This is a genomic window from Clostridium transplantifaecale (assembly GCF_900626075.1).
In the GTDB taxonomy this organism is placed as follows: Bacteria; Bacillota; Clostridia; order Lachnospirales; family Lachnospiraceae; genus Otoolea; species Otoolea transplantifaecalis.
Genome location: NZ_UYZY01000010.1, coordinates 1 through 57671 on the forward strand (window position 1 = coordinate 1; position 57671 = coordinate 57671).

The 57671-nt window shown below is 48.6% G+C and carries 56 protein-coding genes and 1 tRNA gene (1 of these 57 running past the window's edge); 41 read left to right on the forward strand and 16 right to left on the reverse strand.

From position 1 onward, the window contains the following. The 8 genes from EJL91_RS24735 to tyrS all read left to right on the forward strand — a co-directional run. A partial coding sequence (locus EJL91_RS24735) for a hypothetical protein (protein WP_423243464.1) occupies positions 1-264 on the forward strand: 264 nt, incomplete at its 5' end. Positions 265-659: 395 nt separating this feature from the next. Then, positions 660-1319 carry a GntR family transcriptional regulator gene (locus EJL91_RS23985; protein WP_125144509.1) on the forward strand — a complete coding sequence of 220 codons (660 nt, stop codon included), beginning with the start codon at positions 660-662 and terminating at the stop codon, positions 1317-1319. A 242-nt stretch (positions 1320-1561) separates the two neighbouring features. Next, positions 1562-2371, forward strand: coding sequence for a carbon-nitrogen family hydrolase (locus EJL91_RS23990; protein ID WP_243125552.1), 810 nt, complete (start codon positions 1562-1564; stop codon positions 2369-2371). Then, positions 2364-3056, forward strand: a complete 693-nt coding sequence (locus EJL91_RS23995) for a DUF2848 family protein (RefSeq protein WP_125144510.1) — start codon at positions 2364-2366, stop codon at positions 3054-3056. The genes EJL91_RS23990 and EJL91_RS23995 overlap by 8 nt, the downstream gene beginning before the upstream one ends. A gap of 1 nt (position 3057) precedes the next feature. Then, positions 3058-4125: a TRAP transporter substrate-binding protein gene (locus EJL91_RS24000; RefSeq protein WP_125144511.1), complete on the forward strand. Its 1068-nt coding sequence runs from the start codon at positions 3058-3060 to the stop codon at positions 4123-4125. A gap of 145 nt (positions 4126-4270) precedes the next feature. Next, positions 4271-4759, forward strand: coding sequence for a TRAP transporter small permease (locus EJL91_RS24005; protein WP_125144512.1), 489 nt, complete (start codon positions 4271-4273; stop codon positions 4757-4759). 1 nt (position 4760) lies between these two features. Then, entirely contained in the window at positions 4761-6029 is a 1269-nt protein-coding gene (locus tag EJL91_RS24010) for a TRAP transporter large permease (protein ID WP_125144513.1), read from the forward strand. A 475-nt stretch (positions 6030-6504) separates the two neighbouring features. Continuing rightward, complete coding sequence (gene tyrS, locus EJL91_RS24015) at positions 6505-7728, forward strand: tyrosine--tRNA ligase (RefSeq protein ID WP_125144514.1); 1224 nt, start codon at positions 6505-6507, stop codon at positions 7726-7728. Positions 7729-7861: 133 nt separating this feature from the next. Here the strand turns inward: tyrS and EJL91_RS24020 are convergent, their stop codons facing one another. From EJL91_RS24020 to EJL91_RS24030, 3 genes are all read right to left on the reverse strand, one after another. Next, positions 7862-8605, reverse strand: a complete 744-nt coding sequence (locus tag EJL91_RS24020; RefSeq protein ID WP_125144515.1) for an ABC transporter permease — start codon at positions 8603-8605, stop codon at positions 7862-7864. Then, positions 8598-9326, reverse strand: a complete 729-nt coding sequence (locus EJL91_RS24025) for an ABC transporter ATP-binding protein (protein ID WP_125144516.1) — start codon at positions 9324-9326, stop codon at positions 8598-8600. Before EJL91_RS24025 ends, EJL91_RS24020 begins: the two co-directional genes overlap by 8 nt. 69 nt (positions 9327-9395) lie before the next feature. After that, positions 9396-10148 (reverse strand): MerR family transcriptional regulator, encoded by a 753-nt coding sequence (locus tag EJL91_RS24030; RefSeq protein WP_125144517.1) that lies wholly within the window; start codon positions 10146-10148, stop codon positions 9396-9398. A gap of 302 nt (positions 10149-10450) precedes the next feature. Between EJL91_RS24030 and EJL91_RS24035 the strand changes: the two genes are divergently transcribed. Continuing rightward, positions 10451-11065: a DUF5780 domain-containing protein gene (locus EJL91_RS24035; protein WP_125144518.1), complete on the forward strand. Its 615-nt coding sequence runs from the start codon at positions 10451-10453 to the stop codon at positions 11063-11065. 241 nt (positions 11066-11306) lie between these two features. Here EJL91_RS24035 and EJL91_RS24040 read toward each other — a convergent pair whose 3' ends face one another. Continuing rightward, positions 11307-12035 (reverse strand): hypothetical protein, encoded by a 729-nt coding sequence (locus tag EJL91_RS24040; RefSeq protein ID WP_125144519.1) that lies wholly within the window; start codon positions 12033-12035, stop codon positions 11307-11309. Positions 12036-12215: 180 nt separating this feature from the next. Beyond that, a complete protein-coding gene (locus tag EJL91_RS24045) occupies positions 12216-12776 on the reverse strand; it encodes a manganese efflux pump MntP (protein WP_125144520.1) in 561 nt (186 codons plus the stop codon). 386 nt (positions 12777-13162) lie between these two features. Between EJL91_RS24045 and EJL91_RS24050 the strand changes: the two genes are divergently transcribed. The 5 genes from EJL91_RS24050 (at position 13163) to phoU (ending at position 17522) form a co-directional block, all read left to right on the forward strand. Beyond that, positions 13163-14083: a phosphate ABC transporter substrate-binding protein gene (locus tag EJL91_RS24050; RefSeq protein ID WP_125144521.1), complete on the forward strand. Its 921-nt coding sequence runs from the start codon at positions 13163-13165 to the stop codon at positions 14081-14083. Positions 14084-14245: 162 nt separating this feature from the next. Next, complete coding sequence (pstC, locus tag EJL91_RS24055) at positions 14246-15184, forward strand: phosphate ABC transporter permease subunit PstC (RefSeq protein ID WP_125144522.1); 939 nt, start codon at positions 14246-14248, stop codon at positions 15182-15184. Beyond that, positions 15174-16043, forward strand: a complete 870-nt coding sequence (gene pstA, locus EJL91_RS24060) for a phosphate ABC transporter permease PstA (protein ID WP_125144523.1) — start codon at positions 15174-15176, stop codon at positions 16041-16043. The genes pstC and pstA overlap by 11 nt, the downstream gene beginning before the upstream one ends. Before the next feature lie 12 nt (positions 16044-16055). After that, positions 16056-16811 carry a phosphate ABC transporter ATP-binding protein PstB gene (gene pstB / locus EJL91_RS24065; protein WP_125144524.1) on the forward strand — a complete coding sequence of 252 codons (756 nt, stop codon included), beginning with the start codon at positions 16056-16058 and terminating at the stop codon, positions 16809-16811. A gap of 48 nt (positions 16812-16859) precedes the next feature. Next, positions 16860-17522: a phosphate signaling complex protein PhoU gene (phoU, locus tag EJL91_RS24070; RefSeq protein ID WP_125144525.1), complete on the forward strand. Its 663-nt coding sequence runs from the start codon at positions 16860-16862 to the stop codon at positions 17520-17522. A 265-nt stretch (positions 17523-17787) separates the two neighbouring features. Here the strand turns inward: phoU and EJL91_RS24075 are convergent, their stop codons facing one another. Beyond that, complete coding sequence (locus EJL91_RS24075) at positions 17788-18228, reverse strand: Hsp20/alpha crystallin family protein (RefSeq protein ID WP_125144526.1); 441 nt, start codon at positions 18226-18228, stop codon at positions 17788-17790. A 301-nt stretch (positions 18229-18529) separates the two neighbouring features. On the opposite strand from EJL91_RS24075, the gene EJL91_RS24080 reads away from it, so the two are divergent. The 3 genes from EJL91_RS24080 (at position 18530) to EJL91_RS24090 (ending at position 20001) form a co-directional block, all read left to right on the forward strand. After that, complete coding sequence (locus EJL91_RS24080) at positions 18530-19147, forward strand: DedA family protein (RefSeq protein WP_125144527.1); 618 nt, start codon at positions 18530-18532, stop codon at positions 19145-19147. 60 nt (positions 19148-19207) lie between these two features. Beyond that, positions 19208-19387 (forward strand): hypothetical protein, encoded by a 180-nt coding sequence (locus EJL91_RS24085; RefSeq protein ID WP_125144528.1) that lies wholly within the window; start codon positions 19208-19210, stop codon positions 19385-19387. Positions 19388-19572: 185 nt separating this feature from the next. After that, positions 19573-20001 carry a chemotaxis protein CheW gene (locus EJL91_RS24090; protein WP_125144529.1) on the forward strand — a complete coding sequence of 143 codons (429 nt, stop codon included), beginning with the start codon at positions 19573-19575 and terminating at the stop codon, positions 19999-20001. Positions 20002-20154: 153 nt separating this feature from the next. Here the strand turns inward: EJL91_RS24090 and lepB are convergent, their stop codons facing one another. Further along, entirely contained in the window at positions 20155-20796 is a 642-nt protein-coding gene (lepB, locus tag EJL91_RS24095) for a signal peptidase I (protein ID WP_125144530.1), read from the reverse strand. 309 nt (positions 20797-21105) lie between these two features. On the opposite strand from lepB, the gene EJL91_RS24100 reads away from it, so the two are divergent. Beyond that, positions 21106-21612, forward strand: a complete 507-nt coding sequence (locus tag EJL91_RS24100; RefSeq protein WP_125144590.1) for a nucleotidyltransferase domain-containing protein — start codon at positions 21106-21108, stop codon at positions 21610-21612. Between the two features lie 73 nt (positions 21613-21685). After that, positions 21686-22534, forward strand: a complete 849-nt coding sequence (locus EJL91_RS24105; RefSeq protein WP_125144531.1) for a MerR family transcriptional regulator — start codon at positions 21686-21688, stop codon at positions 22532-22534. Positions 22535-22625: 91 nt separating this feature from the next. Here the strand turns inward: EJL91_RS24105 and EJL91_RS24110 are convergent. After that, a tRNA-Arg gene (locus tag EJL91_RS24110) sits at positions 22626-22697 on the reverse strand. Positions 22698-22927: 230 nt separating this feature from the next. Next, the gene (locus tag EJL91_RS24740; protein ID WP_164516935.1) at positions 22928-23659 is read right to left on the reverse strand and encodes a hypothetical protein; all 732 of its coding nucleotides are present in this window, start codon (positions 23657-23659) and stop codon (positions 22928-22930) included. Positions 23660-23993: 334 nt separating this feature from the next. Here EJL91_RS24740 and EJL91_RS24120 point away from each other — a divergent pair, with 334 nt between their 5' ends. Next, the gene (locus EJL91_RS24120; protein ID WP_243125554.1) at positions 23994-24701 is read left to right on the forward strand and encodes a hypothetical protein; all 708 of its coding nucleotides are present in this window, start codon (positions 23994-23996) and stop codon (positions 24699-24701) included. Between the two features lie 40 nt (positions 24702-24741). After that, on the forward strand, positions 24742-25767 hold the full coding sequence (queA, locus tag EJL91_RS24125; protein ID WP_125144533.1) for a tRNA preQ1(34) S-adenosylmethionine ribosyltransferase-isomerase QueA: 1026 nt from the start codon (positions 24742-24744) through the stop codon (positions 25765-25767). 696 nt (positions 25768-26463) lie between these two features. Here queA and trxB read toward each other — a convergent pair. From trxB to EJL91_RS24140, 3 genes are all read right to left on the reverse strand, one after another. After that, positions 26464-27372, reverse strand: a complete 909-nt coding sequence (gene trxB, locus EJL91_RS24130; protein ID WP_125144534.1) for a thioredoxin-disulfide reductase — start codon at positions 27370-27372, stop codon at positions 26464-26466. 13 nt (positions 27373-27385) lie between these two features. Continuing rightward, complete coding sequence (gene trxA / locus EJL91_RS24135; RefSeq protein WP_125144535.1) at positions 27386-27709, reverse strand: thioredoxin; 324 nt, start codon at positions 27707-27709, stop codon at positions 27386-27388. Positions 27710-27823: 114 nt separating this feature from the next. Then, positions 27824-29347 carry a serine hydrolase gene (locus tag EJL91_RS24140; protein ID WP_125144536.1) on the reverse strand — a complete coding sequence of 508 codons (1524 nt, stop codon included), beginning with the start codon at positions 29345-29347 and terminating at the stop codon, positions 27824-27826. A gap of 334 nt (positions 29348-29681) precedes the next feature. Between EJL91_RS24140 and EJL91_RS24145 the strand changes: the two genes are divergently transcribed. From EJL91_RS24145 to ligA, 4 genes are read left to right on the forward strand one after another with little or no spacing between them, the layout of a single operon-like run. Next, the gene (locus EJL91_RS24145) at positions 29682-30701 is read left to right on the forward strand and encodes a nucleotidyltransferase domain-containing protein (RefSeq protein WP_125144537.1); all 1020 of its coding nucleotides are present in this window, start codon (positions 29682-29684) and stop codon (positions 30699-30701) included. Then, positions 30691-31506, forward strand: coding sequence for a nucleotidyltransferase domain-containing protein (locus EJL91_RS24150; protein WP_125144538.1), 816 nt, complete (start codon positions 30691-30693; stop codon positions 31504-31506). The genes EJL91_RS24145 and EJL91_RS24150 overlap by 11 nt, the downstream gene beginning before the upstream one ends. Positions 31507-31514: 8 nt before the next feature. Continuing rightward, positions 31515-32387 carry a pseudouridine synthase gene (locus EJL91_RS24155; RefSeq protein ID WP_423243465.1) on the forward strand — a complete coding sequence of 291 codons (873 nt, stop codon included), beginning with the start codon at positions 31515-31517 and terminating at the stop codon, positions 32385-32387. 33 nt (positions 32388-32420) lie between these two features. After that, complete coding sequence (gene ligA / locus EJL91_RS24160; protein WP_125144540.1) at positions 32421-34409, forward strand: NAD-dependent DNA ligase LigA; 1989 nt, start codon at positions 32421-32423, stop codon at positions 34407-34409. Between the two features lie 112 nt (positions 34410-34521). Here ligA and EJL91_RS25070 read toward each other — a convergent pair whose 3' ends face one another. Then, positions 34522-35625 (reverse strand): ferritin-like domain-containing protein, encoded by a 1104-nt coding sequence (locus tag EJL91_RS25070; RefSeq protein ID WP_243125555.1) that lies wholly within the window; start codon positions 35623-35625, stop codon positions 34522-34524. 173 nt (positions 35626-35798) lie between these two features. Here EJL91_RS25070 and metA point away from each other — a divergent pair, with 173 nt between their 5' ends. Then, positions 35799-36716 carry a homoserine O-acetyltransferase MetA gene (gene metA, locus EJL91_RS24170; protein WP_125144541.1) on the forward strand — a complete coding sequence of 306 codons (918 nt, stop codon included), beginning with the start codon at positions 35799-35801 and terminating at the stop codon, positions 36714-36716. 76 nt (positions 36717-36792) lie between these two features. Here metA and EJL91_RS24175 read toward each other — a convergent pair whose 3' ends face one another. Further along, complete coding sequence (locus EJL91_RS24175; protein ID WP_125144542.1) at positions 36793-37122, reverse strand: cupin domain-containing protein; 330 nt, start codon at positions 37120-37122, stop codon at positions 36793-36795. Positions 37123-37400: 278 nt separating this feature from the next. Between EJL91_RS24175 and EJL91_RS24180 the strand changes: the two genes are divergently transcribed. From EJL91_RS24180 to EJL91_RS24230, 11 genes are all read left to right on the forward strand, one after another. After that, on the forward strand, positions 37401-37973 hold the full coding sequence (locus EJL91_RS24180) for a hypothetical protein (RefSeq protein WP_125144543.1): 573 nt from the start codon (positions 37401-37403) through the stop codon (positions 37971-37973). Positions 37974-38125: 152 nt separating this feature from the next. Next, positions 38126-39286 (forward strand): aldo/keto reductase, encoded by a 1161-nt coding sequence (locus tag EJL91_RS24185; RefSeq protein ID WP_125144544.1) that lies wholly within the window; start codon positions 38126-38128, stop codon positions 39284-39286. 462 nt (positions 39287-39748) lie between these two features. Beyond that, entirely contained in the window at positions 39749-41089 is a 1341-nt protein-coding gene (locus EJL91_RS24190) for a hypothetical protein (RefSeq protein ID WP_125144545.1), read from the forward strand. A 467-nt stretch (positions 41090-41556) separates the two neighbouring features. Further along, on the forward strand, positions 41557-42339 hold the full coding sequence (locus tag EJL91_RS24195; RefSeq protein ID WP_125144546.1) for a DeoR/GlpR family DNA-binding transcription regulator: 783 nt from the start codon (positions 41557-41559) through the stop codon (positions 42337-42339). A gap of 99 nt (positions 42340-42438) precedes the next feature. Then, entirely contained in the window at positions 42439-42753 is a 315-nt protein-coding gene (locus EJL91_RS24200; RefSeq protein ID WP_423243466.1) for a VOC family protein, read from the forward strand. A 405-nt stretch (positions 42754-43158) separates the two neighbouring features. After that, positions 43159-44259 carry a sialic acid TRAP transporter substrate-binding protein SiaP gene (locus tag EJL91_RS24205; protein WP_125144548.1) on the forward strand — a complete coding sequence of 367 codons (1101 nt, stop codon included), beginning with the start codon at positions 43159-43161 and terminating at the stop codon, positions 44257-44259. Between the two features lie 37 nt (positions 44260-44296). Further along, entirely contained in the window at positions 44297-44830 is a 534-nt protein-coding gene (locus EJL91_RS24210; RefSeq protein ID WP_125144549.1) for a TRAP transporter small permease, read from the forward strand. Then, positions 44827-46101, forward strand: a complete 1275-nt coding sequence (locus EJL91_RS24215; protein WP_125144550.1) for a TRAP transporter large permease — start codon at positions 44827-44829, stop codon at positions 46099-46101. Before EJL91_RS24210 ends, EJL91_RS24215 begins: the two co-directional genes overlap by 4 nt. A 53-nt stretch (positions 46102-46154) precedes the next feature. After that, a complete protein-coding gene (iolC, locus tag EJL91_RS24220) occupies positions 46155-47180 on the forward strand; it encodes a 5-dehydro-2-deoxygluconokinase (RefSeq protein ID WP_125144551.1) in 1026 nt (341 codons plus the stop codon). 18 nt (positions 47181-47198) lie between these two features. Then, positions 47199-48032, forward strand: coding sequence for a class I fructose-bisphosphate aldolase (locus EJL91_RS24225; protein ID WP_125144552.1), 834 nt, complete (start codon positions 47199-47201; stop codon positions 48030-48032). Further along, positions 48017-49141 (forward strand): zinc-dependent alcohol dehydrogenase, encoded by a 1125-nt coding sequence (locus tag EJL91_RS24230; RefSeq protein ID WP_125144553.1) that lies wholly within the window; start codon positions 48017-48019, stop codon positions 49139-49141. The genes EJL91_RS24225 and EJL91_RS24230 overlap by 16 nt, the downstream gene beginning before the upstream one ends. Before the next feature lie 116 nt (positions 49142-49257). Here the strand turns inward: EJL91_RS24230 and EJL91_RS24235 are convergent, their stop codons facing one another. Beyond that, positions 49258-50586: an MATE family efflux transporter gene (locus EJL91_RS24235; RefSeq protein ID WP_125144554.1), complete on the reverse strand. Its 1329-nt coding sequence runs from the start codon at positions 50584-50586 to the stop codon at positions 49258-49260. Further along, a complete protein-coding gene (locus EJL91_RS24240) occupies positions 50586-51017 on the reverse strand; it encodes a MarR family winged helix-turn-helix transcriptional regulator (RefSeq protein WP_125144555.1) in 432 nt (143 codons plus the stop codon). The genes EJL91_RS24235 and EJL91_RS24240 overlap by 1 nt, the downstream gene beginning before the upstream one ends. 268 nt (positions 51018-51285) lie before the next feature. On the opposite strand from EJL91_RS24240, the gene EJL91_RS24245 reads away from it, so the two are divergent. From EJL91_RS24245 to EJL91_RS24260, 4 genes are all read left to right on the forward strand, one after another. Further along, entirely contained in the window at positions 51286-52677 is a 1392-nt protein-coding gene (locus EJL91_RS24245) for a YfcC family protein (protein ID WP_125144556.1), read from the forward strand. 24 nt (positions 52678-52701) lie between these two features. Next, complete coding sequence (locus tag EJL91_RS24250) at positions 52702-54054, forward strand: amidohydrolase (RefSeq protein WP_125144557.1); 1353 nt, start codon at positions 52702-52704, stop codon at positions 54052-54054. A 1005-nt stretch (positions 54055-55059) separates the two neighbouring features. Next, complete coding sequence (gene brnQ, locus EJL91_RS24255) at positions 55060-56406, forward strand: branched-chain amino acid transport system II carrier protein (RefSeq protein WP_125144558.1); 1347 nt, start codon at positions 55060-55062, stop codon at positions 56404-56406. A gap of 92 nt (positions 56407-56498) precedes the next feature. Continuing rightward, on the forward strand, positions 56499-57671 hold the 5' portion of the coding sequence (locus EJL91_RS24260) for an AAA family ATPase (RefSeq protein ID WP_125144559.1). The gene runs 48 nt beyond the window's last position; 1173 of the gene's 1221 nt are visible here — the first part of the coding sequence; its start codon is at positions 56499-56501; its stop codon lies beyond the right edge, outside the window.

Genomic DNA, 57671 nt, shown 5'->3' on the forward strand with positions numbered 1-57671 from the left:
AGAAGGGAGAAAAAGATTCCGGAGGGAACCTGGGAGTTCATTGGTACTTACCGAGGTCTTTTCGAGGTTAGTACCATTATGTACTCCAACGAGCGCGAGCGTTTCCCGCAGGAACTTTTTCTGCCCGGATTCCCCGCCCGCGACAACCTGACGCCCGGGACGAAAGACGCATCGATCCCCCTCACCACCCCGGCCCCCGGCCTGACGGCGGCGTCCTCATTTCTCAATCAAATCCCCATTTTACAGCGCAGGATGCCGATATAAATCACGGTTCACGCCGTGTCCGGTAACACGCTGCGGGATGCCCGGAAACGGCAAAAAACGCCGTTTCACGCTTGACAAAATTAGCATGGATGATATAATCAAAAAATAAGTAAAGGAAATTTTTACCTGACAACCGGCTCTGATAACTTCCCGCTGGGAATGACGCCGCCCTCCGTTATCGTCATAATTTGAGAGGCCGGGCAGCGGAGCCTGTTCATTCAATCAAGGCGGATACACGATAACTATCGTCCCTTGATACAGGAAACTGTGTCAGGGGATTTTTTTGAATCATTAAAAGTGTGCCCTTTCATTGCAAAGACAGAAAGCAGGGACAAAAGAATCAAGAGATACGGAATAAAATAAAACTAAAGTGAAAACGAATTGGGAGATGAAACGTGGTACAAAAAGCGCAGCCGTACAAATATCAGGTGTACGATGAAATTAAACGGGGGATACTCAAGGGACAATATATGCCGGGTGATGTGCTGACGGAGAGAAAACTGTCGGACGAGATGGGAATTAGCAGGACACCGATACGCGAGGCGATGCAGATGCTGGCCCACGATGGCTGGCTGGTGATGGAGACTTACAAGGGCGCCGTAGTCAGGGAGTTTGATCTTGAGTATGTACTGGAAGTATTAAAAATCAGGAAATCGCTGGAGATGCTGGCCGTGGAGGACGCAGTCCTGAATTTGACGGACCGGGACCTGGAGGAGCTGGAAGAGATAGCCCAATGCCAGAGGGATATGCTGAATCACTACGACGAATACGATTACATTGAGATGGATCGCAAATTCCATCAGAAGATTTATGAGCTGAGCCACAACAGGACGCTTCAGGGGCTGCTCAACAATTTTAATGACATTATTTCATTCTTCGGTATCCGCGCCCTGAAACAGAAGGAGCGGAAGATTACGACGATGGAAGAGCATCAGAAGATCCTGGATGCCGTTAAGAGACGGGATGCCGGTGCGGCGGTCCGTGCGATGGAAGATCACATGTCGAAAACATTTATCAATATCGAAGGCTATATGAAAGAACGCCGAAATCAGTAAAACCGGCCGGTGACGCCAGTTGCGCGAAGAACCGGCCTTCTTGCCATGGAAAAAATCATATCTGGTTTTTATCATTTACTGTTCATGTAAATTCTGCCTAAAAAATCACTTGGAAAGGAAAATAGCTTGACAATAATGCACAATTATGTTATCTTGTATCAAGTGGTATACCATATATCATATATAATATATCATATATCATGGCAAAAGTTAAAGAGGATAAAAAGGTAAGAGGTGGAGAAATGATGAAAGTCAGCATTGTTCAGATGGATGTGCGGCTTGCAGACCCGGAATACAATTTTTCCCATGCGGAAGAACTGATTCGGAAAGCAGCCGCCGAAAAACCGGATGTCATCTGTCTTCCGGAGACCTGGAATACGGGCTTTTTCCCCAGGGAAAACCTGGAGAGTCTGTCGGACCGGGATGGTAAAGAGGTTAAGAGAAGAATCGGTTCCCTGGCAAAGGAACTTGGAATTAATATTGTGGCCGGTTCCGTAGCCAATTTAAAACAGGACGGCATATATAATACGGCATACATATTTGACCGTGAAGGAAACTGCATTGGGGAGTATGACAAGACTCATCTGTTTACGCCCATGGGAGAACAGGATTTCTTTAAACTGGGCGATCATACCGTTAATTTTGAGCTGGACGGTGTCGCCTGTGCGATGGTTATCTGTTACGACATCCGTTTCCCGGAACTTATCAGAACCCTCACTCTGCGGGGCGTGGATGTCCTGTTTGTAGCTGCCCAGTGGCCGAGTCTTAGAAAAGGCCACTGGCAGGTATTAAACCGGGTGAGAGCGATTGAAAACCAGTGTTTTGTAGTCTGCGTCAATGCCTGCGGCACCGCGGGAGAAACAAAGTACGCAGGATATTCGGCAGCCATTGATCCGTGGGGCGAGACAATCGCCGGAGCGGGCGGGGCCGAGGAGGTAGTGTCTGCAGAGCTGGATCTCGACATGATTAAGGGAATCCGGGAGAGCATTAACATATACAGGGACAGACGGCCCGAAATCTACGATGTGAAAGGAAAAGCGAAAAATGAGTAAGATGAAATTCCGCGTTCTGACAAAGAACGGTGAAACAGAAAAAGAGATAAAGTACGACAGGGTATTTGCCATAGGTTATGCCGGCCGCAATATGGAAAAGACGATGGAACATATTAAAGAGCTGGAGGAACAGCTTGGGGTGCCTGCACCGAAGAAAATCCCGACGATTTTCCAGTGCGGCAACTATGTGCTGACCCAGGAACAGGACCTGCATTTTATCGGTGAAAAAACATGCGGGGAAGTTGAATACGTGATGGTTGTGACGGACGGAAAGCTTTATATCGGACTTGGAAGCGACCATACGGACCGCGAACTGGAGAGTGTAAGCGTTCCGAAGGCAAAGCAGATTTGTGCAAAACCGATCGGAACAGAGTTATGGGATTATGATGAATTAAAAGAACACTGGGAAACCATTAAGCTATATTCCTATCAGACGGTAGACGGAACAGAAATCCAGTATCAGCAGGGAACCCTGGCCGATATCATGGATCCGGCCATGATTCTCAAGGAACTGGAAGAGAGAGTGGGTGGCATTACGGACGCGGTGATTTATTCCGGTACGGTTCCGCTGACCGAAGGATTCCGTTATGGAACGAATTTCAGATGTGAGATGGCAGACGAGGTGTTGGGAAGAAAGTTATCATTAAACTACAATGTGATTACAGTGAGTGAGGAGGAACGGTAAGATGAGAAAGTTATTTCGGGCAGTATTGGCATCAGCAGTAATTGCGGCAGCGCTTACAGGCTGCGGCGGCAGTAAAGAGGGTACGCCGGCCGGCACGGAAGCGAAGAAAGAGGCGGCTGCGGCAAGCGGCGATGCAGCCCAGATTAAGGTGGCGACCGTCGGTAATGAAAAACACCAGTCTACCATAGCGGCAACGTATTTCAAGGACAAAATTGAAGAACTGTCCGGCGGCCAGGTCAAGGTGACGATTTACCCGAACGCTTCTTTAGGCAGCGAGCGTGAGGCAGCCGAGGGTGTAAAGCTGGGAACGCTGGAGATGACTATCGTCACCACGGACGGAACACTCCCGTCATGGGTATCGGATGTACAGCTTTTATCCATTCCATATTTATTTGAAAACAAAGAAGAAGCTTATTATATTCTGGACGAGGTACTTCAGCCGGAGTTTGAAAAACTGTTCGAGGCACAGGGATTTAAGCATCTGGGATTTTCAGAGCTGGGATTCCGTCATTTCACAAACAATGTGCGTGAAGTTGTAAAGGCATCCGATATGGAGGGACTCTCCATCCGTGTCCAGGAAGCAACCGTATGGTTCAGCCTGATGGACTGCTTAAAGGCAAGGGGAACGGCGCTTCCGTTTAACGAGCTTTATACGGCGCTTCAGCAGGGAACCGTGGACGGTCAGGAAAACCCTATCGTTTCCATCGCTTCTTCCGGTTTCGATGAGGTGCAGAAATACATGGTTCTGGACGGCCACACCTACGGTGCGGAGAGCGTTATCATGAACCTGGGCTTCTATGACAAACAGACGGACGAGGTGAAAGGCTGGATCGACGAGGCGGTTAAATATGCCATTGACGAGCAGAGAACGGCTGTGGACTCCATGGAAGCAGAGTATATGGAGCAGATTAAGAACAGCGGCGTGAAGGTCAGCGAACCGGACATCGAAAGCTTCAAAGAGGCGACAAAAGATTTCTATAAGAGGGATGAGATCAAGGAGCTTGTTAATCCGGAGCTGGTTGAGCTTGTAATGCAGAAGCTGGATGAGCACAAAAACAGCGGAAAATAATCCGGAACAGCACGGATGTAAATAAAACTGACATAAATAAATTTGACACAACAGAAAGAACGGGTGGTTACCGTTTGCAGTCCCGCGTTTTTAAACGGGGCTGTGAATGGTAACAACGGATGAGAAACGGATAGAGAGGTCGAGTATGAAAGTTATCAATCTAGTGGTGGATAATGTGATAAAAGCCGTGATGGCGGTCAGCGGTATTGTCCTGCTGGCGGTGACGTTCTGGCAGGTAGTCTGCCGGTATGTGCTGAAAGCGCCCCTGCCATGGAGCCAGGATATTATCAGGCTGAGTTTTACATACCTTGTATTTTGGGGAGCGGCTTACTGTGTACACGAAAAAGCAAATTTAAACGTAGATGTGTTTCTGGCGGCGCTTCCGAAGAAGATCGGAAAACTGGCGGAAATCATAATTAATGTGGTATTGATTGGATTTTTTGTCTTCCTGTTATATATGGGAATCCAGTTTGCACAGACAGGCACAACCCAGACGACGTCCTATCTGCCGATTCCGATGTCCTGGTATTACATGAGCATTCCAAGCGCTGCGGCGTTTATGATTTTTTACATGATTCAGATTCTGGTGGAGCAGGTGAAAGAACTGCTTGGCATGGGAAAGGAGGAACAGTAGGATGGCGCTGATTTTATTTCTGTTTGTATTATTTATAGCCGGAGTTCCGATTTGCTTTTCCCTTGGCTTAATCTCACTTTACGGAGTAGCGGCGGCCGGTTATCCCCTGTCCGTCATCACCCAGAGAATGTTCACCGGAGCGGACAGCATCTCCCTTATTGCCATTCCGCTGTTTATTCTGGCAGGAGGACTGATGGTCCAGGGAGGCATGTCCAGGCGTATCGTGGATTTTGCAGACGCCCTGATTGGCCATTTCCCCAGCGGACTTGCCATGGTCAGCATACTGGCCTGCATGTTTTTCGCCGCTATCACCGGTTCCGCTATTGCGGCTACCGCGGCAATCGGCGGTATCATGATTCCTCTGATGAAGGAAAAGGGCTATGAGAACACATTCTCGGCTCCCCTTTTGGCCTGCGGCGGTTCGATAGGGCCTGTTATCCCGCCCAGCATTCCGCTTCTGCTTTACGGAACAATGGCCAGCGTCAGCATCGGCAAGCTGTTTATCGGTGGATTTATTCCGGGTATTATCATGGGACTGGGCCTGATGGTTTACAGCTTCTATGTGGGTAAGAAACGCCACTATGTCGGACGTGAGCAGAAAGCGCCTGCAAGTGAGGTATTAAAAACAGGAAAAGACGCGCTGCTGGCGCTGATCATGCCGGTTATCATCATCGGAGGTATCATGAGCGGTATCTTCACAGCGACGGAATCGGGCGCTATCGCCTGCGTGTACTCCCTGATTATCGGAATATTTGTTTACCGTGAACTGAAGATTAAAAACCTCTGGGGCGTGTTTATCGACAGCGCCAAATCCACAGGCCAGGTTCTGATTGTCGTTGCTTTTGCATCCCTGTTCACCTGGATCATCACGGTTAACCAGGTTCCGCAGCAGGTCAGCGCATTCCTGACGGCCAACATCGGAAATAAATATCTGATGCTCCTTGTCATCAACATCGTGCTCTTAGTTGCAGGAACATTTATCGATACAACCAGCGCGCTGGTCATCTTTACCCCGCTGTTCCTCCCGATTGTACAGGGCCTTGGAATCGACCTTCTTCATTTTGGCCTTGTAATGACGGTTAACCTGACAATCGGTATGTGTACGCCTCCGCTGGGCGTCTGCCTGTTCGTGTCGGGGACAATCGCGGAAGTATCGCTGAAAGACCAGATGAAAGATTTACTTCCGATGCTGGCGGTTCTGTTGATTGTCCTGCTGATTATCACATACATACCGGCAACGGTTACATTCCTGCCTAACCTGATTGGATAGGGCTTGACAAACGGAAAAAAACTCCCTATAATGTCAAGTACTTAAACTTAATACCTAATAATAAAGGCATTGAGGGGAACAAGTAGTAATCTGCAGGACGCACAGAAAGCAGCCGGTCGATGAGAGGCGCGCAGGTTGGCAGACAGACGAATACATCCCGGAGCCGCGCACCCAACGGAATTGTTTAAGGATTTCCAAGTAGGCTGCGACGTATCAGGCACACGTTATCGTGCCGGAGTATCTTCTGTCCAAACAGCAGGATGTACTTACTGAGGCAGACAGTGCGAGCTGTTTGCAAATGAAGGTGGTAACACGGGATATTGCCCCGTCCTTTTAGCGAAGGACGGGGCTTTTTGCATTAACCGCTTAGTGAGGTTTTTTCGAACTTAGCGGTTAAGCACACCTGTGAAACGAGCGCGTCTTTTGCGCGACATTGAATATGGTGTTACAGCAAGAATGGAAAAGGAGAATAACGATGAAAATCTACGAAGAGTTAGTTGCCAGAGGCCTGATTGCCCAGGTAACAAACGAAGAAGAAATCAAAAACATGATTAACGAAGGAAAAGCCACATTTTACATTGGTTTTGACCCGACTGCGGACAGCCTTCATGTAGGCCATTTCATGGCGCTCTGCCTGATGAAACGTCTTCAGATGGCGGGAAATAAACCCATTGCGCTTTTAGGAGGCGGTACGGGAATGATCGGTGATCCGTCCGGCAGAAGCGATATGCGCCAGATGATGACGGTGGACACGATTCAGCACAACTGTGACTGCTTTAAGAAGCAGATGAGCCGTTTTATCGATTTCTCCGAGGGTAAGGCCATGATGGTAAATAACGCGGAGTGGCTGATGGACCTCAACTATGTGGAGCTGTTACGTGAAGTAGGGCCGCACTTCAGCGTAAACCGCATGCTGACGGCGGAGTGCTACAAGCAGAGAATGGAAAAGGGCTTAAGCTTCTTAGAGTTTAACTATATGATTATGCAGAGCTACGACTTCTATATGCTGTTCCAGAAGTACGGCTGCAACATGCAGTTCGGCGGCGACGACCAGTGGAGCAACATGCTGGGCGGGACTGAGCTGATCCGCCGTAAGCTGGGCAAGGACGCCCACGCCATGACTATCACCCTCCTTCTGAATTCCGAAGGCAAGAAGATGGGCAAGACACAGTCCGGCGCAGTATGGCTGGATCCGGAAAAGACAACTCCTTTCGAGTTCTACCAGTACTGGAGAAACGTGGGAGACGCCGATGTATTAAAATGCTTAAGAATGCTTACCTTCCTTCCGCTCGAGCAGATTGATGAGATGGATAAATGGGAAGGCAGCCAGCTCAACACGGCGAAAGAAATCCTGGCATATGAGCTTACCAAGCTGGTACACGGCGAGGAGGAAGCAGAGAAGGCAAAAGAGGCGTCCAGAGCGTTATTCTCAAGCGGAAATGCTGCCGATATGCCGACGGCCGAGCTTACAGAGGAAGATTTTACAGGGGATGAGATCGATATTCTCACAATTCTCCAGAAATCCGGTCTGGCTCCGTCGCGTTCCGAGGCAAGGAGAAACGTGGAGCAGGGCGGCGTGGCTGTGGACGGCGAGACGGTAAAGGATACAAAGGCCGTATTTACAAAGGCACAGCTCTCAGGGGACGGAGTCGTTGTAAAACGCGGTAAGAAGAACTTTAAAAAGGTAGTATTAAAATAAGGTGGTCCTAAATTAAGACATCTCTAAACTAAGACATCCTTTAACTAAGACATTTTAATAGAAATGCGTAATTAATTAAAAAGCGCCGGGAAAGCTGCAAATTTGGCTTTCCCGGCGCTTTTTGGCCCTGTGTTTATTCCCATTTGAAAAACAGGAGCGAAATTCCGCCGCAGACAACGGCAATCACAACCATCACAATCAGAGGAACCGTTACATTTTCAAGCGGCAGGCCGAGTGATGTGGCTTTTAAGAGCTTGATTCCCTGGGTCAGGGGCAGCACACCGGCAAGCTTTTGCAGAACCGGGGGCATCACCTCATACGGCAGCGTGGCGCCGGAAAAAATCAGCATTGGAAAATACAAAAGACTTGCAAGGATACCGGCAATTTTAGCATTTGGAGATACGCCTCCCACCATCATTCCGATGCTGAACATGGAGAGCATGACAAGGAAAAATGTGCCGATAAACGGAAAAAAGTCTCCCTTAAGGCGCATGCCGAAAAACAGGGTGGAAACCAGATAGACTAACGCCAGTGCGATCAGCGAATAAATCATATAGATGGATACCTGCACCGACAGCAGAAGGACCGGGCTGGAGGGCGTGATTTTAAAACGCTTGAGAATTTTCTTCTGCCGGTAATCGGAGATTACAAGCGGCAGGCCCATAACGCCTCCGGCGCAGACTGCGATTGTAGAGACGGCGCCGAAGGACTGTTCTAAAAAGGTATAATCCGCACCGGGAGAGGCTGGTTTTCCGCCATATATGATTCCCATCAGCGCGGTCACAACCACCGGCATGCAGATGGCAAAAATGATCATGTCTATTCCGCGGAAAGAAAGTTTCAGCTCTGTTTTTAACATCGTAATAAATTTATTCATTTTCGTCTTTCTCCTCTCCTGTAAACCAAAGATAGGCATCTTCCAGCCTGTCATAGGGGCTTTTTTCAACTGCTTCGGCCACCGTGCCGCAGAAAACAAATTCCCCATCCTTTAAAATACCGATTCTATCGCAGAGTTCCTCCACCTCATCCATGAAATGGGAGGTTAAAAAGACGGTCAGTCCCTTTCCCTTCAGTTCCTGAAGGCTTTTCCATACACTCCTTCTGGCTTTTGTGTCGAGTCCCGTGGTCAGCTCGTCCAGAAATACGACCCGCGGATTCGGGATCAGCGCCAGAACAATGAAGAGCCGCTGTTTCTGGCCGCCGGACAGTTCACTTACCGGACTTGATTTCTTTTCCGCAAGGCCGAACTGCTTAAGAAGTCCGTCATAATCTGCCGGGGATTTGTATAGGCAGGCTGTCTCCTCACATAACTCGTTTACCTTGATTTTATCAGGATAATTTGCTTCCTGGAACTGGACGCCGACCTGTTCAAACAGTTTTTTACGTTCCTTCTGCGGATTCATCCCCAGGATGGAGATTTCTCCCCGGTCGGCTTTCCTGGTGCCTAAAATACACTCGATGGTTGTGCTCTTTCCTGCGCCGTTTGCGCCGAGGAGACCATAAACTTCGCCTCCCGCAACGGTTATGTCAATCTTCTTGATTACGTTTAGTGTGCCGTAGGATTTTTCCAGACCGGACACCCTGATGGTTGTCTGCATACCATACCCTCCTTTATTTGATAAAGAGAGGATATCACAAGGAGAAAAGGTGGTGGGTAAATGGAGGCTTTACAATTTCATCTTCTCCATTTTCTCGATCCGGGTGAGTACATAGTTCATATTGCTTTTGGCATCCGCAAGGGAGGAGAGCAGCTTGTCGCAGGCGGTAATCACGTCTTCATCCGGCGCGGGCGTGTCGATCTTTTCGCGGATACTGGCAGAAGGATTTACATCGAGGGACGACAGCATCCTCAGAATTGACGTCAGTGAGTAGTTAGCGCACCGCAGGGAACGTATCATTTTAAGACGTTCGATATCCTCATAAAAATAAGCGCGGTACCGGTTTTCTCTGCGTTTTACGGTAATGAGACCGTTGAGTTCCCAGTTGCGGAGGGTGTCCATTGAGATTTGTAAAAGTTCTGCCGCTTCCTTACGGGTATAGACGGAACCGTCCTTTTGTGAGACGGATGCCGCGCCTTTCAGAATCTGTCCGGCAATAGCGATGGCCTCCTCCGCATGTCTTATTTCCAGTTCCACCTGCTCTAGATAGCGCGCCGCCTTTTGCCTGGCATCCCGGTAATCTCCTGCAGCGGACACTTTGATGATCTCCACCGCCTGTTTTCTGAGGCCGTTCTGCAGCACCTCCGCCCGGAGAGCGGCCCTGGCCAGCCGGAACTGCTCAATGTGCAGCTCGGTAAAGACCCGGTAACCATTACTCATGCGTTCAGGGGCCGGAATCAATTTACACTGTTCATATAAACGTACGGTATTTACATGGATACCGATGATTTTTGCCACTTCATTTGTTTTGTAAGTTTTCATATATGGATACCTCCGTCTCCATCATACTACAAAAAATAAGGCTGGTGTATTAGTGTAGGGTTTTATTATAACCGGATTTTAAGGTTATTGTTCACAGGTAGTATTCCGTGAGGCGTTTTTTGCCATTTCTGTGCATCGCGTAGCGTGTTATTGTTCAAAGCGCAATACGGTGTGAACAGTAATATTTTAAGCTCTGCATTATTCTGTATTATACTTTGTTAAACGGGTTGAATGTATGGTTCCTGATGTGATAAGATAACGGTAGAAAACAGGAGACATAAGGCAGGGAAAGGGGGAGCGCCATGACGAAACACAAGTTAATGCCGAGAACCGCCGTGCTGATTACCGGCATTCTGGCAGCGGTTTTACTTGGTAGTGCGTTAAGCGCCGCAGCGAATACCGGAACCGGGGCTCTAAATGAGCCGGTATCTTCGGAGCAGACCGTTATCTATGAAAATGTGGAAATGCGCAGGTATGAAGGGAAGAGCGGCCATCCCTATATCCATGACATTAAAACAAACGGAACGGATCGGGGAATAGCGGGATTTAAGCAGGGAAAATTAGCGTTTGACCGTGACGGCAATCCCCTGAAAATTGACTGGTGGAGCCTGGACACCGATTTGGAATATGAATATTTCTATCTTTATGAGGACGATTCATCCGGACTTGCCGCCGGCGGGACGGAAGATGTATTTGGCGGCTGGTCGCTGAATCTCATGGGTAACGACGATACTGCGGCAGATATTTCCTATATACTTTATTGCGATAAACAGATTATGTTTGAGGATGGAACCGTATGGGATAACCCGGATTTTGAGAGTTGGCTTTCCACTTACTGCGGTAAAAAGACGGATGTTAAAGTTTTGGAAAATTACTATCCTTACGTGGAAAAGATAGATTTTAATGATGCAAAATAATGCCAAAGAGCGCGGAAAAGGAAATTGCTCCGGGAACAATGCGGCTCTCTGATACGGAAACGGTGACGGGGATGCTATCAGGGCTTTAAGAAAGACGGATATAGAAGATAAATAAGATAAATAAAGACACATAACGGCAAATAAAGAAAAGGCCTCCTGCATAATACTGGGAGTCCTTTCTTTATTTGTCTTTATTATTGTGAAAATGCGGCCGTACTGCGAGGCAGCGGCTGATAAAAAATTACTGCAGCGCTATTCTGTCTGTCAAAACCGGATCGGAGGCCGGTCCGGAGGAATTCTGTTCGGCAGAGCCGCCGCCCGGGAAGATGACAACCTTTGAGGCGTGAATAATTTCATTGCCGGAAGCGTCGGTCATATTTCGATCGGGCCATACAAGACAGGCAGTGCCGGATGTAAGATCTTCCGGAGTAACAATATTTCTGGTCAGGTAGGGCAGGACGGTGGTTTCGCTGTCAATGCCATAGACCATACCGCGTTTTGTTGTAAGCTGCCAGCCTGATTCACTGTTTCCGGTAAGCGTAACGGCCGTTTCATAGGACGGAGCGGCAAAACCGGCTGGGAGCTGGCAGATAATCATCTCGGCGTGGGACTGCGGAGGCAGGCTGAGGGCCATGGCCGGACTTATGTAGGCATAAACCATCTCTCCGTCCTTCAGGGAATCGGCAGATACGGGATAACCGTTCAGGGCATCCAGAATCCGTGTTTCATCTGAGATGTTCAGAACCAGTGAGTCAAGGGTCGTGTCTCCCTGAATATTATTGAGCATCAGGCGCTCGCCCTCATGGGAAACCGTACCATAGACACGGTACAGATCGAGAGAACTCTGGCCGTCCTCAGCAGCTATGGCTTTGACCGGACTTGAAAATGCCATCAGCACGGTGGCTGCGAGCGCTCCAAGAAGCAGAGGCGCCTTTCTGGTGATAAATGCAGATAATCTGAAATTCTTCATACAAATCTTCTCCTTATCATCTTAAAATAGTCTAATAAAATCGTGATACCCTCATTTTACCAGAAAACGGGTAAGAATGGGGGCATTTAAAAGAAATGTCAGGAAATCTTCGGATATTACCGTTTCCTTAACTTTTTTAACGGAAGGAATAAACATCTCCGCTTAGTAAAGTAAATCCGATCAGAAGAATAGATGCTCTATCAGGATTTTCGCACCCATTACAATAAGGATAACGCCTCCTGCAAATTCGGCCTTTGATTTGTATTTCATACCGAAAAGATTGCCGGCCTTGACGCCTGCGACGGAGAGCAGGAAAGTGATAATACCGATAAAGGAAACAGCCGGCACAATATGGACACTCAGGAAGGCAAGGGTAACGCCGACGGCCAGAGCGTCGATGCTGGTAGCGACTGCAAGCACTGCCATGGTTTTAAAATCCACGGAGGGATCAAGCTCTTCCTCGTCGCATCGGCAGAAAGATTCCTTTACCATATTGGCACCGATGAGGACCAGCAGGATAAATGCAATCCAGTGATCCACAGAGGTGATGGCCTCCTTAAAATGGTAGCCGAGAAAATAACCAATCAGCGGCATTCCGGCCTGGAATCCGCCGAAATAGAGGCCGATAATAAGAGCATGTTTTTTATTCAGGCGCTGCATGGAAAGTCCCTTACAGACTGCGACGGCAAATGCATCCATAGAAAGACCCACGGCGAGGATAAATAGTTCAATTAATGACATAGGAGATCCTCCTGTTCGTTTATTGATATGCGGGAAGCCGGCTGTCTCATGCGAAAAGAAAAGACTTATCTGCAGCATGAACCGCAGATAAGTCTCATTATTTAAAGTTAAGCCAGATATTTCTATCAGTATGTTGGCCAAACTACACAAGCGTGCTAACTACTCCCCTATCTCTGTACGATTTTATAGGAAGTGAGAAAAAAAGTCAACAGGGAAATGGGTGAAAACTTGCTTTTGACTTGACATAATTGAGCGAAAATATTACCTCCCTTTTACATTTCCTATACAGAATCATGATTTCCCCTTTTCCGTAAATGTCTTATACTGCGAATTGTAAAACAAATGAGTGAGCATGAAATGAGTTTAAAGGAGAAAAGAGGATCATTATGAAAAAAAGATTTCAGAAATCAATAGCAATTTTAGGCGCGGCAGTTTTAATGATGGGGCTTGCAGGATGCAGTTCTTCTTCTGAAGCACCGTCCACAGCAGCTCCGGCGGCAGATACGAGTGAAGCTCAGGCAGCGGATACAGAGGCGGCGGATACGGAAGCGGCAGAGGCTCAGGGCGATTTGAGCGGTTCCATTACACTGGCAGGTTCCACTTCCATGGAGAAATTTTCCAACGCTCTTGCAGAGGCCTTTATGGAGAAATATCCTGACGTGACGGTGCAGGCCGAGTTTACAGGATCTTCCGCAGGTGTCGAAGCGGTTCTGGGCGGACAGAGTGATATCGGAAACTCTTCCAGAAACTTAAAAGATGAGGAGAAGGGAAAGGGAGCTGCAGAAAATATTGTGGCAATCGACGGAATTGCGGTAGTGACGGATCCGGCCAACACAGCGGCAGACCTTACGAAAGAGCAGCTTATCAATATCTATAACGGTACAATCACAAACTGGAAGGACGCAGGCGGGGCGGATCAGCCTATCGTAGTGGTAGGACGCGAGGCAGGTTCCGGTACAAGAGGCGCTTTTGAGGAGATTCTCAAACTGGAGGACGCCTGCAAATATGCCAACGAGCTGGATTCCACAGGCGCTGTTATGGCTAAGGTAGCTTCCACACCGGGCGCTATCGGATATGTGTCACTCGATGTAATTGATGACACGGTTAAGGTTCTGACATTAGACGGAGTGGAGGCCAATGAGGCGAATATTAAAACAGGTGATTACTTCTTAAGCCGCCCGTTCGTTATGGCGACCAACGGCGAGATTTCCGCCCAGAGCGACCTGGTAAAGGCATTATTTGACTATGTGTATTCCGCTGAGGGTGACGAGCTTATCCAGTCCGTGGGGCTTATCACGACAAAATAAAAAAAGTGAATCAGACAGATAAAGAGACATCATATCGGGCCGCTGTAACTGAGAGCAGAAAGCTTGAAAAAGCGAAGCTTCAAACTTGGTACGGCGGCCTGCGCCGTTGTCGTCGGGGGTGCGCCGTCATTCCTGATTTTATCCGGATAGAAGGAGAAACATATGCATGAGAAAAACTTTTCCATTTTTGGCGGCCATAAGAGTAAATCGGCTGTAGAAAAAGGGGCGGAAGTTATTTTTACCGCCTGCGGCCTGCTGGCAGTCATAGCGGTATTTTCCATTACGTTATATATGATTATCAGCGGTACACCGGCTCTCTTCAAGGTGGGGATTCTCGATATTCTTTTTGGGAGTGTCTGGAAACCGACGGCGGATCCTGCTATGTTTGGAATCCTCTATGTGATTCTCACTTCCATTGTGGGCACCTTTATGGCGATTCTGATCGGTGTGCCGATAGGCGTTTTTACGGCTATCTTTCTGGCGGAGGTGGCGCCTCCGAAGCTGGCCGCCTGTGTCCGGCCGGCCGTGGAGCTGCTGGCCGGGATTCCGTCGGTTATTTACGGCCTTTTGGGAATTCTAATCCTGAATCCTCTGATGTACAAACTGGAACTTAAGTTATTCGCCGGTTCCACGACCCATCAGTTCACAGGGGGAGCTAATCTGATTTCAGCGGTGTTAGTGCTGGCGGTCATGATTCTTCCGACCGTTATAAGCATCACGGAATCGGCGCTCCGGGCGGTGCCGAAGCATTTAAAAAGCGCGTCACTGGCGCTCGGCGCAACACATATCCAGACTATTTTCAAGGTGCTGGTTCCCGCGGCCAGATCAGGTATTATCACGGCGGTTGTACTGGGCTGCGGCCGGGCAATAGGAGAGGCCATGGCCATCAGCCTTGTATCGGGAAGCTCCGTGAACCTTCCGCTTCCATTTAACTCCGTCCGGTTCCTGACGACCGCGATTGTGGCGGAAATGTCATATTCCCAGGGACTCCACAGAGAGGTCCTTTTCACAATCGGACTGGTGCTCTTTGTATTTATCATGTTTATTAATACGGTACTGACCCGCATGTTCCAGAAAGGAGGGGCGGAGAATGACAGGTAACGCAAGCATTTACAACAAAAAGACCCGCGCTTCCGATCAGGCGCTCACGGTGCTTATTTATCTGGCGGCCGTCATAGCCATCAGCATCCTTGTGGGAATCATGGGGTATGTATTTGTGAGAGGCATCCCGCAGATTTCCTGGCAGTTTCTTTCCACGGTCCAGAGCGCAAGAAAAGGGACGTTCGGAATCCTGGGAAATATCGTAAATACGCTGTACATTATTGTGATGACACTGGTTATTGCGGCTCCCGTGGGAATCGGCTCGGCCATCTACCTGAACGAGTACGCAAAGCCGGGAAAAATGGTGAGAACGATTGAATTTACAACGGAAATCCTTTCGGGGATCCCGTCTATTATATTCGGCCTGTTCGGCATGGTGTTTTTTGGTTCCGCGCTGAAGCTTGGATACTCCGTGCTGACCGGATCTTTTACCCTGACTCTGATGGTTCTTCCGCTTATCACGAGGAGCACCCAGGAGGCATTAAAGACGGTGCCCGACAGTTACCGTTCAGGGGCGCTCGGGATTGGCGCGACGAAATGGTATATGATCAGAACCATCCTGCTGCCCAGCGCGGCTCCCGGAATTTTAACCGGAATTATTCTTTCGGTCGGACGTATTGTGGGAGAGTCGGCGGCGCTCCTTTTCACGGCAGGGAGCGGTTTCCAGCTTCCCAAGGATCTGTTCGGTAAACTGTTTGAATCCAGCGGCACGCTGACAATCCAGTTATACCTGTCCATGCAGAAAGCAAAATATGATCAGGCTTTTGGCATTGCGGTCGTGCTGCTCGTAATCGTCCTGGGCATCAACCTCCTGACCAGATATCTGACGGGGAAATTCGATGTGACGAGGCTTAAATAGATGGAGGAAAGTATGGAAACCAAGATTGTTACCACAGATTTGAACCTGCATTACGGTTCCAACCACGCACTGAAAAATATCAACCTGGATATTTATACAAATAAAATTACCGCATTGATCGGACCGTCCGGCTGCGGAAAGTCTACTTACCTGAAGACATTAAACAGGATGAATGACCTGGTGGACGGTGTAAAAATAGACGGCAGGGTGCTGATAGACGGGGAGGACATTTACGATCCCAAGGTGGATACGACGCTTTTACGTAAAAAGGTGGGTATGGTATTCCAGCAGCCTAATCCGTTTCCCATGAGCATCTATGATAACATTGCCTACGGGCCGAGAATCCATGGCGTTAAAAGCAAAGGCCAGTTAGATGAAATTGTGGAGCAAAGCCTTAACGGAGCGGCCCTCTGGGACGAGGTCAAAGACAGGCTTAAAAAATCGGCGCTTGGACTTTCGGGAGGCCAGCAGCAGAGACTCTGCATCGCCAGAGCGCTGGCCGTGGAGCCGGAGGTCCTTCTGATGGATGAGCCGACATCGGCACTGGATCCGATTTCCACACTGAAAATTGAAGATTTAATGGATGAGCTGAAGCAGAAATATACGGTGGTGATTGTTACCCATAATATGCAGCAGGCAACCCGTATCGCGGACTACACCGCATTTTTTCTGGTGGGTGAGGTAATAGAATATGCCCCGACAAGCGAGCTGTTCTCACATCCGGCAAAGAAAAAAACGGAAGATTATATTACGGGACGTTTCGGCTGATGACGGCTTGACGGCGTTTATCCGGTAAGCAGATTAGGAGGTAATAAAATGGCACCGAGAATGATGTTTGACCAGGAGCTTGCGGAGTTGAACAGCGAACTGGTAAAGATGAGCGGGATGGTGGAGAAGGCTATTTCGGACAGCTTCGAAGCCCTGAATAAAAAAGATTTTGTACTGGCGAAAATGGTGATTAACGGAGACCGGACGGTAGATGAGATGGAGCGCAAAATCGAGAGCAGATGTCTGTCCCTGATGCTCAGGCAGCAGCCCGTGGCGCGCGATTTGCGGCACATATCAACAGCCCTCAAGGTGGTGACGGATCTGGAACGGATTGGGGACCACGCTGCGGACATTGCGGAGCTGACGATCAGGATGAGCGATAACCGCTCATTTGTCGGCGTAAAGCACCTGCCGGCCATGGTAGACAATGTAAAAGCCATGCTGCGCGATGCCATCCACGCGTTTATAGAGCGTGATACGCAGGCCGCGGAGCAGATAGAGCTGAGGGATGATATCATAGACGCCTATTTTGATAAAGTAAAAAATGAGGTGGTTGAGCTGCTGCAATCCGATTCTTCACAGTCGGATATGGCGGTGGATCTCCTGATGCTTGCCAAATATCTGGAACGGATCGGGGGTCATGCGGGCAATGTATGCGAGTGGACGGAATTTTCCGATACTGGAACTTTAAACAGTGTTCCTATTCTGTAGGCCGCATAGCGCTATATTACATCTTTGCGCGAGTGGGCAGCCCGCCCGGATGGCTTTTATATCACAGGAGCATTTCTTATAATATAAAAAAAGACAGGGCCGGCGTCTGATGGGGAATCAGGCGTCGGCCCTGTGCTTCATTGTGAGTAGTTATAGTATGTGCTGAAAAAAAGGAGAATATACATCTATATTAAAAAGTGTGGGGGAGGAGGTATCTCTTATCGTTCCGCCGCGGCGCCGAACGGTAAAATGGCTGTTTCTCTGTTTATTCAATGGCGATAAATTTCTTTTCCTCAACGGCCCTGCGCTGCTCCTCTTTCGGGAACACCAGTTTCAGCATGCCGTTTTCAAAGGAAGCGTGAATGTCTTCTTCTTTCAAGTTGTCGCCGAGATGGAAACTTCTGCGGCAGCTTCCGCTGTAACGCTCTCTGCGGATATATTTGCCGTTCTCATCTTTTTCGTTATTCTCTGTGGTCTTCTGGGCGGTTACGGTGAGGTAGCCTTTTGAAAGTTCAGCGTGGATGTCTTCTTTTGCAAAGCCCGGAAGCTCAATGTCAAGCTGATAATTTTCGCCTAAATCCTTAATATCGGTTTTCATCACACCGGAACCGGAGCGGTTATGCTCGGAAGTAAGTCCCGGAAAACGGAACATATCATCGAAAAAATTATCTACAAAGTTATCATTAAAAATGCTCGGTACTAACATAAGTCATTCCTCCTTATAATTATGTTTTTATTGTTGAAGATGAAAAGCCTGTTCAGCAGGTTTTTACTTTTCATCAAGGGGTGATTCAGATACTTTCTATCTGTTCTAGATGTAATATAACACACATTGTTAGCACTGTCAATAGGTGAGTGCTAATGAAATTGTGAAAAAACTGTGAACTGTGAGTGTCAAACTTGCAAAGCCTGTGTGCATAGCAATATTACATCCGATTACCTCAGGGAGTCATACATTATTTAGACGGTGTATAAATTATAGTAATACGTTTTATGCAGGTGAATACATGCAGCAGTTTATAGTGGAAGTGATGAACTCGTTCGGATACATAGGGATTTTTGTGCTGATTCTGGTTGAAAACCTGTTTCCGCCGATCCCGTCGGAAGTCATTCTCACCTTTGGCGGGTTTATGACCACCTATACGGCGATGAATGTGCCCGGAGTGATTGCCGCATCGACGGCCGGTTCCGTTTTTGGCGCGGTTATTCTTTATTATGCGGGGCGGCTGATACCAAAGGATATGCTGAAAAATATGCTGGAGGGAAAGATAGGGAAACGTCTTCATTTTGAACAGGAAGATGTGCAGGATGCGGAAGGCTGGTTTGACACGAAGGGCAAAAGCACCGTCTTTTTCTGCCGCTGTGTGCCGATTATCAGGAGCCTAATCTCAATACCGGCCGGGATGGCGGGCATGAAGATGGCTCCCTTTCTGATTCTGACTTTTGCCGGGAGCCTTGTCTGGAATACAGTGCTCGTAACGGCCGGCGCCGTTGCCGGGGCCTCCTGGGGGAAAATCCTCGGTGTGCTCGATACATATTCAAATATTACGATCATTGTGGTGGGAATTGCGGCTCTGATCGGCAGCACAATCTATTTTGGAAGGAGAAAAGGCGAGGAGCAGTAACAGGGAAGGAAAAAACAGGAAAATGGAATGAGAGGGCCGAAGAATGGGAATATTTTCTGTATGGAAAAATTAGATCCCAGATTGGCGGCAATCATTTTATTGTTATACGTACGCTATCTCCCTGGAATGATGTGGGATAAAATGTGTATGGAAAAGAAAAAACACCGGAAAAATGGGGACGGAGCAGAAATCCCCAACAGCGGGAGTACAACACTTCAGGGCACAGAAGACCGTTCCTAAGTTGTCAAAGGTTATATAATAATTTGTATAACACTTTTCAAATCGTACAGGTATATGGATAAAAGACATGCCGGTCTGTATAATTTCCCATAGAGGACGCTGGAACCAGGCGGCATTTATGCCGGTCGGCTTAGGTTGACGGGAAGGCGGCCTCCGGAAAATGAACAGAAGCGGAGGATGCAGGCATGAACACATTTGAAAAAGCGGCGAATGCAACTTATCTGACTGTCCTGAGCCAGGGACAGCTTTATGGGATACCCCTGAAACACGTTGTACATATTATACCAGTCCAGAAAATCAGGGAGGCGCCGGAACTTCCTTCCTATGTGAAAGGAAAAATCAAGCATGAGGGAACCTCCATTCCCGTGATAGATTTAAGACTCCGCCTGGGGCTTAATGAAACGGCCTGGGATGAGGAAACCTGCATTGTAGTCATGTATGTTCCGACGGGAACGGTCGGACTGCTTGTGGATGCCGCAGGAGAAATAAAAGAACTTGCAGACGGGGACTGCGAGATGGAGACGGAAGAGGAGAACCCATTTGTCCTCAAACGATGCATTAAAAATGGGCGGGAAATAAAAATCCTGGATTTGATGAAGGCAGTAATGATGTAAGGATCTGGAAGGATATGGCATGCGCGTCCTCGCGGAGCGTTTTTTAATCCATCTGCCGTAATTTCCTATGAATTAAAAAAGAGCGCTGTTAAATTCGGCGCTCTTTTTGATATAGGTATGATGATAATTTGTAAAGCAATTTTCAAACACGCTCTAGTGAAGCGCTTTGATTTTGGGGAAATATTCAAACAGCACTTTTGCAGTTATTTTTTCTTTCGGTACGAAGTGGTTTTTCCAGTATCGGCCGTCAAACGAGTTATTCCTGTTATCACCCATCATAAAATAACTGTCTTCGGGAACTTCAAAATGAAGGTTGTCCTCCGGCTCCATATCCTCGCGCAGATAAGGTTCATCCAGGGGCGTTTCCGATCCGTTCAGGTAGACTTCTCCGTCACGGATGTCAATAATATCACCGGGAATGCCGATGATTCGTTTCACATAGTGGACGGTTTTCCCTTTTTTGTTAATTTCGGAGTCACAGGCAGGGCAGACGTCCGGCCGCTCGCCTTCAATTCGCCTGTGGCAAACCGGGCATTGCCAGCCAAAGACAAAGATGGCGATATCGCCTCGTTCCGGTTCCGTGAAATGGTAGTTCAGGCGTGAACCGATTATCCTGCTTCCCGTCATAATGGTATTTTCCATGGAGTCGGAGGGAACATCGCTGTTGGCGATAATAAATGTGTTCAGGACAAAGGCAATGACAGCCGCGGTGGCAATAATCTGAATCCAGCTTATCAGTTCCGCCTTAAATCCTTTTTTCTCTTCTGAATTTTTATTCTCTGTTTTATTTTCCATATTGATTTTATCAACCTCATTCATTCTTTGATTCGTAATAGTGAATATTACTATTATACACATCCTGTGCTAAAAAGCAAACCTGCCGTCTGAGCCGGGGGAGCGTGTTAAGGCTCATGAAGCAAGCGGGGGTATAAAGGCAAATGAAACCGGCCGTGCGGAAACCGTGAAGTGGACTGGAGATGAGAACTGTGTTAAACTGGGGATGGAAACGGTGCTAAACTGGAGATAGAAGCTGCGTTAAACCGAGCATGATAATTGTATTAAGCTGAGCATAAAACAGGAAAAGGCAGAGAGTTGGGAGGATTTATCAATATGAAAGAAACAGCAGACAGGGAAACACTGGAAGAAATACTTGATTTACTGGACGGTATGGGAATGCGGTACTGGATTGACGGCGGATGGGGAGTTGATATCTTACTGGGCAGGCAGAGCAGGGAACACAGGGACATAGACGTGGACTTTGATGGAGAATATACGGATGTCCTGCTGAAGGCTCTGGAAGACAAGGGGTACGTGATTACGACAGACTGGAGGCCATGCCGCATTGAACTCAGCCATCCGCTTCTTGGATATATCGACATCCATCCTTTTGTTATTGCAGAAGACGGCAGCGCCAGGCAGGCCGACCCGGAGGGTGGCTGGTATGATCTGCAGGCGGAATGGTTTTCTTTTGCCGTATTTGAAGGCAGGAAAATTCCATGTATTTCGGCCGAGGCGCAGAAACTGTTCCACACCGGATATGAACCGAGAGAAGTGGATAAGGTGGATATGCAGAACCTGGACGCATTTTTAAAGGGACAGGATAAATTGTAGATGATACCGATTTTTGGTATTGACTCTTCCGCAGCGTAAGGCTTTAAGATAGATTTAAAGGAAGGAGGATACGATGAAAACCGTAAAAGAGGTGTCTGAGATAACGGGACTGAGCGTCAGGACCTTGCGGTATTACGATGAAATCGGTCTTTTGAAACCGGCCGGACTGACAGAAGCCGGCTATCGGCTTTACGATGAAACAGCGCTTGAAAAACTGCGGGAGATTATGTTTTTCAGGGAGCTTGAGATCCCGCTGGCCGATATAAAGGAGATGATGGAACGGCCCGGCTATGATATAAAACAGGCTCTTTCACTTCAGAAGTCCCTGCTGGAACAAAAAAGAAACCGATTAAACGGAATTATAGAACTGATAGGCGATAATATGGAGCACATCGGTAAAATGAATTTTGAAGCATTTAATCAGGAAGATATTGATAAAATTATAACTCATTCCCTGGAACTGCAGGGAAAGGAATCAATTGAGGCAATCGTCGGTAAATTTGGAAGTATTGAAGCATATCGTGATTTTTTTGCCGAGAGTATGAAAGATGAAAAAATGAGTGTTCATTTCATTAAAATGTACGGGAGTAAAGATAAGGCGGTGGAGGCAAGCTTAAAATCCACGGGGGATGGTGGAAAACTTGAGAAAATGCGTGACGGGAACGACAGGATCTACAGATTGTTTGCCCGGGCCATGGAAACCGATGATGAGGCCCTGGCTATGGAGGCGGTCAGAATGCTTTCCGAAAATTACAAGTCCATGTTTCGGATGGACAATGCCAGGTATCTGCTTCTGAGAGTGGCGGAGGATTATCTGGAGGAAAAGAAGGTTCCGGAACTCATTGAGGCAACGGAAAAAGAGTACGGCCGGGGAATCACGGAATACATCGGCATGGCTATCCGCCGTTACTTCGGTGAATAGCGTAAGGTTTAGAAAAATTAGAAAAATAGGAAAGAGTTCCTGTAAACCAGATATTATCATGGTTCACAGGAACTCTTTTCTACGTTGTGAGTGCGTCTGATAGGAATCGAACCTACGCCTCAGGCTCCGGAGGCCGGCGCTCTATCCACTGAGCTACAGACGCATCTTCATTATTCTACTATATTTTATTTCTCTTGGCAAGGTCTTTTATAGAAGTTTTATTGCTTTTTATATTGGATTTTGCTAGAATAGAGCAGAACAACGGCCTCTGTAAAGCCGTTACGAAGTATGCAGTTAATAGTAAATAAAGTTGCCCCGACGAAGGGGATTAGCCAGTCTATCAGGAGGATACAGGATGGGAAGAAGCAGGAGAAAACAGCCCGACGGGCCGGTTCAGCCTGAAAACTCCGACCAGTCTGTGAATATAAACAGAGCGGACAGCGGGACAGCAGAGGAAAGTAAAAAGACAGAGGATAGAACAGAGGTTGTAAAAAACGCCGAAAAAGATGATGCGCGAGAGAATGCGCCCGAGGCCGGGAAACATTTTTCCGGGGAACCGGTGACGAAAAAGGCATCGTCAAAAGAACTATCCGCGTTAAAAGAAACATCCGTGCAAAAAGATACATCAGCATTAACAGAAACACTAACAGCTTTGGAATCACCAATGGCGAAAGAATCACCAGCGGTCAAAAAAACACCAATGGTAGAAGAACCACCAGCGGTCAGAGAATCATCAATGGTAAATAAATCACCGTCGGCGAAAGAATCATCGATGATAAAAGAATCACCAGCGGTCAAAAAATTATCAGCGGCAAAAGATTCAACTACGATAGAAAATTCATCAGCAATCAAAGAAGTATCCATAATAAAAAAAACGCCGGTCGGAAAGACGCCTTTGAAAGAGCAGCCTGCAAAAGAGCCGGTGTCCCGGAAAGCGCCTTCAAAAACGTTATCATCTAAAGCGCCACCGTCCAAGGAAATCTTACCAAAAGAACATTTATCAAAGGAACCGTCAACAAAAGAATCATCATTAAAGAAAACATCACTAAAAGAGCCGTCAGCAAAAGAATCATCACCAAAAAAAACATCACTAAAAGAACCGCCTGCGAAAAAAGTACCAGCCAAAGAATCGGCGGTAACACAGGATCGGAAAAAAGAAATAAAGGAAGTTCCGTCAAGAGAAAGGCCAAGAAGCAGAAAAGCGGCCGACTCACAGAACCACCCCGTCGAAGTCCGGGAAGTTCCTGAGGCCGGGAAAAAAACGTCCGGTAAACCGGATACAAGGGGCAAACATTCCAGAAAACAGGGACAGGCCTCAGAACAGCCCCCTGGACAAACCCCGGTAGAGTCCCGGGACAGGCGGCAAAGCGTTTCAAGAGGGAAACAGACGGCTGCGGACAATGAACTGCGCCGTTATATTCTGCTGCTCAGCGTTCCGCTGATCGCCCTGATACTGGTGGTGGTACTCCTGATTTCGGGAAACTTCAGGGGTTCCGGGGAAGCAGTTACGGCTGCTCCGTCCAGACACAGTGTGGACACGCTTCCGGAAAATGCTGAGATACCGGTCATTGAACCGGATACCAAGGAATACTTTCATGATTTTGGAGGAAGCATTCTGTCCCAGGATACGGTTCCCGAGATTAACCAGTTGATGGAACAGTATTTTCTTGCGACCACAGATTGTGATATGGGGACATTTCTCCATCTTTTCACATCCCAGGACACCAGTGAGGAAGAGCGGTTCCGTCAGGACTTTGAAAAACAGAAACAGTATATAGAAGGATACGGGAATATCTCCTGTTACACGACTCCGGGACTTGATGAGAACTCTTATGCGGCATATGTTTATTATGAAATCAAATATGTCGGGGTGGAAACACCGGCGCCGAGCCTTGTCCAGATTTATGCGGTCAAGGGGGAAGACGGCATTTACAGAATCTTTGATCAGGAAATGTCACCGGAGCTGGAAGACTTCCTGGAACAGCTTTCGGTAAATGAAGACGTCAGGCTTTTGATTTCCCAGGTGGATCAGCAGGCGGAGGAGGCCATGGCGGCAGATCCGGCCCTGAACGAGCGGATTCAGTATATGAAGCAGGGACCCGACTATATGCGCGAAGAGGAAACCCCGGCACAGGAAAGCCAGGAGGGTGACACGGCGCAGCAGTAATTCGGAACAAATATCAAATAATTATAGAAGAGGCAGCAAAATGGATGTAAAAGATTTTTATTATGACTTACCACAGGAATTAATTGCACAGGATCCGCTGGAAGACCGTTCTTCCTCCCGTCTTCTGGTGCTGGACAAGGACACAGGCGAGATAGAGCACAGAGTTTTCAGGGATATTTTATCTTATCTGAGGGAAGGGGACTGTCTTGTCATTAACGATACAAAGGTAATTCCCGCCCGCCTGATTGGAAGCAAAGAGGGAACCGACGCCAAGATTGAGGTCCTGCTTTTAAAACGCAGGGAGAATGACATCTGGGAGACGCTTGTAAAGCCGGGAAAGAAGGCAAAACCGGGTACTGTTATAAGCTTTGGGGACGGCCTTTTAAAGGGTACGGTAATCGATGTGGTGGAAGAAGGAAACCGCCTGATTCAGTTCTCCTATGAGGGAATCTTTGAGGAAATCCTGGATCAGCTTGGTCAGATGCCTCTGCCTCCCTATATCACCCATCAGCTACAGGATAAAAACCGTTACCAGACCGTCTATGCAAAACATGAAGGTTCTGCGGCCGCGCCGACGGCGGGACTCCATTTTACAAAAGAGCTGTTAAAACAGATTGAGGATATGGGAGTAAAGATTGCCCATGTCACGCTCCATGTGGGACTTGGCACGTTCCGTCCCGTGAAGGTGGACAACGTCCTGGATCATCACATGCACTCCGAGTTCTATATCGTAGATGAGGAAGAGGCTGAGAAGATAAACAGCACAAAGAGAGACGGCGGACGTGTCATCTGTGTGGGAACGACAAGCTGCCGTACCCTGGAATCGGCAACGGGGGAAGACGGAATCCTGAGAGCCGGAAGCGGCTGGACGGAAATTTTTATCTATCCGGGTTACAAGTTTAAAATCCTGGATTGCCTGATTACCAACTTCCACCTGCCGGAATCCACGCTGGTTATGCTGGTTTCCGCCCTGGCAGGACGTGAGCATGTACTGGCGGCCTATGAGGAGGCTATTAAAGAGAGATACCGGTTCTTCAGTTTTGGGGATGCGATGTTTATAATGTGAGGATTTAGTTGAGATGCGAGGACGCCTCTGTAAGACGGCGGACGGGGGAGTGGGTGGGTGTGTATGAGTCTTCAGTCCCGGTCGGTAGGGTTTGGTGAGGGGGAATCCAGGAGAAAAAATTCCTATGGGGACTCGCTCCCGCTTGTGGAATGCGCAGCGGATGCTAGATTCGAAAATACCTCATCAAGCACCGGCGGATTCCAAGGTCCCCTTCGGAAAGTTTTCTCCTTCCTTCCCCAGGGAGGTTGTCGGCGGGACTGAAGACTCAGGGAAGGTTGTTGCCCCGGCTTCAGGGGCTGATTGTCTCTTTCGTCCCGGTCATAACCTTCCTGTGGGGAAGAAGGGAGAAAAAGATTCCGGAGGGAACCTGGGAGTTCATTGGTACTTACCGAGGTGTTTTCGAGGTTAGTACCATTATGTACTCCAACGAGCGCAAGCGTTTCCCGCAGGAACTTTTTCTGCCCGGATTCCCCGCCCGCAACAACCTGACGCCCGGGACGAAAGACTCATCGATCCCCCTGCCACCCCGGTTCCCGGCCTGCCGGCGGCGTCCTCATTTCTCAACAAAATCAAACACCAATAAAAAATGGGATACCGCAAATTCATTTCATGAGTTTTCGGTATCCCTATGTTTATGAAAAAAAAGGAGTAGTATGAAAAAACTTTTTTATTGTTTTTAAAGCTGCCACACCGGTTCTATACCAGATATTCCTCAATGTAATGTGAGGCCACGGCCCCGTCGGCTGCTGCGGTTACAATCTGGCGGAGGGGTTTTGTGCGGGCGTCACCGACTGCGAAGACGCCCGGGAGGTTTGTCCTGGTCGTTTCATCGGCAGCCAGATATCCCTGCTTGTCCATTTCCACCTGTCCCTTAAAGAGGCTGGTGTCGGGCACTCTGCCGATGGCGGCGAAAACGCCGTCGCACGCTATTTCTTTTACTGTGCCGTCGTTATTCGTCACTATAACGCCGGACACTTTTTTATCGTGCAGAATCTCGGTTACTCTGCTGTTCCAGACAAATTCTATGCCGCTGTTTTTAAGCGGTTCCAGATAAATTTTGGAGGCGCGGAGGCTGTCCCTGCGGTGTACGAGATACACTTTTTTACAAATCTTTGAAAGGTACAGCGCATCAGCGGCCGCGCTGTTTCCGCCGCCTACGACAACGACCGTCTTACCTTTATACATCATGCCGTCGCAGGTGGCACAGTATGCCACTCCGCGGCCGCGAAGCATCTTTTCCTCCGCAAGGCCCAGTTCACGCGGGGAAGCGCCGGTAGCGAGCACCACCGCACGGGCCTCAATTTCTCCCTTGGAGGTGGTAATCTTTTTAACATCTCCGTCCAGTTTCACCTCCGTGACGTTCACAAAAGCCGTTTCCACGCCGAAACGCTCTGCGCCTTTCTGCATCTTCTCGCCAAGTTCAAAGCCGTCAATGCCCTCATCAAAGCCCGGATAATTATCCACCTGGCCGGTGGTAGCCATCTGGCCGCCCGGGGAGAGCTTTTCCAGTACGATGACCGAATAGCCGCTTCTGGCGCAGTAGAGCGCCGCGGTATATCCTCCCGGTCCGCCGCCAATGACGGCCACGTCATATGATTGTTTCATCTGATACCTCCTCCTACAGTACGCCGTTTTCTTTTAACCATTCTTCGATTGCATCCTGTGAAGCCGGGTTTACGACAGAATCCACCATTTCACCGTTTTTGAATAAAATCAGAGTTGGGATTGTGTCTACCTCATATTTTTCGGCAATTTCTTCCTCGTCATCGATATTAAGCTTTGCCACTTTGAGTTTGTTTTCATATTCGGCCTCCAGCCTGTCAACGGCAGGGGAAAGGCGGCGGCAGTAACCACACCAGGGAGCCCAGAAATCAACTATCACAGGTTCGGAAGATTTTAAAACAGTTTCATCAAAATTTTTGTTTATCGTAAGTACGGCCATATCGGCACCTCCTGATTATTATTAATTATAAAGTAAGTTTGTTTAAAAGTGAAACGGTTTATACATAAAGCTGTCTAAATGGAACGCGTGACTGAATCCGGAGGAATCCGCCGCTTAATACACGCTGCCGGCTTTACGGACCAGATTCTCCATGAGGAGTTCCATTTTAGGAACAGCCGGATGGCCTTCCAGGCCGTAATCCGAGGCCATTCTTGCGATTCTTGGGAACGCGAGCCATGTGCTTCCGGCCTCATCCTCCCAGACGGATATTTTAAGAGGCAGCTCCAGTGAGATACTCTGATCCTCCTGCATCAGTCCTGTGCCTACAAGCGGGGAACCGAATACAAGAACCGTAGTGGGGCGAAGCTCCAGACCTGCTTCCCTGGCATTGGCCGCGTGGTCAAATTTTGCAAAAAGAGGAATCTTTCTATCGGATAATTCTTTTTCCAGTTTCTCTACGGCTGCGGAGACCGGAATCTGTCCTTCAAAAAGGTAAAGTTTGTTATCATCGTAGCCCGTGGAGAGCAGGTCGCCGAAAGCGCCGGCAATCCGCCGTCCAAGGTTCGTGAAATCCACGCCTTCTTTGTTGGCAAGCAATGTGACGCATACCAGTTCTTCCGAGTGGGTGAATCGGCTCAGGAAGCAGGAGTAGCCGGGAAGAGAGCCTTTGATATCCATCAGGCCGCGGTGTTTGTAGAACTGCCACCCGGCCACCGCAGGAACTTCTTTGCCGTCCGGCAGGTTCCAGGGGGTATAGACCATCGCCCTGTTTTCAGGCTGATGAATCAGCACGGAACCGGCAAGGCCGATATCCCAGGTGGAAATATCCTGTGCCGACGCCCAGATATCTGAGAAACCGGGAAATGCGGATGACGGGATGCGGGGGAGAAGATTCCCGTTCTCATCGTAGCTTGCCGCAGGTTCCGTCGGATCGATGTAGGTTCCGTCCTTCTTAAAAAGCTGATGGATGTTCTCTGTCAGGGATACATCCTCATGGGCAAATCTGCCCAGATCCTCGGCAAAACCTGTGTGACGCAGACCAAGATAGTTAATCTGGCGTTCGGTAACAAAATCATGGTAGGACTTACCTGAAATTTCCTCGACAACCTGGGTCAGCAGCAGGAAATTAGAAGCGCTGAGACGGACATCAGTGCCCGGGTCAAATTGGAGAGGCTGGTCCGCAATCAGACCGAGCAGTTCCTCTTTCCGCCACTCCCTGAATGGGGTCCAGTCTGTATTGTCACGGTAATCGGGAAGTCCCGATGCATGGCGGAGAAGCTGTAAAATGGTAATGTCTTTAAATGGTTCCGGAATCTCATGGATATATGTTTCAACCGTTCCGTTAATATCGAGTTTTCCGTCCTCATAAAGCTGCATGACGGCTACGGCTGCGAATGCCTGGGAGATTGGTCCTGCCGGCCACATCGTGTTTGCGGAAGCGAGGCGCTTCTGTCCGGCATCGGAAACGCCATATCCAACTACTCTTGGTATATAGGGCGCCTGAACGATAGCCAGCGTCAGGCCGGGAATCTTCTCTTCCTTCATAAAATCCCAAATCAATTCATCGACAGTCCGGCCGAGATAAGATACATCGGCGCTGCCACGCATTTTCATCGTTTCGTGTTCTCTTGTGTTCATAGAGCCCTTCCTTTCTATGTGTCAGATGTAGTCTGGCGTTATCATTACGGTAAGTGTAATCGAAAAAGTTACATTTCCTAATTGTAACTATAACAGTTACAGTTAATCTTGTCAAGTGATGTTTGTAAAAAATTTGATAATAGGTTATAATTAGGGGTACTATTCACAGCCAATATCCCGTGATGTGTGCATTTGTTGTGAGTGATGTGTTTGGCTGTTCACGGAACCGTACTTTTTGCAGGGACGTGAACAACGGATTAATTATTGGAAAGAATTAATATGGGGGCATCGGAGGGACGGTGTTCCTTTTTTGACTGATACGGCGGAGGCAAAAATGGATTTCAGAGCTTTATTAGATACGGAAGAATATAATTTTATCAGGGAGAACAGCCGTCTCGGAAAGAATATCATCCTGCTTGCGATGGGGGGCAGTTATTCCTATGGGACCAACAATGCGGACAGTGACATTGATATCCGGGGAATTACGCTGAACCGGAAATCCGATTTGATCGGGATGACGGAATTTGAACAGTATGTGGATGATAAGACGGATACGGTAATCTATTCCTTTAATAAGATGATCAACCTCCTTTTGAGCTGCAATCCGAATACATGTGAGCTTTTGGGAATTGAGGAAGAGAAATATCTGTATCTGAGCGGGATCGGAAGAGAACTTTTGAAGAGGAAAAAGATGTTTCTTTCAAAAAAGGCAATCCAGTCCTTTGGAGGTTATGCGGATCAGCAGCTTCGCAGGCTCCAGAATGCCCTGGCCCGCGATTCCTACGGACAGAGTGAGAAAGAGCGCCACATTCTGAACAGCGTCAACAATGCAATGCACACCTTCAGGACCCGGTATGAGAAGTTTGAGGAGGGACAGATCCGGCTGTACATCGACCGTTCCGGGAGAGCGGATATGGAGACGGAAATCTTTATGGACGCATCGCTCACCCACTATCCGCTGCGCGACTACAAGGGGCTGTGGGCGGAGATGAATAATATCGTGAAGGAATACCAGTATCTGGGAAAGAGAAACAGGAAGAAAGACGACAATCATCTGAACAAACATGCCATGCACCTTCTGAGGCTGTTTATGATGGCTCTCGATATTCTGGAAAAGGGAGAGATCAATACATACCGCGGGGCGGAGCTGCCTCTTCTTATGAGTGTGAGGAACGGGGAGTACCAGAAGGAGGACGGTTCATACCGTGAGGAATTTTATGAGATTTTAGCGGATTATGAGAAGCGCCTCGATTATGCGGCAAAACATACGCTGCTTCCCGATGAGCCGGATTACAGGGCCGTGGAGGAATTTGTCATGGAAGTGAATGAAAAGGTGGTCAGAGATGAAATATAAAGATTTTGAAGGTACAATAGAAGAGCTTGTGAATCTAAAGCTGGATGAGATAGAGCGGGAGGAACATGTAAAAATCCTGCATGCGGTTGAATCGGGCAGCAGAGCCTGGGGATTTGCTTCTCCGGACAGTGACTATGACGTCAGGTTCGTCTATGTGAGGACAGCGAAAGACTATTTGAGGCTGGATGAAAAGAAGGACTTTATTGACTGGGAGTTAGATGAGACGCTGGATATCAATGGCTGGGACATCTCAAAAACACTGCGTCATTTCCACAAGTCAAACGCCACCCTGTTCGAGTGGAGCAACTCACCGGTGGTGTACAGGACAACGCCGGAATGGGAGAGGGTGCGGGAAACGGCGGAACGATATTTTTCCTGCAAAGCCGGGATGTACCACTATTATGGAACAGCCAGGACCAATTTTACCGAGTATCTCCAGGGGGAGGAAGTAAAGTATAAGAAATATTTTTATGTCCTTCGCCCCATCCTTGCCTGTAAGTGGATTGAGGAGAAAGGCTGTCCTCCTCCGGTCCTGTTTTCCGAGCTTGCGTCCTCGGTTTTGGAGGAGGAGATACGTCCGGCCGTAGAACGGCTGATCGACATTAAGGTGAAAACGCCGGAGACGGGAACGGGCGGGAGAATTGACGAACTGAATGATTATATCAGCCGTAATCTCGATACATTTAAGAGGAAGACCGCCGCGATGCCGGACGACAGGGTGACGGACTGGGAGGAACTTAACCGTCTGTTTCTGGAACAGATCAGATTGATGGAGGAGAGCGCAAAGAAGCTGGAAAAGGGATGAGAAACGGCGTGGAAAAGAGAAAAGATATAAAAGTACGGAAAGAAGCACAGAGGGAAGTACGGAAAGATGTGCAGAAAGAAGTACAGAGAGAAGTGCGGAAAGATGTGCAGAAAGAAGTACAGAGAGAAGTGCGGAAAGAAACGCAGAAAGATGTGCAGAGAGAAACGGGAGAAATCCGCCTGAACAAGTATCTGAGTGAATCCGGCGTCTGCTCCAGGCGGGAGGCGGACCGGCTGATTGAGGCCGGTAAGGTGACTGTGGATGGAATGACGGCGGCGACGGGAATGAAGGTATTGCCGTCCCAGACGGTTACTGTGGATGGAAAGACGGTGAGGGGAAAAGACAGACCGGTCCTTCTTGCGGTAAATAAACCGAGAGGAATTGTCTGTACCACCTCCGATAAGGACAGGGCGGAAAACATTGTGGAGTTTCTGAAATATCCGGTCCGCATTTATCCCATCGGCCGTCTCGATAAGGATTCCGAAGGACTTCTTCTGATGACCAACCAGGGAGAACTGGTCAACCGGATCTTAAGAAGCAGATACGGCCATGAAAAAGAATACCTTGTGACGGTGGACAAGCCTGTTACGAAAGATTTTATAGAGAAAATGAGCCGGGGAGTGGAGATACTCGACACATGCACTAAACCCTGCGAGGTGGAGAAGACGGGGGAGTGTTCGTTCCGCATCATTTTGACGCAGGGCCTGAACCGGCAGATACGCAGAATGTGCGAGGCTCTTGGCTTTCATGTGAAAACTTTAAAGAGAATCCGTATTATGAACATGAAACTGGGCAATTTAAGGACAGGAGAATCACGCAAAATAACCGGAGAGGAATGGGACGAACTGAACCGTATCCTGGGACAGGGAGAAGCAGATTAAAATAAGAACCGTAAACAAAGAAAGGCATTATATATGGCAGAGCAGACATCATCAATTGAACATAAGACAGCAAGAATCCGTGAACTGGTAGAGATTCTTTCGGAGGCGGGGCGCGCTTATTACCAGGAGAGCCGGGAAATCATGAGTAACTTTGAATACGATAAGCTCTACGACGAACTTGTATCTCTGGAGCAGGAGACGGGAATCCGGTTTGCAAACAGCCCGACCCAGAATGTCGGCTATGAAGTGGTCGGATCCCTGCCGAAAGAGCGCCATGAGAAACCCATGCTTTCCCTGAACAAGACAAAAAGCGTGGAGGATCTGAAAGAGTGGCTGGGAGAACAGAAAGGGCTCCTTTCCTGGAAGATGGACGGCCTGACGATTGTGCTTACCTATGACGGAGGCACTCTTGTCAAAGCGGTAACACGGGGCAACGGCGAGATCGGGGAAGTTATTACCAACAATGCGAAGGTTTTTGCCAATGTTCCTTTAAACATAAGCTTCACCGGCCAGATGATCCTGAGAGGGGAGGCAGTCATACGATACTCCGATTTTGAGAAAATCAACGCCCAGATAGAGGATGTGGACGCGAAATACAAGAACCCGAGAAACCTGTGCAGCGGTTCGGTCCGCCAGCTCAATAATGAAATAACGGCTCACAGGAACGTCCGTTTCTATGCCTTCAGCCTTGTAAAGGCGGAAGGCGCGGACTTTAAAAATTCCAGAAAAGAGCAGTTTGAGTGGCTGCGTTCCCAGGGATTTGAGGTGGTGGACTACAGGGAAGTAACCGGGGAAACGCTGGCGGAAACGGTCCGGGAATTTTCGGAGGCTGTCTCCGGCAATGATGTTCCGTCCGACGGACTGGTGCTGCTTTACGATGATATTGAATATGGCCAGTCCCTCGGCAGGACGGCCAAGTTCCCCAGAGATTCGATTGCATTTAAATGGATGGATGAGATACAGGAGACGACACTCTCTTATATCGAATGGAGCGCTTCCAGGACGGGGCTTATTAACCCGGTAGCCGTATTTGAGCCGGTGGAACTGGAGGGTACGACGGTCAGCCGCGCCAGCGTCCATAACATCAGCATTATGGAGGCCCTGGAGCTGGGGGCCGGAGACAGGATTACCGTCTACAAGGCTAATATGATTATCCCGCAGATAGCAGACAACCTGACAAAGAGCGGCGTCAGGGATATACCGGGGCACTGCCCGGTCTGCGGCGCCGATACGGAGATTAAGCAGATAAATGATGTAAAATCCCTCTACTGTACCAATCCGGAATGTCAGGCCAAAAAAATAAAGAGCTTCACCTTGTTTGTCAGCCGTGATGCGCTGAATATAGGAGGACTTTCCGAGGCTACGCTGGAAAAACTGATTGGCGTGGGTTTTATCCATGAGTACGCTGATATTTTCCACCTGGACCGCTATGAACAGGAGATCGTCGTAATGGAGGGCTTCGGCCAGAAATCCTATGACAACCTGATTGCTTCCGTCAAAAAAGCGGCGGAAACTACCCTGCCGCGCGTTATATACGGCCTGGGAATAACGGGAATCGGCCTTGCGGGGGCAAAGATGATCTGCCGGACGTTTAAAAATGATTTCACCGCCATGCGAAATGCGCAAAAAGAAGAGCTTGTAGCGATCGACGGAATCGGAGACGTGCTGGCGGATGCATGGATCAGTTTCTTTGGCAGTGAGAAGAATAATGAAATTGTGGATCATCTGCTGAGCGAGCTGACCATCGAAGAAACAGCGGAAGAAGAGAGCGGAGAGGCTGTATTTGAAGGAATGACGTTCGTCATTACCGGATCGGTGGAGCATTTTAAGAACCGTAAGGAGATGCAGGAGCTGATTGAGCAGCAGGGCGGCAAGGTGACCGGCAGCGTGACCGCAAAGACGAATTATCTGATTAACAACGATACGACGTCAAATTCATCGAAGAACAAGAAAGCAAAGGAGCTTGGAATACCGATTATTTCGGAGGAAGAGTTTGTTGCAATGGCAGGCGTTCAAGAATAAAAAGGTGGATGATTCCGGGAAAATATATTCCGGGATCATCCGCCTTTTGCAATGGAGGCACAGAAATTTCTGAAACGGTTTATTGAAAATATGTATTTTCCTGAGTCACATTTTATATCTGATGATACAGCCGGCTGAAAATCTCCACATGCATCTGCTCATCCGCGGAAATCCTTCTCAGGATATCGCAGATACCCACATCCTGAATCCAGGACGTCTGCTGCATGTATTTGTGAATGGCTGCCTGCTCCGCTTCGATGGCCTGGGCCAGGATTGTGCGGACATTGGCTTCCGGAATGCGGCAGCCGGGAGCCGGCGGCTGTATGTGCGGATACTTCAGGCAGGCCGGGTTCCAGTACATGTATCTCCCGCTCCGGGGCTGACGGCACCAGAGACGCGGGTTTTCACCCAGCTGCATCGCCAGCTCGCCGAACAGATTCAGGTGCTGCATCTCCACCATGCTTATGCGGAGGAATGCCTCGGCCACGTCTTTATATCCTGTCGTCACCAGATGTGCATAGAAATACAATCCAACGGCGGACATCTCCGAATTCTGTCCGGCCATATTGTCAAGCATGGCGGCCGCGTAGTGGGAATTCTGCCCGGAAATTTTAGCGGGAGGATACGGAGTGGCGGCCTGGTAGGCAACATCGCAGCTTTGTAAAGGCTGGGCGGCGGCTTCGCACATTTTATCCTGTCCGTTCTGCTGCCACCGTTGTAAATTTGATGGTGAATAATTCTGCTGGGAGACGGTGTTATCAGGCGCCGAATCCTCACAGGTACTGTTTTCCGGCCTGCAGTCATCCGGCCTGCAGTTTGCCGTTTTGACATTTTCGGCAGATGGGGTTTCACAGTGGATACTTTCTGCCTGAAGGGGGAGCGGTGTATTGCTTTCCTGCTTTTTGACATTCTGGACCGTCTCCGCCGTTACCGGGGTTCCCTGATGGGGAGCCTTTCCCGAACCTGGTGCATCTGACGCAGGATTTGACTGCCGCTCCTCTGTTCGCTGTGCCTGCGGAGGCATTGCCCGGCCCGTGCGGTTCATCTGATAATTTGTCTGGTAGTTTGCCTGATAAGGATTCTGATTGTTTGGAAATCTGTTCTGTGGGAAAACTGACTGGGCGCTGACCAGGGTATCAGGCTGCGGCGGGCAGGTAAACTGGCCCGACTGCTGGATCACCTGTCTTGCGCTCTTCTCAGAAAATGGTTCGTTCATGATAGATTCAGTCCTTTTTTGTCCTGTTCTCTATCTATTTTATGAGGCGGACTGGCAATTATGTTTAAAATATGATATGATACAAAACACCAGAAAGCTGTAGTGCAGTTTTCGGCCAATCTGCAGTAAAATGATGTACAGAAACGACTTTTTTGAGAAAGAGGTGGCTGTTTATGCCGATTAAAATTCAAAAGGATCTTCCGGCTAAAGTGATCCTGGAATCTGAGAATATATTTGTGATGGATGAGGAGAGAGCCATGACCCAGGATATCCGTCCCCTGGAAATCCTGATCCTGAATCTGATGCCCGTTAAGGAGGACACGGAAACCCAGCTCCTGCGCGCCCTGTCTAATACACCGCTTCAGGTGGACTGCACCTTTTTGATGCTGGCCTCCCATACGTCAAAGAATACATCCGCAAGCCATTTAAATAAATTTTACATTACCTTTGATGAGATTAAAAGGAAGAAATACGATGGAATGATTATCACCGGCGCTCCTGTCGAGAATATGGAGTACGAGGAAATCAATTACTGGGAAGAACTCACCAAGATCATGGAGTGGAGCAAGACCCATGTGACGTCCACGCTGCATATCTGCTGGGGGGCCCAGGCCGGACTGTATTACCATTACGGTATCCCGAAATACAAACGGAAGAGCAAGCTGTCCGGTGTATACCGCCACAGGGTCCTGGATCGCAAGGTGCCGCTTGTGAGGAGCCTCGACGACTATTTTTACTGCCCTCATTCCCGCCATACGGAAGTGCGGGAGGAGGATATCGCAAAACAAAGTGAGCTTGTAATCCTGGCAAAGTCGGAAGAAGCGGGCGTGTTCCTCGTGATGAGCCGGGACGGAAAACAGATATTTATGCAGGGCCATCCCGAATACGACAGGATGACGCTGAATAACGAGTACCACAGGGATCTGAATAAGGATTTGAACCCGGAAGTTCCGTGCAATTATTATGAAAATAATGATCCGTTCTCTCCTCCTGTGCTGAATTGGAGAAATATGTCCAATACTCTGTACAGCAACTGGCTGAACTATTATGTATATCAGGTTACGCCGTATCTGCTGGAGGATGAGGAATAAGACGATACAGAAAGAGGCACCGAAGCGATTCGGTGCCTTGACATTTATGGGTGCTTATAAGGTTGCCTGGATAAATTTAGCGTTCCACCACAATAGTAAGCATAGATAAATCTGCATTTCCGGTATTGATGATGCTATGTTCGGAGCCTTTCCGGCAGATATGGCAAATGCCCGGGGTTAAAATTTCTTCCTTTCCGTCACAAACCGCTTTCCCTGTTCCGGAAATAATGTAGTTAATATCATCGCTCGTTTCATGTTTATGTAAACCGATTGAACCGCCAACGTGAATATGGCAGGGAATTATTTTTCCATGTTCGTCCATAAACATCTTGGCTGTCATTTCACCTGTACCGTTATTCATACCCGGTAGCCTGATTTCTTTGATTTCATTAAAGTCTATAATCATTTGTCTTCCTCCTTCAAAATTCCGATTTGTTCAATTATAGCAGAGATGGAATCAAAAAAGAAGTACGCTGCATTTACTTGCGCTGCGGCTATCCTTATGCAGTTTTGCATGGTCAGTGGATACACAATTATGCAAAATTAAGTTCTGTTTTTCCAGTTCTTTTAGAGAAGCTTTTGATAAAATAGGCGTATAGAAGAAACGTGGCAGGCATGAAAGTCCGGCCGGTGAATTCGGTTAGAACAATCAGACACGAAAAGTGATATGAAAGGAGAGTAAATATGAAGTTAAAAAAAACGGTGGTATTGATAGCCGCAGGTGTGTTACTAATGAATGCGATTCCCTGTTATGCGGCATCGGGGGAGGGGGTTAAAACGAAGGTTGCGTCAGTTTCAGTCACTGACGGGGCAAATTATTCCCAGATTCCTGATGCTGAAACATTACAAAGAGATGTCGGCTTTGTACCAAAGAGTCCTGATACGCTTGCAGGTGACTACAAATTTACCTCCGGGGCTATAACTGAATCGTATGATTTAGATTCCAGCGGGAATCTTGTGAACCCAAAGAAAGGAATCAATTATAAATACGTAAATTCAACTACCGGGAAAACGGTCAGCCTTTCGTCTGAGCTCAAATCGGAACGATCCGCTCCGGAAAACTCCGTTGTCACAAAATATGGGGAAACAGAGTTATATTTCAATAATCAGTATGCCAATTATCTGGGATGGTTTGATCATGATATTTTTTATTCCCTGATGGATATCAATAAGTTGGTTACACAGGAGGAAATGACAGCAATAGCAAAGGAAATAATCGATAGGAACACAGAGGAGGCCGCCGTCTCCCTCAGATGACGCTTAAAAAGCAGAAGGATGTATTGAAAAGCTGCAGCAAATCATGGATAATAAAGTCAGACTTGTTATCTGGAGATTGCCGCAGCTTTTTTGCTGCTTAAAACCTGCTGTATCAAACTTAATAGAAAAATCGGATAAAGGAGAGGTAAAAAATGGAGTACAGAAGATTTGAAACGATCCCGGAAAAGGTATCCCTTCTGGGCCTGGGCGGAATGAGGTTTCCTGTTCTGGATGATCAGCCGGACAGGGTAATAGAGGAAGGTGTGCAGGCTCTTGTCGATCATGCAGTCAGCCGGGGAATCACGTATTTTGATACGGCTTATTCCTATCATGGAGGCCGTTCGGAGGAGGTTCTGACACGGGCATTGGGGAAATATCAGAGAGATACCTACTATCTGGCTGATAAGCTGCCGATTTGGCTGATTCAGGAAGAAGGAGACACGGAGCGTTATTTTCAAGAACAGTTGGAGCGGTGCAGGACGGAGTATTTTGATTTCTATCTGGTGCATTCCCTCGATCGGCTTAAGTATGCAATCTGTGAGAAGTTCCATGTATTTGATAAATTGAAACAATTCCAGGCAGAGGGGAAAATCAGGCATCTCGGGTTTTCATTTCACGATACGCCCGAGCTTTTGGAAAAAATAGTGACGGACCACCAATGGGATTTTGCCCAGATTCAACTGAATTATCTGGATTGGGAGATGCAGGATGCGAAGGGCCAGTACGAAATTCTGGTATCCCACGGACTTCCCTGCGTTGTGATGGAGCCCAGCCGCGGGGGAGCGCTGATATTCCTGCCGGAATCAGCGGCGAAATCATTGAAGGAGGTTCATCCAGAGGCGTCCATTGGTTCATGGGCGATCCGGTTTGCCGCATCGAAACCGGGCGTACTCTGTGTCTTAAGCGGGATGGAGTCGGAAGATATTATTGATGATAATGCGGCTGCCGTGACTGGAGTGAAGCCGTTTGACAGGAGAGAGCAGCAGGCTGTTGAGAAGGCGGCCGAGAATTTTATGAAAAATAAAATGATCCCATGCACCGGCTGTGCCTATTGCCGGGAATGTCCCAAAGAGGTAAATATCCCTAAAATCTTTGCCGCTTACAACCAGTATCTGGCCGGCCGCGACAATTTTCAGTTTTACAATGCCTATTCCAAGATAAAGCCGGAGGAAAGAGCCGTCAACTGCGTTAAATGCGGCAAGTGCATGGAGCGGTGCCCGCAGTCTATCCCGATCACAGACAATCTGGCAACAGTACAGAAGCTGGCGGAGCAGATTAATGGGAACCGGCCTTCCAACTGGGGAGAACTGTGACGGACCGGCGCCGTTTTGGACGCAGAGGGGAATCAGCCCTTGTTCTTGCCGGCAACGATCAGACAGGTCAGAATACAGCCGGATAAAAGGCCGGCCAGAAAACAGACAATACCCAACATCATAGATTTATGTTCCTTTCAGAATACTCAGAGATAACGATACCGGTTAAAATAGATACTGTTATATATATATTATGGACCTGATTCAGTTAAGTATAAGCATTTTGCAAATAAAAAGCTAATATACTGTTTTTCATTTATTCCGCAGGAATAAGGGAGAGGCGCAGGGGTATTGTCTATCGGATATATGGATGCTATACTATATGTATACGAAAATTATGGGAAATTTTAGAACTGGCAAGTTCTATGACAATGTGCAGGAAAGCTGCCGGAAGGGAGAAGAGAGCTAAAGGGAGAGCACACTCTTAAATGCCGCGTATAGCATAAGCTCTCATCAGAATTGATGAATCATAAAATTGCATTGCTGCTGCAGGAGCATTTTGCCTCATATTGCCGGGACGAGCTGGGGAATGAGCAGAAGGATTGCAGCCTGACCTATTTTACTTATGACACACTGAAAGAGCTCCAAAAGATTTTTCTGGATAACAAAGACAAATACGACGGGTTTATCACCAGCGGCGCGGTGCCGCTTAATGCACTGCGCGATATTGACGTGCCGCCCTACTCCGTCAAGGCGTACTTTGGCGGCAATCTGGAAAACACATACAGGATTCTCCTGGAGCAGGTACTGAAACGGGAAGGGACCGATCCGGCAGGGATTGGCCTTGATTACCTGGACGACGGGAAAATGCTGCAGACGGTGCTGGAGCAGGACCGCCTGCCGGAGATGGTCTCCGAGTTTGAAAATTCCTTTGTAGGTCTTTCGGAGCAGGAACTGGAGGCGGTGGAGAACCGGCTTGTTGAGAAATATTTAAGGCAGTGCAGAGAGGGGCAGCTTGACTTTGTCATCACCTATTTCCACAGTGTTGTGGAGGCGCTCGGCCGGGAAAATGTAAAGTGCTACTACTCCTACCCCAGCAGAAATTCGATGATTCAGACGCTGGAACTGTGCGGAAAAAATATCAGACTGGAAAAGATGCGCCGCAATATTTCCGCTGTTATCCGCATCAGTCCCGATATCACCCGATGGAGAAATAAGAAAAATTCCAACCAGGAGCTGGAGATGCTGGCGTTAAAGGGCAGTATCCTGGAATACTGCAGGATGTACCGGGCGGAGCCGGTTATGAAGGATGATTTTACCGATGTGGAATTATATCTGAATACGGAGCAGGTGCAGAAGATGACGGAGCAGTTTACAAACTTCGATCTGCCGGGCTACCTGGAGGAGAAAGCAGGATTCTGCGGCTTTGTGAGCATCGGCTCAGGAGATGAGCTGGGCAGGGCCAGGCTCCACGCAATGCAGGCCAGAGATTACGGAAGCCGCCTAGGGCAGGATACGTGTATCTACATTGATGAGAAAGAGGAAGTCCATTCGCTGCCCCTTAAGAGCACAGTGGAAAAACCTGCTTCAGGAATTCCGGCCTCTTATGTTGAAAACATCGCGAACCAATCCCACCTGTCATCAGAGACCGTATACCGGGTAATAGCGGCAATGCAGACCGAGCAGTCGGATGAATTTACGGCCACGGACCTTGTCAGGGTACAGGACTTCTCACTGCGCATCGCCACAAGGGTTCTAACCGCTCTAACCGAGTCCGGTTATGCGGAAAAAATAGGACAAAAAAGAATCGGAAATAAGGGAAGACCGCTGAATCTTTACAAAATTAAAATCAAATATCTATGACAGGACGCGACAACACCTCATCCACTTGAGTGAACACAGAGGCTGCGACAACACTTCATCCACTGAAGTGAACGCAGTGGCCGCGACAATACCCCATCCCACTTGAAGAAATAGAACAGATCAGCGGCTCCAGGCGTGGGAATGGGATGGCGAAAACCTTCGCGTCTTCAGTCCCGGCCATAACGTGCCTGTGGGGAAGAAGGGAGAAAAAGATTCCGGAGGGAACCTGGAGTTCATCGGCACTTACCGAGGTTCTTCACGAGGTTAGTGTCCGTTATGTACTCCAAAGAGCGCAAGCGTTTCCCGCAGGAACTTTTTCTGCCCGGATTCACCACCCCGCGACAACCTAAAATCCGGGACTGAAGACTCACCCCCCCTTCATAAAAACTTGTTGTAAAATACCCAAATCAGTGGTATTATTTTGATGAAGTGTTTGTTAACTTTGTAGAAGGGATTCGGTATATTGTATGGTCAGAGAAAAACGTATCGAAGAGATTAGGAAATATGTGGCGGATAACGGGAGTGTTTCACTCGACGAACTCTGTGAACGATTTGATATTTCCAAGAATACGGTCAGAAGAGATGTGGACGGTCTGGTGAAAGCGGGAGCGCTTAAGAAGGTATACGGAGGGGTGAGTTCCGTTTTATCTTCCCTGCCGGAAAGCAGTTACGATGCAAGGATGGCCCTTGAATCAGATGCAAAAGCGCAGATCGCCCGGAGGGCGGCGGAGTTTATTGAGGACGGGGACAGTGTCTTTGTGGATTCCGGCTCCACGACGGGGCGGATTGTGGACTATCTTCATGATAAAAAAAATGTCACGGTGGTGACGAATAACCTGGATTTTATTATGAAAGCAATTCCTTTAAACAATTTGAAGGTGATTGTATTTTCAGGAATTCTGGATCGCGATATAATGGCATTTACCGGGATTGACGACCAGACGGCCAGAATGCTGAGGAATTTTAATTTTAAAAAGGCGTTTTTGTCCGCTACCGGCGTGACGGTTGAATTTGGCGCCATGAATTCCATTTTGTCTGAGACGGCTTATAAATCCACTGCCGTGGAATGGGCGAAGGAGAGGTATCTCCTTGTGGACAAGACAAAGTTTGGCAGCGTGACGATTAAAAGTTTCTGCAGGCTGGAGGATATTGACCGCCTGATTACAGACGCCGCTCCGCCGGAGGATATTTCCCGTGCTATGAGGGAGAACGGCGGCCGGATTATCGAAGTGAAACGGCAGCAGGTGTAGTAAACTAGTAAACGGGCTGCTGCGTTTGGCAATAGAGGGAGGGACGATAGAATGAAGTTTATTTTTGCAACAATTCATGTAAAAAATCTGGAGGATTCCATCCGGTTTTATGAGTCGGTGCTTGGTATGAAGCTGGTGCGCCGGTTCCCAGGCGGTCCACAGGCGGAAATTGCGTTTCTGGCGGACGGTCCGGCGGAGATTGAGCTGATTTGCGATAAGAATGCGGAACATACGGGATGCGCCGGAGGACCTTCCCTGGGACTTTCCGTGGAAAACCTGGATCAGGCAATAGAGAAGATGAAGGAGCATGACGTGGAAATTGTCAGCGGACCTTTCCAGCCGAATCCTTCTACCCGGTTTTTCTTTATCCAGGATCCGGACGGCGTGAGCCTTGAAATTATTGAGCAGAAATAAGGGAAAGCCGCCTCATCCCGGGATACGGTTTTGTGAAAAGGAATCCAAACATTTTGCCGGGGACATAGCCGAAATGGTTTGAATAAAATTAAATAAACAGTCTGAAGCGTTTGAGGCCTGCACCGGTCATACGGTGTGGGTCTTTTTCTATATCATTGGAAAGTGCTTCTATGATATAAAAAGTGCTCCGGAGGTATCCGCGGAGCAGGAATTGGCAGGTCTATTCGTATTATAATGAAAATATGGTAATTTATGGTAAGATCCACATAAAAAGTGATGGTATAATCAAAATTATAACCATAAAATAACAAAAAGTTAATAAATATATATTGAAAAGTTAACCACAATGTGATAGCATTAGATTACAATCTTATTAACGGGGTAAATAAAGAAGGAGGTTACAAAATGAGAAAAATGGGTTTGGCATCGATTCTTTTAATGACGGCATTGGCGGGGACGACTATTGGGTGCGGCGGTTCCGGGAACAGCCAGCCGGCTCAGAGTTCGGCTCAAAGCGGGAACGCGGGTGAAAGCACGGAGCAGGCCGGTTCATCAGAGGCGGAGCCGGAGAAGAAAGAGGCGGCGGACGACGGAAAGGTGTATGAGATTACACTGGGAACCGTATGGGCTCCGGAACATTATTTTGCCAAGGGAATGGACGAGATGGCAAAAGAGCTGGAAGAAAAATCAGGGGGACGTTTTAGCGTCAAGAATTACCATAACTGTACATTAGGAAGCGAGAAGGATTTAACGGACGGAGTTTCCATGGGGACCGTGACTCTGGCCTGCCTGGGGCCTGGCCAGGTTGGCAACCTGTATGCGCCGCTTCTTGTATTTGACGCTCCGTATCTGATTCAGAACAATGACCATATGCAGGCAATTTCCAGGAGTGAAGTATGCAGGGGGATTTGGGAAGATTCTGCAAAGACAATCGGGGTAAGGCCTCTTGGCAGCCTGTACCTGGGCAGCCGTTTTATCACGACGTCCAAGAAAAAAGTGACGGTTCCGGATGATTTAAAGGGCCTCAAGATAAGAGTGCCGGATCAGCCGATCAGCATTGCGGAATTTAAGGCGTTCGGGGCTAATCCGACTCCGATGGCATACAGTGAGGTCTATCTGGCGCTTCAGCAGAATGTAGTGGATGGACAGGAGAATCCACTGGTCCAGATTTCCACCGCGAAGTTCTTTGAAGTCCAGAAGTACCTGAGTAATACGGGCCATGTTGTCCAGATGATTAACCCATGCATCAATGAAGATTTCTATCAGTCTCTTCCGGAAGACCTGCGCGTTTTGCTTACGGAAACGGTGGAGGCATACTGTGTGAAGCTGAGTGAGGAGAGTGTGGGACAGGAGGAAGCGCTGCTTAAGGAACTGCTTGCCCAGGGAATGGAACTCTGCGAGGCGGATAAAGACGCTTTCAGGGAAAATGCAAAGTCCGTGATTCAGGAGTTTGAACAGCAATGGGGAGAAGGTATTTACGAGGAACTCCAGAACGTAGCGTATTAATGCAGCCGCTTAATACTTGAATGAGGAGTGGAAACAGATGATGGGAAAGGTGAAAAAAATAGTGGGAAACCTGGATCAGATTTTAATGGCCGTTACAATGGCGATTGTCTGCATCCTCCTGATTGTCCAGGTGTTTTTCAGATATGTTCTGAACAGTCCCCTCATATGGAGTGAGGAGTGCGCAAGATACATGTTTGTGTGGACTGTTATGCTGGGACTCGGATATAACGTCAGAACGAAAAACAATATTTCTGTTTCCCTTGTAACATCGCGGCTTCCGCAGGGCATCCAGAGGGGGATGGAATACATAACGGATTTAATAGTGCTTGCATCGTATCTGTTCTGTCTCCCGCCGATCATGAAATACCTGGAGGCCCAGAGCAGGATCCGGTCGACGGCCATGCGGATGCCGATGGGATTTCTGGCAGTGTCCGTTCTGATCGGCGTTCTGAGCCTCTTACTTCAGACCGCGGTATCATTCGCCATGAAAATGAAGCATGACATGAAGAAGCGGGATACAGACAGGCACGGCATGGAAAAGCACAATGCAGAGAGGAGGGGGGAGAAATGACTATTGGAATGTTTATGCTTATGTTTTTCATTATGATCCTGTTGAATATTCCCATTGTATACTGCATGTTTATCCCCTCCCTCGCGTTTCTCTATACGAATGGGATTCCGCTCAATGTGATACCACAGCGGCTGATTGCGGGCGTGGACTCGTTTTCCCTGCTGGCGGTTCCGCTGTTTGTACTGGCGGGAGCGGTGATGAACAGTTCGGGAATCACGGACCGTATTTTCTACTTTGCACAGAAGATGCTGGGACATCTGACCGGCGGGCTGGGTTATGCCAATGTGGCGGCCAGCGTTATCTTTGCCGGAATGTCGGGTTCCGCTATCGCCGACGCAGGGGGCCTGGGAGCCGTGGAAGTGCAGGCAATGAAACAGCATGGATACGATGAGGATTTCAGTCTCGCCGTGACGGGGGCATCGTCGATTATCGGCCCTATCATACCGCCCAGTATACCGGCCATCATATTTGCCGTGTCGGCCGAGGTATCGGTGGGCAGGCTGTTTGTGGCAGGCGTTGTGCCGGGGCTTCTGATGGCATGCACAATGTGCTTCTTAGTATATATGACATGCAGGAAACGCAATTACGCCAAAGACAAAAGAGCTTCCGCGGGAGAAAAATGGCGGGCATTCAAGCGGGCGTTTTTCCCTCTGATGACTCCTGTGATTATTCTGGCGGGCACATTTTCCGGCGTATTTACACCCACTGAGACGGCGAGCGCAACGGTGGTTTACAGCCTGATACTGGGCTTTGCTTACCGCTCCATCGGAATCCGGGAAATCCCCCGTGTTTTGATGGATACGGCCAGGACAACGGTCAGCGTTATGACGATTGTATCGGCGTCGGCGTTATTTTCCTGGGTTCTTACCTATGCCAAATTCCCGGAAGTGATGGCGGCGGTATTTACCGGATTTGTGACGAGTAAGGCTCTGGCTCTGATTGTAATCAATGTGCTGCTGCTGATTGTCGGCACATTTATGGATAACTCGGCGGCGATTCCGATTCTGGCTCCCGTGCTTCTGCCTATAGCGGTTTCTTACGGCGTGGATCCGATTCATTTCGGGATTATTATGATTCTGAATCTGATGATTGGTCTTTTGACGCCTCCGGTGGGCATGGTTCTTTATGTGCTGGTCGGTATGTCCGATGTGCCGATGGAGAAAATTGTGAAATGCATGCTGCCGTTTATATTAGTTTTATCCGCACTTTTGTTGGTGATAACATTTGTGCCGGGTATCTCGATGGCGCTGCCGACGCTGCTTTTTAAATAGGATGAGCGGCCGCCGTAAATCGGACAGGCGGTATAGAGGAGGATAAAAAGAGAATGGACAAAATGTTATTTGACAGGAGCAAGCCCAGGGATCTTGTTGCCATCGGCCGTTCGGGAGTCGATCTGTATCCGGAACAGTTTGCCCCGATGGAAGAGGTGGTTTCATTTACAAAACATGTGGGCGGTTCCCCGACCAATACAGCCGTGCAGGCGGCAAAGATGGGGCTGGACACGGCCTTTATAGGCAATGTTTCGGGCGATAAATTCGGAACTTATGTAAAATATTATCTGGAGCAGGAAGGCATCGACACATCCGCCATGACGGTGGAACAGGAGCAGAATATCCGGCAGAGTCTGGCCGTAGCGGAACAGAGGGAAAAGGGAAAAATAGAGTATTTTTTCTACAGGCAGGATCCGGCGGATCTCCATCTTAAAATGGATGCGGTGAAAGAGAGCTTTATCAGCCAGTTTAAAGTCCTGCTTGTTTCCGGGGCGTCACTGTGCGCCAGTCCTGCGCGGGAGGCCGTGCTGCTGGCCGTGGAGTACGCTAAGAGGAATAACGTGACGGTGGTATTTGATCCCGATTACCGGCGTGAGGGATGGTATTCGGAGGAAGAGACCTCACTCTATTACCATATGGCGGCCGGGATGGCGGACATTATCGTATCCACCAGGGAAGAATTCGACATTCTGGAAAAAATTGTGAATCCGGGAAATGAGGACGACCGGATTTCTGCCGAAACTTATCTGGAACGGGGAGTAAAGATGGTCTGCATGAAGCGGGGAGAAGACGGAGCGGCCGCCTATACACGGGACGGAGATGTTTACTACGGCGCCGTCATGCCTGCGCACGTCTACAAAACGCTGGGAGCCGGTGATTCATTCTGCGGGACATTGATTGCAAAACTGATAGAAGGTGAGACAATACCGGAGGCGCTCAAATTTGCGGCAGCGGCAGCCTCCATAACTATCTCGGGCAAGAGCTGCTCCGACTCAATGCCGGACAAAGCCAGGCTTCAAAGCTATATGGAGGCATACGAGGAGGGACGGATTGAACAGTGGGACGGCTGGAATCAGTAATAGAAAGAAGGAGAAATTATGAATCCAACATTTACAGGTGTCGGGAAGACAACCAGGATGAAACGTATTTTCGGCGGGGACGGTAAGGCTCTGATGGTTGCTATCAATCATGGACTCGGATGCGGACCTATAAACGGAATAGAGGATATGGACGGGCTGTTAAAGGCGCTGGTGGAAGAAAAACCGGATTCGCTGACCTTACATAAGGGGATAGCGCTCCGCCATATGGAACGCTTTGCGGGCGAGATCCCTCTGATTCTTAAATGTACTAATGCGACGCGTTTTCTTTCGCCGGAGGAGACCGGAATTGCGCAGGTGGAGGAGGCGGTAACGCTGGGGGCCGATGCTATTGCTCTGGGGCTGACGCTGTGCAGTAAATATGAGGGGCAGGAGATAGAGAGGGCAGCCTCCTTTATCAGGACAGCGGAAAAATTCGGGATGCCCACGGTAACCCACAGTTATCCTAGCGGAGGTTTAATACCGGATTCGGAGCGCCACAGCGTGGAAAATGTCAAATATGCCGTCCGTGTTTCCCTGGAGCTGGGAGTTGACATCATTAAAACATTCTGGACCGGCTCCGGGAAGAGTTTTGAGGAAATTGTAAGGACGGGAGAACCTGCTAAAGTCGTGATCTCGGGAGGACCGCTTTGCCGTACGACACGCGAGTGTTTTGAAATGACGAAACAGGGCATGGATGCCGGGGCGGCCGGAATCACCTATGGAAGGAATATCTGGCAGAGCAGTTATCCGGCCGCGGTTCTCAAAGGGCTCCGGGCGATTGTCCACGACGGAGCATCCGTGGACAGGGCGATGGAACTGGCAGAGGATGCCGCCGGATGCCATTTGGAATAAGCGGTTTAGGACAGCGTAGGAACGATAATAGCGAATCATATGGGGAGGAGAACGTGTCCGGGAATAAAATGATGAAAACTGCAAGGCTGTACGGGCCATGCAGGATTGTGATGGAAGAGGAAAGAATACCGGAGATTGCAAAAACGCAGGTTTTGCTGAAGATTTTGTGCTTTGGCGTGTGCGGCAGTGATATGCAGATTTATCACGGAAAGCATAAAGCTGTTACAATGCCCGTTGTGATGGGGCATGAGATGGCGGCTGCCGTGGTAAAAACGGGAGCCAGTGTCAGGCAGTTTAAAGAGGGGGACAAGGTTACCGTGGAGCCTCAGATTATGTGCGGCACTTGTTATCCCTGTCTGACCGGCCGCTTTAATGTCTGCGAGAATTTAAAAGTGATGGGAGTGCATGTGGACGGATGCAACTGCGAATATTATGCAGTGGAGGAGAAATATCTTCATCATATACCTTCTGATATGGAACCGGAGAAAGCGGCGCTGGCCGAACCGCTGGCGGTAGCGGTAGGGTGCGTCGGAAGAAGCCGGAGGATACGGGGAGGAAATGTTCTCGTCGTCGGGGCGGGGACCATTGGAAACCTGGTGCTGCAGGCTGCAAAAGCTGCGGGAGCGGAGCGGATATTGGCGGCGGACAGGAATGAAGAACGTCTTCACTATGCAAAAGTATGCGGAGCGGACGATACGGCTAATACGGAGACAGTGGATCTTAAAACTGCTGTAGAAGAGTGCTTCGGAGTCAGGAAAGCAGACGTTATTATAGACTGCGCCGCAGTTCCGGCAGTTTTTAAACAGATTCTTCATGCGGCCAGACCGGATTCCGATATAATCCTGACGGGAAATTATAAAGAGCCGGTGGACTTTGAAATTCCCCTGATTCAGAGAAGGGAGATCAATCTGCTGGGACATATGATGTATGTCCGGGAGGATTTTGAAACGGCCATCCGTCTTCTCTATGAGGGGAAAATTGAAATTTCCAAAACCGTGAGCCAGAGATTTCCTTTCAGCCGGTATGCACAGGCTCTTGAATTTGCGGACCGGAATCCGGAAAAGGTAATGAAGATGATGATCTATATGGATGAGCGGAAAGAAGGGTAGGCCGTTGTAAATGCCTTAGGAGGAGATGAAACAAATCCGCCTGAGGCATTTTAACCGGTATTTTTATTACGGTATTGTTACGGTGTTTTTGGCAGCATAGTCTGAGGCGGATATTTTCAGTCCAATTTTTTCCGGAACCACACCATAAAGGATAACGCAAGAAGAGCGGTCATAATTTCCGCCGACAGTGACGTCAGCCAGACCCCGTCGATCCCCAGAAAAGCGGGGAGGACAAGGAGGGAGCACAGTGGGAAAACAAAGGTCTGCCCGGAGGAGATAGCCAGTGAGATAACCGGCCGGTTCATTGCAGTGAAGAAGGAGCTTGCCGCCGTCCCGATCCAGTTCACCAGATAGGAGAAGGAGAAAAGCCGCATGGCCCGGGAAGATATAGCAAGCAGTTCCGGCTGGTCTCCCTCCATAAAAAACGGGATGATGAGATGGCCTCCCGTGAGCATAAATATCATGGCGGAAATGGAGATAACCGCCCCGGCCGTCATCAGGATTTTTTCCAGTCCGAACATCCGGCTGTATTTCTTTGCGCCGTAATTATAGCTGATGGCGGGCTGCAGGGCGTCTACCATACCAAAGAGCATGGAGCTGACAAAGGAATCAATGTACATGACAATTGAAAAGGCCGCAACTGCCATTGAGCCGGATAACTTGAGCAGCACCGTGTTCATGATGACCATGAAGACGGAGGCGGAAATATTGGAAAAGAATTCCGAGCTGCCGTTGCCGATGATGTTTCTCAGTATGTGCCACGGGATACGGGGAGTGACAAAACGCAGAACAAGTTTCCTGCTAAAAAACGGCAGCAGGCCGATTACTGTTCCGATTGTCAGGCTGATACAGGATGCCAGCGCAGCCGACGAAACTCCCATTCGGAAATGTACGATAAAAAGCCAGTCGAGAAACAGATTGGAAAGAGCGATGAAAATATTCATTCCCATGCTGTAAATCGTCTTCCCGCAGACTCTTAAGTAATTGTCAAGCGCAAAGAAAATCATGATAAACGGGGCGAAAACGGCATATACGCGCATGTATTCGACGGCGGCGTTAAGGACATCGGCCCCGGCTCCCATGAGCCTGACGGCCCAGGCGCCACCAAAATATCCGGCCAGGCCTACCAGGCAGGAGATGGCGGCGATAAAGAGGGCGCTGAAACTGAAAACGCTGCAGGCCTCTTTCTCTTTTCCCTGTCCGAGCCGGATGGAAATCTGGACGGAGGAGCCGACGGCCACCATGTCGGACAATGCAAAGCTAATCATAATGATAGGCATGACAAGGTTAATCGCAGCCAGTGCGCCTGCGCCGATGAATTTGCCGACAAAGATACCGTCGGCCACCATGTACAGGGATGACACCGCCATACCCGCCATACTTGGTAGGGCGCAGCGGAAAAACAGTTTCAGGGGGGAGAGAGTGGCAAACATTTTATGTTCCATTATTCACCGTCCTCTTTCATCACTTCTTCACTGTACGTATCCAGGATACGGCAGAGAATATCCAGATGCTCTTTATCGAATTCTTTTTCAATTGTGCGGAGGGCGCGTTCGAAGGGGCGGTCATAGAGCTCCGAATTTTTACGGATTGCGTCACTGACGCTCAGATAGTGGATGCGCCGGTCTTTTTCGCTCTGTGTCTTTACCACAAATCCCAGCTCGATCAGTTCATTCACCTTTTTTGTGACGGCCGGTTTTGATACCCTCAGTGTCTCGGCCAGGGAACTGACGGTGCAGTTTTCCTGAAAATCAATGACATCCAGATACATGACGCTGTTGTAGGACAGATTTCCGGTTACGGAGCGGTTGATAAAACGGATATCGTGGATTGTCATATTGTAGTAGAGGCGGTTGAGGCTGCTTCTTAAATTCATAATTACTCTCCTGTTTCAAAATAATAGTTAACTAAAGATCATTAAATATGGTTAATAATATAACCGAATGGGCAGGAGGAGTCAAGGGAAATCATCGAGTTTAGAAAAATTTCAGATAGCACATTAAGAACTGTTGCATAAAAATGCGGCAGTTTTTTTGTGAATATTACCGGTATATCTTCCGTTGACTTTACCTGTGCGGTGTGGTAGCATATTTGATATAAGGTACTGTACTAAAAGTATACTAAAATAAAACGGGGGTACAAAAATGAAAGAAAAGAAAGCAATGAAAATACCACATCCTTATATCATTATATTTTTTATCATTGTGGTAAGTGCGGTTTTGACGTGGATTCTTCCTTCCGGGGCGTTTAAGCGGGAGATGGATGAGGCGCTGGGGAGAGCGCTTGTAATTCCGGGCAGCTATGAGAGGATTCCCGCAAATCCGGTGGGGCCGTGGAGACTTTTGGAATGCATCTATGAAGGATTTGTCGCTTCGGCTGATATCAGCTTTTTCCTTCTCTTTGCCTGCGGCTATGTGGGAATTCTGATGAAAAGCGGTACGCTCAATGCGGTTGTGGGAGCGATTCTCAGGAAGATGAAAGATAAGGATTATCTGTTAATTCCTATTTTTACCTGTCTCTTTGCAGTTGGCGGGGCGACATTCGGAATGCATGAGGAGGCCTGGGGATTTATCCCTCTGTTTGTGGCGATCGCACTATCCCTGGGATATGACAGGGTGGTGGGAGCCGGAATCGTGGAATTAGGTACGGTGACGGGCTGCGCCGGGGCTATTTTTAACCCGTTTAATGTCGGCATTGCCAGCGGCATTGCGGGAGTGCCGATTACAACTCCTATGCTGACGGTATTCCGCTGTGTAACGCTCGTTGTTTTTACGGCCTGTACGACCCTCTATCTGATGCACTATGCGGAAAAAATTAAAAAAGATCCGAAGAAGAGCGTTCTGTATGGAGTGAAGGAAGACGCGGTTTCCATGTCGCGTGAGGAGATGGTGGCGCTTCCGTTTTCCGGACGGCAGAAGGTGACGCTGGTTCTCTTTGGAATTCTGATTGCCGCGCTGGCCGTCGGAGTGACAAAGTACGGCTTTTACCTGACGGAGCTGGCTGCGCTGTTCCTTGGATTTATGATTATCACCGGCTTTGCCAACAGGATGGGTTTGACGGAGCTGGCGGAGGCCTTTATCGAATCCTCCAAAGGAATGATTTTTGCCGTGCTGATGATTGGGTTTGCCCGCTCAATTGAGGTGATTCTGACACAGGGAGGAATTATCGACACGGTTGTCTTATGGATGGCAAATCTGGTGCAGAGTCTTCCGCGCGGCCTGTCTGCTTTCGGGATGCTGGCGGTGCAGAATATTGTAAACATGTTTATCCCATCCGGAACCGGACAGGCGGTTGTAATGATACCGATTATGGCCCCGCTCGCGGATCTGGTGGGCCTGAGCCGTTACATAGCTATTATGGCTTTCCAGTTCGGCGACGCATTCTCCAACGTGTTCTGGCCGACGGCGGTGGCTATCACCTGCGGAGTCATGGGAATTGGAATGGACCGCTGGCTGAAGTTTGTGGCAAAGCTTTTTGGAATGATGTTTGTGCTGCAGGCTGTCATGCTGACGATTGCGGTGGCGATTGGAATATAGAGAGAACACAGGGAAAGGTGAAATATGATGGAACAGAAACTCCGGTGGATAGATGGTTTCACGAAAAGGCGGGAAGAAGAGTTTACAGGACTCAGCAGGGAGATATGGAATTATGCGGAGACCGGGATGGAGGAAGAGCGATCTGCTTTGGCGCTCTGCCGGGTTCTTCAGGAAAATGGTTTCCGCGTGGAGAAGAATCTGGCCGGAATCCCCACCGCGTTTGTGGGGAGCTTCGGAGAAGGCAGTCCCGTTATCGGTTTTCTGGGGGAATTTGACGCCCTGGAAGGACTGTCGCAGAGAGCCGGAATTGACGTAAAGGAGCCGGAAGAGAAGTGTGGAAACGGCCATGGCTGCGGCCATAATCTTCTCGGCTGCGGTTGTCTGGCTGCGGCCGTGGCGGTAAAGGAATATATGGAGGAACACGGCCTTAAGGGGACGGTCCGATATTATGGCTGTCCCGGCGAGGAGGAAGGCTGCGGAAAAGTCCACATGGCAAAAGCGGGGTGCTTTTTGGGACTGGACGCTGCGCTGACCTGGCATCCGATGGATTTTAACGGAATCGAGGGGAGGGGGTCCCTGGCGGATCTGTGCATGAGTTTCCATTTTACCGGTAAGTCCGCCCATGCCTCATCCTGCCCCCATATGGGGCGGAGTGCGCTGGATGCCCTGGAACTCCTCAACATTGCCGCTAATTTTATGAGGGAACACATCATTCCTGAGGCCAGAATCCACTATGCCATCACCGACGCGGGAGGGACGGCCCCCAATGTAATTCCCGCCAGGGCATCGGCCGCCTATGAGGTGAGGGCGCCTAAGAGGGAGCAGGCAAAAGAGCTGAAAGACAGACTGCTCCGTGCGGCCCGCGGAGCGGCGATGATGACGGATACGGAAGTGGAAATGGAAGACGGAAACAGTTACAGCGATTATATCCCCAACGACTTCCTGAACCGGATCGCCTGGGAACAGCTTAAAAAAGTGGAACTTCCCGTCTATACGGAAGAGGAGAGGGACCTTGCCGCCCGTCTCCGCCGTACTTTCTCAGAGAGAGCTCGTGACGTGGGCGATGAAAAAGAAAGACGGCAGGAACCAATCTCCGGAAACCTCGTTCCTTATGAGGGAACCGGCGGCTGTCTTCCGGTGAGTACCGATGTAGGGGATGTGAGTTACCTTGTTCCCACCGTGCAGCTTTACACGGCCTGCTGCGCAGCGGGAACACCGGGCCACAGCTGGCAGATGGTCTCCCAGACCGGGTGCTCCATCGGAGAAAAAGGGATGATAACAGCCGCAAAAGTGCTGGCCCTCACAGCGCTCTGTCTATTTGAAAAACCGGAACTGCTAAAGGAGGCCTGGGAAGAACATAAAAGAAAAGTTGAATAATGAGAACGCCGCCGGGACGGCCGGGGTTCGGGATGGTGAGGTGAGGTTGTGAGTCTTCAGTCCCGGTTTGCAGGTTGTCGCGGGTGGGGAATCCGGGCAGAAAAAGTTCCTTCGGGAAACGCTTGCGCTCGTTGAAGTACATAGCGGACACTAACCTCGAAAAAACCTCGGTAAGTGCCGATGAACTCCCAGGTTCCCTCCGGAATCTTTTTCTCCCTTCTTCCCCACCAGGAAGGTTATGGCCCGGGACTGAAGACGCGAAGGTTTTCGCCATCTCGAACCCCGGCCTGCGGCCGCTGACTTATCCTTAAATAACCATTGAATTTTTAATCAATCATAAAATTTCACTTTATATTATCTCTGAATCCAGCCCGAAATACCTCAAGGTAAAAGATTTACGACTATATAGTGGCCGCGTCAATACCTCCCCCCGCACTTGCCAAAAGAGACAATCAGCCCCTGAAGCCGGCGGACGGGGCAACACCTTTCGCTGAGTCTTCAGTCCCGTCGACAACCAGAATGAAGAACGGTGGGCATGCCTGCTGCTAGATACAGGATGTATTCCGCGAGGTGTTTTTTGTGAGTGAAGCGCGGCGTAAGTCACAGAAAACCCGAGGGTAGCGGCGCGAAACGGTTTTTATACCGTTTCTGTGCATCGCGAAGCGGGTTACCGGGTACGAAGTACGCGGTAACTAACTTTCCGAAGGGAGACCTTGAAGCCCGCCGGTGCTTAGCGAGGTTCCTCACGAGCTTAGCATCCGCTGTGCGCTTCACAAGCGGGAGCGCGTCCCCGCAGGAATTTTTTTCTCCGGATTCCCTCTCACCACCCCCCAAAACCGGGACTGATGACTCATTCATCCAACCCACTCCCCCGTCCGCCATCTTACAGAGGCGTCCTCGCCTCACAACTAATCCCCCTCTTTGCCTTGTAAAAATATCAATTTCGGTATAAACTATCTTCATGTCTGCTATGACTTTAGATTATAATACGGGAGAAATATATTTATGGACAGAGAGGGAACTTTAAACGGGAGAAAAGTTCTGATAGTGGGATTGACACTTTTCTCCATGTTTTTCGGAGCGGGAAATCTGATTTTTCCGCCTTTTTTGGCAGTACAGGCCGGAACGGCGATTGTGCCGGCGGCAGCAGGATTTCTGGTGAGTGCGGTGGGACTTCCCGTGCTCGGCGTCGTTGCGGTTGCGCGTTCTGGCGGGCTTTCCAGGCTGGCGGGACGTGTTCATCCGGTCTTTGCCCTGGTGTTTACCATCCTGATTTATTTATCGATCGGTCCCTGCCTGGCAATTCCCAGGACGGCCAGCACTTCATTTGAAATGACGCTGCTGCCTCTGGTGGGCGAAAGCGGTAAAGCGGCGGGACAGCTAATCTATTCCATTATATTTTTTGCCATCGCGGCATTTATGGCATTTAACCCGGATCGGCTGACGGACAGGCTTGGAAAGATACTTTGCCCGGCGCTTCTGTTCCTGATTTTTATCATGTTTGCGGGAAGTGTTTTTCACCACCAGCCCGTTACGGGCGGACCGGCCGGAGCTTATAACGGGGCGGCGGCTGTCACCGGTTTTCTGGAGGGTTATCAGACCATGGACACGATTGCCGCACTGAATTTTGGTATTGTGATTGCCCTTAATATCAGGGCGCTTGGGGTAAAGGAAGACAGCCAGGTAGTGAAAACGACGATACGGAGCGGTATAGCAGCCGGAATTCTGCTGGCTCTTGTCTATGCCGCGCTTGCTTATGTGGGAGGACAGGTACAGGCGGATGCGGCAGGACTGGACAACGGCGCCAGGATTCTGACTTTTGCCGCCGGTAAATTCTATGGAAATGCAGGAGCTGTCCTGCTCGGCGTCATTTTCTTTATTGCCTGTCTGAATACTTGCATCGGACTTTTAAGCTGCTGCAGTAAATATTTTTCATCACTGATTCCGCGGATTGGCTACCATGCCTGGGTAATCCTGTTTGCCGTGACCAGCGTCGTTATTGCCAATGCGGGCCTGGACCGGATACTGGCATTTTCCGTGCCGGTTTTGAATGCGGTCTATCCGGTTGCCATTGTGCTGATTGTCCTGTCATTTATGAACAGGGGAACAGGGCGAGGCAGAGGAATGTATCCGGCGGCAATTTGCCTGACCGCTGTTGTCAGCATCATTTATGCACTGGAGCAGGCGAAACTCCCGATTCCGGGGATAACAAAGGCCGCCTCACTTCTGCCGGGTTATGAGCTGGGACTGGGCTGGATGATACCGGCCGCGGCAGGGATGGCGCTCGGCCTGATGTTCGGCGGAAAAAAATGTATATCGGGTGATATGAGAGCAAAGCCTCACATTGACTGATAGTTAGAAAAAGGGTTATAATTGATATAGTATCATTCGGATAGACATGTTTGAATTTTAACAGAATAGTTAAATATTTCAGGAGGATGAAGATGCCTATTATTGAAGGAATCAGAATAAAAAATTATGGCGTATTAAAAGATGTAACATTTGGTTATGTTTTGTCAAATACTTCGGGAAAGCCGCTAACTTCATTGGTTACTATAATTGGCAAAAACGGAACAGGAAAAAGTACTTTTTTTGATGCAATGGGTTTTGTGGCAGATTGTTTACGGCTGGGAGTGGAGCAATCCTGTTATGAAAATGGAAGAAGAGGGTTCGGTAGTTTAAAGTCTAAAGATACAGAGGGACCGATAGAATTTGAAATAACATATCGCGAAAATCAAAATAGTCGTCCTATAACATATAATTTGGCAATAAGCAGTGATAGATTTGAGCATCCATATATTGAATATGAACGGTTGAGACAACGACGTGCTGGTGAGAAATATGGAAATTCATATTCTTTTTTGAACATTAAAAATGGCAAGGGTGAGGCATGGACAGGAGAAATGTTGGAGGGGGTAGAAGATGCAAAGTCAACCCCTGTTAACCTTAGCGATTTGAATATGCCTGCAATAACAACATTAGGCGCTTTGAAAGAACATCCGAGAATAACAAAGTTTAGAAATTTTATTCAGGGATGGTATCTTTCATATTTTTCACCTTCGGAGGCAAGGGACCTGCCATTAGCCGGCCCCCAGAAACATTTGAATAAAACTGGGAGTAATCTTTCTAATGTAATCCAATATATGGAACAATTAAAGGGAAAACGTCAGATGCAGGTGATATTGAATTCCATATCAAAAAAAATACCAGGAATCTCTAATATTTATACTAAAAAAATGGATGATGGAAGGCTTTTACTTTGCTTTGAAGAAAAAGGTTTTACTAATCCCCATTATGTCCAGAAAATGTCGGATGGAACTATTAAATTAGTGGCATATTTAGTGATGCTTGAAGATAGCGAAATGGCTCCGCTAATCTGCTTGGAGGAACCTGAAAATGGGCTTTATCATAATCTCTTAACAATTCTTGCAACAGAACTGCGCAGGAAAGTCATTGAAACAAAATCAAAAAATCAAATGTTTATAACGACGCACAGTCCATTTTTTGTTAATGCGCTTTCACCTGATGAAGTTTGGATATTAGAAAAACAGCAGGATGGCTTTTCTACAGTTATCAGAGCAAGTGAGATGCCATATATTGAAAATTTAGCGAAGGAA

Excerpts from the sequence above, each read along its gene's own strand:
- EJL91_RS23990 (WP_243125552.1), top strand. The coding sequence starts at position 1,562 with ATGATGAAAGTCAGCATTGTTCAGATGGATGTGCGGCTTGCAGACCCG.
- EJL91_RS23995 (WP_125144510.1), top strand. The coding sequence starts at position 2,364 with ATGAGTAAGATGAAATTCCGCGTTCTGACAAAGAACGGTGAAACAGAA.
- EJL91_RS24000 (WP_125144511.1), top strand. The coding sequence starts at position 3,058 with ATGAGAAAGTTATTTCGGGCAGTATTGGCATCAGCAGTAATTGCGGCA.
- EJL91_RS24005 (WP_125144512.1), top strand. The coding sequence starts at position 4,271 with ATGAAAGTTATCAATCTAGTGGTGGATAATGTGATAAAAGCCGTGATG.
- EJL91_RS24010 (WP_125144513.1), top strand. The coding sequence starts at position 4,761 with ATGGCGCTGATTTTATTTCTGTTTGTATTATTTATAGCCGGAGTTCCG.
- tyrS (WP_125144514.1), top strand. The coding sequence starts at position 6,505 with ATGAAAATCTACGAAGAGTTAGTTGCCAGAGGCCTGATTGCCCAGGTA.
- EJL91_RS24020 (WP_125144515.1), bottom strand. The coding sequence starts at position 8,605 with ATGAATAAATTTATTACGATGTTAAAAACAGAGCTGAAACTTTCTTTC.
- EJL91_RS24025 (WP_125144516.1), bottom strand. The coding sequence starts at position 9,326 with ATGCAGACAACCATCAGGGTGTCCGGTCTGGAAAAATCCTACGGCACA.
- EJL91_RS24030 (WP_125144517.1), bottom strand. The coding sequence starts at position 10,148 with ATGAAAACTTACAAAACAAATGAAGTGGCAAAAATCATCGGTATCCAT.
- EJL91_RS24035 (WP_125144518.1), top strand. The coding sequence starts at position 10,451 with ATGACGAAACACAAGTTAATGCCGAGAACCGCCGTGCTGATTACCGGC.
- EJL91_RS24040 (WP_125144519.1), bottom strand. The coding sequence starts at position 12,035 with ATGAAGAATTTCAGATTATCTGCATTTATCACCAGAAAGGCGCCTCTG.
- EJL91_RS24045 (WP_125144520.1), bottom strand. The coding sequence starts at position 12,776 with ATGTCATTAATTGAACTATTTATCCTCGCCGTGGGTCTTTCTATGGAT.
- EJL91_RS24050 (WP_125144521.1), top strand. The coding sequence starts at position 13,163 with ATGAAAAAAAGATTTCAGAAATCAATAGCAATTTTAGGCGCGGCAGTT.
- pstC (WP_125144522.1), top strand. The coding sequence starts at position 14,246 with ATGCATGAGAAAAACTTTTCCATTTTTGGCGGCCATAAGAGTAAATCG.
- pstA (WP_125144523.1), top strand. The coding sequence starts at position 15,174 with ATGACAGGTAACGCAAGCATTTACAACAAAAAGACCCGCGCTTCCGAT.
- pstB (WP_125144524.1), top strand. The coding sequence starts at position 16,056 with ATGGAAACCAAGATTGTTACCACAGATTTGAACCTGCATTACGGTTCC.
- phoU (WP_125144525.1), top strand. The coding sequence starts at position 16,860 with ATGGCACCGAGAATGATGTTTGACCAGGAGCTTGCGGAGTTGAACAGC.
- EJL91_RS24075 (WP_125144526.1), bottom strand. The coding sequence starts at position 18,228 with ATGTTAGTACCGAGCATTTTTAATGATAACTTTGTAGATAATTTTTTC.
- EJL91_RS24080 (WP_125144527.1), top strand. The coding sequence starts at position 18,530 with ATGCAGCAGTTTATAGTGGAAGTGATGAACTCGTTCGGATACATAGGG.
- EJL91_RS24085 (WP_125144528.1), top strand. The coding sequence starts at position 19,208 with ATGGAAAAATTAGATCCCAGATTGGCGGCAATCATTTTATTGTTATAC.
- EJL91_RS24090 (WP_125144529.1), top strand. The coding sequence starts at position 19,573 with ATGAACACATTTGAAAAAGCGGCGAATGCAACTTATCTGACTGTCCTG.
- lepB (WP_125144530.1), bottom strand. The coding sequence starts at position 20,796 with ATGGAAAATAAAACAGAGAATAAAAATTCAGAAGAGAAAAAAGGATTT.
- EJL91_RS24105 (WP_125144531.1), top strand. The coding sequence starts at position 21,686 with ATGAAAACCGTAAAAGAGGTGTCTGAGATAACGGGACTGAGCGTCAGG.
- queA (WP_125144533.1), top strand. The coding sequence starts at position 24,742 with ATGGATGTAAAAGATTTTTATTATGACTTACCACAGGAATTAATTGCA.
- trxB (WP_125144534.1), bottom strand. The coding sequence starts at position 27,372 with ATGAAACAATCATATGACGTGGCCGTCATTGGCGGCGGACCGGGAGGA.
- trxA (WP_125144535.1), bottom strand. The coding sequence starts at position 27,709 with ATGGCCGTACTTACGATAAACAAAAATTTTGATGAAACTGTTTTAAAA.
- EJL91_RS24140 (WP_125144536.1), bottom strand. The coding sequence starts at position 29,347 with ATGAACACAAGAGAACACGAAACGATGAAAATGCGTGGCAGCGCCGAT.
- EJL91_RS24145 (WP_125144537.1), top strand. The coding sequence starts at position 29,682 with ATGGATTTCAGAGCTTTATTAGATACGGAAGAATATAATTTTATCAGG.
- EJL91_RS24150 (WP_125144538.1), top strand. The coding sequence starts at position 30,691 with ATGAAATATAAAGATTTTGAAGGTACAATAGAAGAGCTTGTGAATCTA.
- ligA (WP_125144540.1), top strand. The coding sequence starts at position 32,421 with ATGGCAGAGCAGACATCATCAATTGAACATAAGACAGCAAGAATCCGT.
- EJL91_RS25070 (WP_243125555.1), bottom strand. The coding sequence starts at position 35,625 with ATGAACGAACCATTTTCTGAGAAGAGCGCAAGACAGGTGATCCAGCAG.
- metA (WP_125144541.1), top strand. The coding sequence starts at position 35,799 with ATGCCGATTAAAATTCAAAAGGATCTTCCGGCTAAAGTGATCCTGGAA.
- EJL91_RS24175 (WP_125144542.1), bottom strand. The coding sequence starts at position 37,122 with ATGATTATAGACTTTAATGAAATCAAAGAAATCAGGCTACCGGGTATG.
- EJL91_RS24180 (WP_125144543.1), top strand. The coding sequence starts at position 37,401 with ATGAAGTTAAAAAAAACGGTGGTATTGATAGCCGCAGGTGTGTTACTA.
- EJL91_RS24185 (WP_125144544.1), top strand. The coding sequence starts at position 38,126 with ATGGAGTACAGAAGATTTGAAACGATCCCGGAAAAGGTATCCCTTCTG.
- EJL91_RS24190 (WP_125144545.1), top strand. The coding sequence starts at position 39,749 with ATGAATCATAAAATTGCATTGCTGCTGCAGGAGCATTTTGCCTCATAT.
- EJL91_RS24195 (WP_125144546.1), top strand. The coding sequence starts at position 41,557 with ATGGTCAGAGAAAAACGTATCGAAGAGATTAGGAAATATGTGGCGGAT.
- EJL91_RS24205 (WP_125144548.1), top strand. The coding sequence starts at position 43,159 with ATGAGAAAAATGGGTTTGGCATCGATTCTTTTAATGACGGCATTGGCG.
- EJL91_RS24210 (WP_125144549.1), top strand. The coding sequence starts at position 44,297 with ATGATGGGAAAGGTGAAAAAAATAGTGGGAAACCTGGATCAGATTTTA.
- EJL91_RS24215 (WP_125144550.1), top strand. The coding sequence starts at position 44,827 with ATGACTATTGGAATGTTTATGCTTATGTTTTTCATTATGATCCTGTTG.
- iolC (WP_125144551.1), top strand. The coding sequence starts at position 46,155 with ATGGACAAAATGTTATTTGACAGGAGCAAGCCCAGGGATCTTGTTGCC.
- EJL91_RS24225 (WP_125144552.1), top strand. The coding sequence starts at position 47,199 with ATGAATCCAACATTTACAGGTGTCGGGAAGACAACCAGGATGAAACGT.
- EJL91_RS24230 (WP_125144553.1), top strand. The coding sequence starts at position 48,017 with ATGCCATTTGGAATAAGCGGTTTAGGACAGCGTAGGAACGATAATAGC.
- EJL91_RS24235 (WP_125144554.1), bottom strand. The coding sequence starts at position 50,586 with ATGGAACATAAAATGTTTGCCACTCTCTCCCCCCTGAAACTGTTTTTC.
- EJL91_RS24240 (WP_125144555.1), bottom strand. The coding sequence starts at position 51,017 with ATGAATTTAAGAAGCAGCCTCAACCGCCTCTACTACAATATGACAATC.
- EJL91_RS24245 (WP_125144556.1), top strand. The coding sequence starts at position 51,286 with ATGAAAGAAAAGAAAGCAATGAAAATACCACATCCTTATATCATTATA.
- EJL91_RS24250 (WP_125144557.1), top strand. The coding sequence starts at position 52,702 with ATGATGGAACAGAAACTCCGGTGGATAGATGGTTTCACGAAAAGGCGG.
- brnQ (WP_125144558.1), top strand. The coding sequence starts at position 55,060 with ATGGACAGAGAGGGAACTTTAAACGGGAGAAAAGTTCTGATAGTGGGA.